Raw genomic sequence first — 56,654 nt, 5'->3', positions numbered from 1 at the left:
GCAGCGGGAAGAGGTGGCGCGACGGGTTGAAGCCGTCGGCCAGCGAGCCGAGCTGCTTACCCAGGTTGGACAGGCTGCGGGTGAGCCAGGCCAGCACCTCGGTGCCGTCTGCGGGCAGAAGGTCCTTGTTGCCCAGCGCTGCGAAGACGCGCTTGCGGAAGAACACCACGAACACCACGCCGGCGACCAGCACTGCCACAGACACCAAAAATGGCGGGGTCACGCCGTGCCAGAGTGCGAGGTGGGTGGCAAAGCTGTCGTCGCCCGTCACGGCGCGCACGCCTGCGGAGACGGGGTTGTCCACCCAGAACAGCAGGAACGGCAGGACCGCAGAGGTCAGGCCGGGCAGCGCGGCGGGCAGCCAGAGGGCGGTGGGGGCTTCGTGGACGTCGGGGAGGTCCTTTGGTCCGTCGATAAATGCGCCGAAGACGATCTTCGCCGAGTACACGAAAGTGAGAAATGCGGCGATGCCGGCCACCGTGAGCAGGAGCGCGCCGTAGGAGGATTCGTGGAAGGCGTCCAGGATGGATTCCTTGGACACGAAGCCGAACAGCGGCGGGACCGCGGCCATGGAGGCGGCGGCGATAACGGTGGAGGCGAACGTGAACGGCATCTTGTTGTAGATCGGGCCCAGGCGGCGCATGTCGCGCGAGCCGGCTTCGTGGTCCACCACGCCGATGAGCATGAACAGCGAGGACTTAAACAGCGCGTGCGCCAGCGTGTGCGTCAGCGCCGCGGCCAGGGCGATCGGGGTGCCGATGCCGATCGCGGCGACGATCCAACCCAGGTGGGACACGGTGGAGTACGCAGTGAGGTGCTTCAGGTCCGTCTTGGTAATGGCGAACAGCGCGGACATCAGCGCGGTGAACAGGCCTGCGGTGACCAGCAGGTAGTTCCACGCGGCGACGTCCGAGAAGATGGTGGAAAAGCGCAGCAGCACGTAGATGCCGGCCTTGACCACGGCCGCGGCGTGCAGGAACGCGGAGACCGGGGTGGCGGCGGCCATGGCCTCGGGCAGCCAGAAGTGGAAGGGGAACTGCGCAGCCTTGGTGAACGCGGAAAACGCGATGAGCAGCGCGACTACGACGGTGACGCGGTTGTCGCCCCAGATATCGGCAGCGAGGATGTCCTGCAGGCGCGTCGTGCCGGTCTGCGCGGAGGCCACGGCCAGGCCAGCCAGCAGCGTCAGGCCGCCGAAGAAGGTGAGGATCAGGGTGCGGTAGGACCCGGCCTCACCGGAGGAGCCGGAGCGTGCGATGAGCAGGAACGACGCGATGGAGACGAGCTCCCAGGCGATGAACAGCAGCACGGCATCGTCCGCAAGCACAAGCAGCAGCACCGACAGGGTAAACGCCGTCATGATGGTGTAGAAGCTGGTGTTGCCGTCGCGCTCGGGCAGGTACGCGGCGGAGTACAAAAAGACCACGCCGCCGATGACCAGCGCCAGCAGCGCGAAGAAGATGCCCAGCCCGTCTGCGCGCAGCGCGAAGTCCACGGAGGTGCCCGTGCCCATCACGTCGTGCGCCCACTCCTTGGACCATTCGAGGTCCGTTCCGCGGGAGACTTCTGTGAACTTGGAGCCGAGCACGGCCGCGGCGGCGAAGAGGATCGCCGCGAGCGGGTACCCGGCCTTCTTGTCCATGACTCGCACGAGGATCGGTGAGAGCACCACCGTCGCTGCGACGAGCCCGATGACAAGGGGAAGTGTCATGGTGAACCCATTTCATTCCATGGTTTTGGCAAGAACCCTTACGACAGTATCAAGGCTGCCGACACGGTTCTAACGGTGCGCAGTTCGGGCGATGGGCTGGCGGTGCGCCTCCCGCAGCAAGTCGGGCGCGAGTGCTAAGAACAATGCCATGAAATCGGGCAACGCGTGGCGGTTGGTGTGTGCGCTTCTGGCGCTGGTTGTCGGGGTGTTTTTGCCCATGAATCCGGCCGACACATGGGCGAACGCGGGGCGCGATGCTGAGGTTTCGGGCGCCCCGCAGGTCGGCCCCGACAACTTGGGGGATGCGCGCCGCGCGGCCGGTGAGGCCGGGCAGCAGGCGAAGGTGCTCAAGGAGGGCGCCGGCCAGCTTGCTGCGGGCATCGGGGAGGCGCAGGGGCAAACTCAGCAGCTTATCGACGCCCTCGCCGCCGCCCAGTCCGGCTCCCAGCAACTCGCTGACGGCATGGTCGAGCTCCAGGCTGGCACCGGCCAGTTGGGCGCGGGAGCGACGCAGCTGGCGGATTCCATCGGCGAGGTGGTCGGCCAGGTGTCCGGGTTTGAGGCCGTGCGCGGCCAGGTGGTCGGCGCGATCGACCGTTCCCTGGAGGAGCTCAAGGGCGCGAAAGACCCGGAGGCGGTCAAGGCCCGCGAGTCGCTGAAGGACCTGCGGGCCCAGGCTGAGACCGCCCAGCTGCCGCCGGACGTGGTGGCGAAGATGAACCAGCTTCGCGACGGCTCCCGCGACCTGGCCAACCAACTCGCTGTACCGGGCTACGGCTACCACGACGGTATATATACAGCCACCAACGGCTCCGCCGAGCTGGCCGCGGGCCTGCGTGAGCTACAGGCGCAGACCGGGCAGGCCACCGGCGGCATCGATGAGCTGGTCGCCGGCGTGGAAAAGATCAACCAGATGGCGGTCATGAACGCCGACAAGGTTGGCGCGGTGCGCGCGGCCCTGCCGGTGCCGGCAGTCGCGCCGGGTGCTGCCGGGGCTGAGCCGGTCGGCCCGACCCTTGCGCCGGTGGCGGCGATGCTGCTCGCGGCGATGGCCGTACTCGGAGGCACCGCACTGGCGGCGGCGTGGTTCGCATCCCGCGGGCGCTGGTGGATCCTGAGCGCCGGTTCCGTGGTTTTGGCCGCCGCGGGCACCATCTTGGCCGGGGTGATCGGATCCGGGTTTGGTGTGCAGGAATACGGGGTGGCGTTTATAGGCCTGCTGCTGGGCACGCTCGCCAGCGCGGGCCTGGCTTCCGTGTTAAGTCGAGCGTTCGGCGCTGGGGTTGGTCTTGGCTCAGCCGGCGTGCTTGCGCTTGTGCAGACCGGGCTCGTCGGCTGGGTGTGGCGCACCGCGACCACCGCGCAGGTCGACTCTGTGTGGGTGGCGTTGTCGCAAGCAGCGCCGATGCACTGGGTGTCCACCGCTGTCTCGGCGGGCGGCAACGGCGGCGACTACCGCGGCATCGTCTCGGCGGTGCTGCTGTCCGCCCTGCTTGCGGTGGCGGGCCTGGTTGGGGCACGGGGCCGTCGTTAAGCAAACGCTTAGGTAGACAGCCGTTTTTCAAATCCCTAAAATGTGATGTTAACTGTCACCTCTCTGTTGGAACGTGGTGACACCCGCGCTAGCCCGCGCGAAAAAAGACGGCTCCCGGAGCGATCCGGGGGCCGTTTTTTGCATTGAAGGTCCGGTTGCTGGGGGAGTAGTTAAACCCCTCGTGATGAAAAAGCGCCGCTAATTGAACACCGATTTCACTTACCTACAGCACATATAGGGCCCGGGAGCTGCGATGATGCGGACGTAACCTGAAATTAACCTGAATGTAGCCTCCTGTACGCAACCTGAGAGTAGATTGCGCCGTGGTTACAAAAACCATCCCTCTTACCTCAAGGAAGTCTTATGCGTTTCTCCTCCAAGGCAGTGGCAGCTGTCGTCAGCGTCTCCGCGCTGGCACTGGCGAACCTGCCGGTTTCTCTCGCTCAGTCCGCGGAGCAGGCGTTCAACGGCAAGGACACCTGCATCACCATTGATTCCGAAGGCAACGTCGTCGCGCCGCTGCCGGGCGACTGCACCCAGTTTGGCAAGGGTGGCCAGGGCAACTCCGACGCTCAGGCCCGTAACGTCATCTTCATCCTGGGCGACGGCATGGGCCACCAGGAGATCACCGCGGCGCGCAACTACCTCAAGGGCGCGAACGGCCGCTTCGAGGGCCTCGACGAGCTCACCGCGTCCGGCGCGTACACCACCTTCGCCGTGGGCAAGGACGGCAAGCGCCAGTACGTGACCGACTCCGCCGCGTCCGCGACCGGCTGGTCCACGGGCGGAAAGACCTACAACGGCGCGCTGTCCGTGGACATTACGGGCAAGCCGCACGAGAACCTCTTGGAGATGGCCAAGAACGCCGGCATGCGCACCGGCAACGTCTCCACCGCGGAGATCCAGGATGCGACTCCGGGCGCGATGCACTCGCACATTTCCAAGCGCGGCTACTACGCACCGTCCGGCGAGGCGAAGCCGGTCAAGGGTGCTGAAGCTCGTGAAAACGGCGGTCTCGGCTCCATCTCCGAGCAGATCATCGATACCCGCGCCGACGTCACCCTGGGCGGCGGCCGCAAGTACTTCGACGCTGAGGTGCTTGAGGGCGGCGAGAACCGCAACCCGTTCCTGACCGAAAAGAACGACGGCGGCGCCGACTGGGAGGCCGGCAAGTCGGTCCGTGAGAATGCGATTGCCAAGGGCTACCAGGTTGTCGACGACAAGCAGGGCCTCGAGGGCATCACCGTCGCAAACCAGGACCAGCCGGTGCTCGGTCTGTTCCACGACAAAAACATGACCCGCAAGTTTGAGCAGACCGTGCCGGTGAAGTCCGATGGCACCACCGAGCCCGAGGTCTGCAAGGAAGCGGATCGCGGCGACGAGCCGTCCGCAGCTGAAATGACGAAGAAGGCCATCGAGCTTCTCGACGACCCGTCGGCGGACAAGGGCTTCTTCCTGCAGGTCGAATCCGCATCCATCGACAAGGCGGACCATGCGGCCGACGCCTGCGGAATGATCGGCGAGACCGACCAGATCGACGAGGTGATCAAGGAAGCCTTGGACTTCGCCAAGAAGGACAAGGACACCCTGATCGTGGTCACCGCCGACCACGCGCACCCCGCCGAGATCATTCCGGACGGCCGCCCGTCTGTGTCCGCCGTGACCCGCCTGCAGTCCCCGAAGGACGGCGGTGCGGTCATGTCCGTCGGTTTCGGCACTCAGCCGTGGCTGGATGAGGAGGGCAACCCGGTCTTTGACAAGAAGGCAAACGGCGACCCGTTCGACACCCCGAACTTCTCCATGATGCACACCGGCACCCAGGTACGCATCGCCGGCTACGGCCCGGGCTCCGAGAACGTCAACGGCCAGATCGACCAGACCGACGCGTTCTACGTCATGGCCAACGCGCTCGGCCTCAACGGCGGCACCGACGGCGGCCAGAAGCCGTGGAAGATCAATAAGGACAACAAGGTCGTTTCCTTGGCCAACCGTTCGAAGGCCAAGCCGGGCGACCAGCTGTGCTACCTCGTCGCTGCCGGCGAGACTCCGAAGGTGGGCGACTGCGCCCAGTTTGGCACCGAGGGCCAGGGCATCGACAACGCCAAGGCGAAGAACGTCGTGGTCCTGATCGGCGACGGCACCGGCGACTCCGAGATCACCGCTGCCCGCAACTACCTGAAGGGCTCCGCCGGCCGCTTCGAAGGCCTGGACAACCTGGACTACACCGGGTACCTGACCACTTTCTCCCTGGATAAGGAAACCGGCCTGCCCAACTACGTGGCAGACTCCGCCGCCACCGGCACCGCGTGGAACTCCGGCGTGAAGACGTACAACGGCGCCATCGGTGTGGACAACGCTGGTAAGCCGGTCGCCACCATGGGTGAGCTGGCCAAGGCCCGCGGGATGAAGATCGGCAACGTCTCCACCGCCGAGATCCAGGACGCTACCCCGGCTGCCTTCGCCGCGCACGCGCTCGACCGCTCCTACTACGCACCGTCCGGCGACAAGAAGGTGGCCAAGGGCGAGCAGCTGCGTGAAAACGGCGGCTTGGGCTCCATCTCGGAGCAGATCGTGGACCTGCGCGCCGATGTCACCCTCGGCGGCGGCAGCAAGTACTTCGACGCCGAGGTCGTTCAGGGCGGCAAGTGGAACGCCAGCGGCAACACCTGGACCGCCGGCAAGTCGGTGTTGGACAACGCAAAGGACAACGGCTACCAGGTGGTGACCAACGCCTCCGAGCTTGACGCGATCGCCGAGGCGAACGCCGACAAGCCGGTGCTGGGCCTGTTCTCCGAGGGCAACATGCCGCGCGTGCTCAACCAGTCCATCCCGACGACCGACGGTGGCGACCTGCAGCCGGCGACCTGTGTGGCCAACCCGGAGTTCACCGAGGAGACCCCGCGCCTGGGCGCGATGACCTCCAAGGCGCTCGAGCTGCTGCAGAACGACAACGGCTTCTTGCTCCAGGTCGAGTCCGCGTCGCCGGACAAGGCCGACCACCAGGCGGACGCCTGCGGCCTGATCGGTGAGGTCGGCCAGCTCGACGAGGCCGTCCAGGCCGTGCAGAAGTGGGTGGAGGAAACCGGCGAGGAGACCCTGATCGTCGCCACCGCCGACCACGCTCACACCGCGCAGATCACCTACGACAATGCCAACACCGCCGGCCGCGTCACCCAGCTGACCACCGTCGAAGGCTCCACTATGGCCGTGAACTTCGCCACCTCGAAGACCAACGAGGACGAAGAAGCACTCGGCGGCCAGCAGCACACCGGTGCGCAGCTGCGCGTGGCAGCGTCCGGCCCGGGTGCCGCCAACGTCACCGGCCAGATCGACCAGACCGACCTGTTCTTCCTGGTCAACAACGCCCTCGGCATCGAGAGCATCAACCACGGCCTCACCTTCGAGAACAAGATGAAGCCGGTTGAGACAGCCCCGGCCGAGCAGCCTTCCCAGAACTCCGAGGGCTCCTCGCTCTCCAACGTCGGCCTGATCGCCGTTCTGGCAATCTCCGGCATCGTGGGCCTGCTCTCGTTGCTGGCGCTGCTCTTCCCGTTCCCGGTCGATGAGGTTCTTGGCCCGATCGCGAAGCGTTAAATATTTCTAGCCCGTCACGTCCCGTCCCCGGTTCAGCACCGAGGGCGGGACGTTTCGCGTCTCCGGGCCGTCCTTCTTTGCTCGGTGCCGTCTGCTTGAGGTCTGGTTACGGGGGCGTAGCCAGACCTCAGCGGGAAACCAGACCTCAGCGCGTTTGGCGACCTGGGGCTTTGTGGTGGCCGTCGGCTTGAGGTCTGGTTGCGTGTCTAGGCGGGGCTACATGCGCGGCATGTTCATGCCGGGCACGTGAATGCCCAGCATCGGCAGCGCCGCCGCGATTCCCGCCAAAGCCAGCAGGGCAGCGATCACGCCGCCGACGATCGCGGCAACGTTCGGGGAGTCCTTGCCGTCCTTGTCCTTGTCGGACGAACCCATGTCGCCCGGCTTGTCCTTGTCCATGCCTTCCTTGCCCGGCTTGTCCTTGCCCGGCTTAGTCTTATCCAGGGCGATGGGGCCGGTGGGGTAGTCCATTTCCTTCGCGTCGCCCTTGGCGCAGGAGGTGGCGGCTGAGGCGTTAGCTACGTCGATAAGCTGCTGGTTCATGGAGAGCATGCCGCTGGGGGTGGCGGACCATGCCTCGTAGAGCTCGGTGCCCGCGGTGAACGGGGCCTCGGCCATCGGCGCGGTGGACGGACCGACTGTCCACGCGTCGGTGTCCACGTCCTCGAGGGTGGTGGCGGTGGTCGGCTCGGTCTCGTCGAGGGTCCGCAGCGCCTCGGTGTAGGGCTTGACCAGGTCAGCCGGCAGGATCGTGGAGTAGTCCGGCGCCTCGCCCTTGAGGTCGGACTCGTTGGCGGCCATGACGCCCGGGTAGACCGTCTCCACAGCGGCGACGACATCGCGGGCGCGCTCGTGCTCGCCGATCTGCTTGGACTCGTCGAAGGTGTCCATGATGAACTCCTTCTCCATGTCAGTGAGGGTGACGGCGCAGTTGCCGTCCGCGTCCTTCTCGCCGACGGTGGCGGCGTGGGCCGGGGCGGCGACGGTGCCGAGAGCGATCGCGCAGGCGGCGGCGCTGGTGATGATGCGTTTCATGTAGGCCTCCTTGAGGGGTAGGTGTGTACTCGAAGCGGTACGTGCACCAGCGTGATGGGGGCCATGTTGCGAGAGCGTTAAGGGGCAGGGACCCCGACTCTTCGCGGCTGAATCTGTCAGGCGGATCCCATCGCCCCAGGTCGGAGCAAACGGCTGCCGTGATCTGTCAGGATTCTCGGAGCAAGGGCGCGGCAAATGCGAAAACCCGCCTCGAAAGGCGGGTTGTACGTGGTCGGGATAACAGGATTTGAACCTGCGACCTCTTCGTCCCGAACGAAGCGCGCTACCAAGCTGCGCCATATCCCGGTTGTATCGTTGGGCTCTCGCCCGCGGTACTGGCAACACATTACCCCCGGGCGGCGATTCAACCAAAACGCCAGGTAGTCGTCCGAACTACCTGCGCTCCACCACCCGGATCAGGCTCGCGGACGGCGGGCAGAACAGGCGCACCGGCGCGTACTTGGACTGGCCTAAGCCGTTGGAGACTTCCATCCACATCTTGCCGTACTTGTGCAGCCCGGACGCGCGCTCGCGGTCGATGTCCGCGTTGGTCACAATCGCGCGCTCGCCGGGCAGGCAGATCTGCCCGCCGTGGGTGTGGCCGGCCAGCGCGAGCTGGTAGCCGTCAGCCTCAAATGCGTCCAGCACCCGGCGGTACGGCGCGTGCAGCAGCCCGATAGACAGATCGGCATCCTCGTGAGGCGCCCCGGCGATTTCGGCATACCGGTCCAGCTCGTGGTGCGGGTCGTCCACGCCCGCCAGCGCCAGGCGCACGCCGGAGGCCTTGAATTCCAGGCGGGCGTGGGTGGCGTCTTGCCAGCCGCGCTCCACAAACGCGGCGCGCATGCCCTCCCACGGCAGGTCCTCGTAGGACGGCTCGCGCTTCGCCCCGGTCAGGTACTTCAGCGGATTGACGGGCCGCGGCGCCCAGTAGTCGTTGGTGCCGAACACGAACGCGCCCGGGCGGTTCAACAGCGGGCCCAGCGCGTCCAGCACCCACGGCACCCCGCCGACATCCGACAGGTTGTCGCCGGTGTTGACCACCAGGTCCGGCTCGAGGGCATCCAGGCTGGAGACGAAATCGACCTTCTGCCTCTGCCCCGGGATCATGTGCAGGTCGGACACGTGCAGCACCCTAAACTCGTCGCGACCTTTCAACACCCCCGGCTCGAGCAGGGGCAGGGTGTACTCGCGCAGCTGGAAATTGTTGCGTTGGGTGTACGCCCACGTCAGCGTGGCGGCGCCCGTCGATAAGCAAAGTGCTCCGATTCCCGTCAACTTCTTCACCCGCACCACTGTAATCTCGCAAGCATGAGTGCACTGAAAGACCAGATCCGCGCAGACCTCAAGGAAGCCATGAAGGCGAAGGAAAAGGAGCGCACCGGCACGATCCGCATGCTGCTGGCCGCGATCCAGACCGCCGAGACCGAAGGATCCAAGCACGAGGTGGACGACGCGGAGATTCAGAAGATCATCGCCCGCGAGATCAAGAAGCGCCGCGAGTCCGCGGACATCTACACAACCAACGGCCGCGACGACCTCGCCGAGGCCGAGCTCACCGAGGCCTCGATCCTTGAGGTGTACCAGCCGAAGCAGCTGGATGACGACGAGCTTGCCAAGCTTATCGACGAAGCTATCGCCGAGACCGGCGCCGAGTCCATGGCCCAGATGGGGCAGGTCATGAAGGCCGCCACGGCGAAGGCCGAGGGCCGCGCCGACGGCAAGCGCCTCTCCGAGGCCGTCAAGGCGCGCCTGAGCTAGTTGCCGTTTCCGGCCCCGCCGCCGAAGACGTCGGCGATGGCGTCGCGGGCGTCGTTCAGCGATTGCTCGAGGCCCTCGATGCCCGGCGGGGAAGCGGGGCTTGGTTGCGGCGGCGCGGACGGCGAGGGGGCCGCCGCCGAGCTCGGGGGCGCGGAGGGGCTGGCGCTGGCGGCGCCGGCGCCGTCGGAGACGTTCAGCGTCACCGTGGTGTTCGGGCCGTCCTGGACCGCGGAGACCACCGTGCCGGCCGGCGCGCCGGCGCCGTTGACCGTGTTCAGCGTGACCGCGTAGCCCTGCGCTTCAAGCTGGGACTTCGCGGCGGAGGAGTACTGGCCGACCACCGCGTCCAGCGCCCCGCGCTTCGTTCCACGCATGTGCACCGGGCTCGCAGGCGGCAGCCCGCCCGCCGCCGCGCCCGGCACCCCGGCCGCCGCCTGGAACCAGGTGTCGGCCGCTTCGTTGCCGCCGAACAGCGTGCCGTACTGGCACTGGCGCACCGGCTGGGTGCACAGCGGGGTGGACTGGGTGCCGTCGTTGTAGATGTACGGCGCGGCCGCCATGGTCTGGGTGAAGCCCAAAAACGCGGTGGAGTGGTGGGACTCCGTCGTGCCCGTCTTCGCGGCCGTCGGGGCGGACCAGCCGTTGTTGCGGGCGGAAGCGGACGCGGTGCCGTCGACAATGTCCTTTGACATGCCCTGGGACAGCGCGCCGGCGATGTCCGGTTCGACCGCCTGCTCGCAGGCGGGGCGGTCGATGAAGACCTGCTTGCCGTTTTCGTCCAGCACTTCCTTGATCGGGTTCGGCTCGCACCAACGCCCGCCAGAGGCCAAGGTGGCACCCACGTTGGACAGCTCCAGCGCGTTCACCGCCAGCGGGCCCAAGGTGAAGGCGCCCATGTTCTCTTCCTTCGCGGCCTGTGCGACGGAGCGGCCGTCGCCGAACGAGTTCTCGTCCGCGTACGACCGCAGGCCCAAGCGCACCGCCAGGTCAACCACCGGCGCCACGCCGGTTTTCTGGATCAGCTCCACAAACGTGGTGTTCGGCGACTGCGCCAGCGCGTCCTGCAGCGTCATGCGCGGGGCGTAGGTGCCGGCGTTTTCGACGCAGTACGCGCCCGGCGGGCAGTTGGCCGCGCCGCCGTCGCCCATGCCGTAGAGTACCGAGCGCGCCGGCGTCTCCAGCATCGTGTTCAAGCCGTAGCCCTGCTCCAGCGCCGCGGCGGCGGTGAAGATCTTGAACACCGAACCCGCACCGGCGCCAACCAGGGAGGCCGGCTGCGGCAGGATGGTCTGGCTCTGGTCCAGGTCCAGGCCGTAGAAACGCGAGGACGCCATGGCCAACACGTCGCGGGAATCCGCGCCGGGGCGGACGATGTCCATCACCTCGGCCACACCCGGGGTGTACGGGCTGACGTTGTTGCGCACCGCGTTGTTGGCCGCCTCCTGCACCGCCGGGTCCAGGGTGGTGGTGATGGTGTAGGAGCCGTTGAGGATGGTCTCCGTGTCCAGCCCCTTGTCCTCGAGGTAGCGGAGGGCGTAGTCGCACATGAAGCCCTTGTCGCCGGCGGCGATGCAGCCCTGCGGCAGCGTCTTCGGCTGCTCCAGGAGGCCCAGCGGGGTGCCGGCCAGGCGGTCCGCTTCCGCCTGGTCCAGGTAGCCCTGGGCTGCCATGTTATTCAGAACCACGTTGCGGCGCTGGGTGGCGCCTTCCGGGTTGGTGTAGGGGTTGAGCGCTTCCACGGACTGCAGGATGCCCACCAGTAGCGCCGCTTGCGCCGGGTCGAGCTCGCGGGCGGGGACGTCGAAGTAGGTCAGCGCCGCCGCCTCAATGCCGAAGGCGTGGTTGCCAAAGGAGACGAGGTTGAGGTACCTGGTCAGCACCTCGTCTTTCTCCAGCGTCTTGTCTAGGTCGGAGGCCATGCGCATCTCGCGCAGCTTGCGCGGGATGGACTGTTCGGTGGCGGCGTTGGCCTCGTCCTCGTTCTCCGCGTCGATGAGCCAGAGGTAGTTCTTCACGTACTGCTGGTTGATCGTGGACGCGCCCTGCTCCACCCCGCCGGCGAGCACGTTGGTCACCATCGCGCGGGCGAAGCCCTGCATGTCCACGCCCTCGTGCTGGTAGAAGCGGCGGTCCTCCGTGGCCACCAGGGCGTCCTTGACGTGCTGGGAGATCCCGTCGCTGGCCACCTCGTAGCGGCGCTGTTTGAAGATCCAGGCCATGGGGGTGCCGTTGGCGTCGTTAATTGTGGTGACGCCGGGGACTTCGCCGTGAGTGAGGTCGGAGAGGTTCGACTGCATCGTCTCGTCGGTGCGGGCGACGGCGGCGCCGCCGAGGCCTGCGAGAGGGGCGAGGCACAGGGCAATGGCCAGCGCCGTCGCGACGAGCGCGGCAAGCAGGCTTCCTAGGGATTTCAGTGCGGACACGCCATTACCTTAAATGACTCGGCCCGCGCGCGGGAATATAAAAGACCCCCCAAAAATGTGACCCATTCGACAGAATTCTTTTTTGTGTGATTACATTTACATAGGACCGCAGATATACGGTCGGATGTATAAAACTGCGCCGGGGAGACGGCGCAGGTGAACGAGTAGAGGAGCACGGCTATGACCACGGTTTTGGGTAACACCGCGCAGCGAAACGCACAACGGACCACGTCCCGCAAGTGCGACGCATCCGGACATCTCGTTTTTGACCGAGGGGATTGGGTCACCCACGCGCAGTGCCGCGGCAAGGATCCGGACGCCCTGTTCGTCCGGGGTGCGGAGCAGCGCAAGGCCGCCGCGATCTGCCGCGCGTGCCCGGTGCTCACCGAGTGCCGCGCCGACGCACTGGACAACAAGGTCGAGTTCGGCGTCTGGGGCGGGCTCACGGAGCGTCAGCGCCGCGCGGTGCTGCGCAAGAACCCGCACGTGACGGACTGGGCGGAGTACCTCTCTGCCGGCGGCGAAGTTGTCGGCCTGTAGGTAGTCTTGGGCGCCATGACGAAATGGGAGTACGCAACGGTTCCGTTGCTCACGCACGCCACCAAGCAGATTCTGGACACCTGGGGCGAGGACGGCTGGGAGCTCGTCTCCGTTGTACCGGGCCCGACCCAGGACAACGTTGTCGCTTACATGAAGCGGGAGGTCGAATAGATGTGGACTGATCGTCTCAAGGAGCTCGGTATCGAGCTGCCCGCCGTCGCTGCACCCGTTGCTGCCTACGTGCCCGCCGTCGAGGCCGGAAACCAGGTGTGGACGTCCGGCCAGCTGCCGTTTATCGACGGCAAACTGCCCGCCACCGGCAAAGTCGGCGCGGAGGTCACCGAGGAGGCCGCTTACGGCTACGCTCGCCAGGCCGCGCTCAACGCGATCGCCGCGGTGGATGACTTGGTCGGCATCGACAACGTCGCCCGCGTGCTCAAGATCGTCGGCTTCGTCGCCTCCGACCCGGCGTTTACCGGCCAGCCCGCCGTGATCAACGGCGCCTCCGAGCTCATGCAGGAGGTCTTCGGTGAAGCCGGTGCGCACGCCCGCTCCGCAGTGGGCGTGGCGTCGCTGCCGATGGACACGCCTGTCGAGGTCGAACTCGTCGTCGAGCTGAAGAGCTAGAACTCCAATACACGGCTGTTAAGCGGGTACGCTGGGGCATATGCAACATCCCGCTTACAGCCAACTGCGCCCTGTGACCGCCAACGCCGCGGTGGTCCTGGCGCCGAACCCCAGCTACGCGGCGCTCGAGGGGACCAACTCCTGGGTGATCAGGGGTGAGGGGGATCAGCGAAGCATTGTCGTTGATCCGGGCCCGGAGGATGAGGGCCACCTCAACGTCCTCCGCTCCAAGGCGGGGGAGGTGGCGCTCATTTTGCTCACGCACCGCCACCACGACCACGCTGACGGCGCGGAGCGTTTCCGCCAGCTCACCGGTGCTCCTGTTCGCTCGCTGGATCCGCAGTACAGCTCGGGGGCGGACCCGCTTGTCGACGGCGAAGTGGTCGCCGTCGACGGCATCACCCCACGCCTGAAGGTCGTGGCCACCCCCGGCCACACCAGCGATTCCGTGTGCTTCTTTGTCTACCCGGGAGACCCGGAGACCACCGAGCTGGAGGGCATCATCACCGGCGACACCATCGCTGGCCGCCACACCACCATGATCTCCGAGACCGACGGCGACCTGGGCAAGTACCTGGATTCCCTGGAGCTTCTGGAGGAGCAGGGCAAGGACATCCCGCTGCTGCCGGGCCACGGCCCCGAGGGCGCGGACCTGTCGGCCTACGCCCGCAAGTACATCGACCGCCGCAACCAGCGCCTGGAGCAGATCCGCGAGGCGCTGAAGACCCACGGCGAGAACGCCGACATCAACACCCTGGTCGACGCGATCTACGACGATGTGGACCCGGTGCTGCGCGGCGCCGCCGAGCAGTCCACCCGCGTGGCCCTGCGCTACCTGAAGGCCGCGCCCTAGGGGTTTTGTACGAATCGACAAAACGCGCTTTGTGTCAAGTGGTTGTGAACAGTTTCTGGTTCAGGCGACGGTAAGTGTGGGTGATTGTGGGCGGGTTTTGGTGGTTGTGCGGATGATGGTGACCTCTTTGGGTAGTCCGGTCGGTGTTTTGGGCATTGCGGTGATGAGTCCGGCTTCGAGTGCGGCACGTGCTGCGTTGATGCGGTTGGTTTCGTATTGCTTCCAGGTACCGTCGAGCACGCTTTGCGGGGTGTAGCCGTTGATGCCGCTGTGGGGCCGGTTGTTGTAGTGCCTGGTAAAGCGGGCTACCCATTGGGTGGCGGCGTCGATGTCGGCGAAGGCTTTCGGGTAGTACGCAAATCCCTTCATGGTGTGGAACAGTGACTCCATCTGGGGGTTGTCGTTGCTTGTTGCCGGCCGGCTAAACGATGCGTCAACGTCGTGTTTGGCGAACACTCGCTTTAAGGCGTTGCTTCGCATAGCTGCCCCGTTGTCGGAGTGCACGGTTTGCACTGTGGGGTAGCGCGTCAAGATGTCGTCGAAGAGTTTGGATACACCGCGTGCGTCTTCGCGGTGGGTGACCAACGTGCCGATCACGGCGCGTGAGTACAGGTCGATGATGGTGTGGCAGGCGTAGTTTTCGTTGACGAACGGGCCAGGCAGGAATGTGATGTCCCAGCACAGCACTTGTGCTGGTGCAGTAGCGACGACATGTGGTGGCTGGTTGTTGCCGCGTTTCGACCTGCGTTTGGTGCGAGTGCAGTTACGGTGCTTCAACAGTCTGTTGTGCTTGCGGGCGATGCGGTAGAAGCTGCTCAAACTGGTGACGTAAACGCCGGGGTTATGGGCGTTGTAGAACACATCGTCCACGCTCGATTGCGGGTTGGCGTCCAGCTGGGCGAGGATCTTATCGACGTGTTCCTGTGTGAGCCGGGCGATGTTGCGTTCGTGGTGGGCAATCGGGTTGGCGGTTTTCGGCCGCGGGTTGGATTCGTAGTAGATCCGGCTGCGGCTGACTCCCAGCAACACACACGCCCGGGAAGTGGAGTGGCCTAATCCGACAAGGGCGTCGATGAGTCGTTGTTCTTCTTGTCGACCAGCTTCATAGCGTCGCGTTTCGTCTTCGGATAGGCGTTTTCCTCCGCGTCGTAGTCCACGCCAGGAAGATCGGGCATGGACGCTAAAGCTTTTCCCAACACATCACTGGTTTTGACCCATTTATCCAGTTCTTGTTCTTGCCGGGTGAGTTTGCGGTTGGCTTTGGCGAGTTCTTTTTTCAACCGTTCGTTTTCCCGAATCATCGCCTCAACCTGGCGACGTGACTGCGTGAGGTCATCTGAGGTGCGTTTTCCCACTGTTCCTGCCTTTCGTTTATGCGTGTAATGCGCGATCGACCCGTCTGCGACCATGGTGGCCCACCGCAGCACTGTCCGGTGGCACAGATCATGCCTGGCGATAAACGCCTCCTTTTCACCGTAAGGAAGCGAAAGGTAGCGCTGCACCAGCGACGTCACCGCCGCGGCGTCGAGCACCGCTGGCAGTTCCTCGTCGCCGACCGACGCTGCCTTTTGCTGCGCGCAGGTCAAAAGCCCAAGCTGTTGGCCCCACCGAAAGATCTTGGCTCCATACAGCCCATGGCGATCAAGCCAGATACCTTTCGCCCCATACGGCAACTGGCGATAGATCGTGACCATCTGTCGCTTCTGAGCGGCAGTAAAATCCAACCCCCGCGAATACGGCTGGCACGCTGTAAACACAACCGCGCCAGCCTGCGGCATAACCAGGTCATCCTCGTCGAGGACCTCGCCAGGAGACAGCACCGTCACCGCAAGGGACAACACATCATCAGCGCGAAGCCTCCGCCTGGGCAGGCGACCGCTTCGAACCTGTTGACCACCGACCGAAGCTGCCTCGGACAGCACGTCCGGCTCCGGGATCAACACTGGAACATCGAGCAAAGTCATGAACAAAACCTCCTACGGATCGTTGTTCACAACCAGCCTGACAGAGAGGGACGCCAACGCTCCGGCTTCTCCCACCTGGGGAAATGCCGGAGCGTTGTCGATTTGTGCAAACGGGGGCGCGCTAGCGGGCGCGGCGGGCGAGGTGCTCGGTGTCGACTATGAGCACGCTCTTGCCCTCGAGGCGGATCCAGCCGCGGTGGGCGAAGGTGGCCAGCGCCTTGTTCACCGTCTCGCGGGAGGCGCCGACGAGCTGGGCGATCTCTTCCTGCGTCAGGTCGTGGTTGACGCGCAGGGCGCCGCCTTCGTGGGTGCCGAAGCGGTTGGCCAGCTGCAGCAGCGTCTTGGCCACGCGGCCGGGCACGTCGGTGAAGATGAGGTCCGCAAGCGACGCGTTTGTGCGGCGCAGGCGGCGGGCCAGTACGCGGAGGAGCTGCTGGGAGATCTCCGGGTGGGTGTCGATCCAGGTGCGCAGCATGGTGGAGTCCATGGTGGCGCAGGTGACTTCGGTGACGCACACTGCGGAGGAGGTGCGTGGACCCGGGTCGAAGATGGACAGCTCGCCGAACATGTCCGTCGGGCCCATCACGGACAGCAGGTTCTCGCGGCCGTCCGGGGCGTGGCGGGCGAGCTTAATTTTGCCGTCGACGATGATGTAGAGGCGGTCGCCGGGTTCGCCTTCGTCGAAGATGGTGGTGCCTTTGGGGAAGGTCACCGTGTCCATCTCGTTGATTAGCGCGGCTACTGCTTCCGGGTCCACGCCCTGGAAAATGCCGGCGCGGGCGAGTGTGTCCTGTACGCCTTCCATGAATCCTCCTCGGTTGGGACGGCCAGGGGGCAGTGGTTGCAGTCACTTTCGCGTAACTTTTTGGCAGCCGTCACAGTGCGTTTTGCACTTTACCACCCATGCGCGGTCTTGGTCAGGTGGTTGGCCAAGTTGGTGTTAATCCACCACGCGCGCCTCGAGCCGCTCCATCGCCAGCGGGAACGCTCCGAGCACTACCGGGATCAGCAGCACGAGAATCACATTCATAGGTGTCATTTTACGCCACGCATAACTAGCATGTCGGTCATGTCCTCCACCACGCCGAAAAAACACCGCCGCCCCGGATCCCATCCGGCGGCGAAGGGGGCGGAGACGGACATCGGCCGCACGAGGAGGGCCCGCCGGATCAACCGCACGCTGGCGGAGACGTTCCCGGACGCGCACGCTGAGCTGGACTTTTCCAACCCGCTGGAGCTGCTAGTGGCGACGGTGCTTTCGGCGCAGACCACGGACGTGCGCGTCAACATGGTCACCCCGGCGTTGTTTGCCAAGTACCCCACCGCCCACGCGTACGCGGAAGCCGATCAAACCGAGGTGGAGGAGCTTATCCGTTCCACCGGTTTCTACCGCTCGAAGGCGAAAAACCTCATCGGTTTAGGCCAGAAGCTGGTGGCGGATTTCGGCGGGGAAGTGCCCACCAAACTCGAGGATCTGGTGACGCTTCCGGGCGTGGGCCGCAAGACGGCGCACGTGGTGCGCGGCAACGCGTTCGGCATGCCGGGGCTGACGGTGGACACGCACTTTCAGCGGCTGGTCAAGCGCCTCATGCTCACCGAGGAAACGGATCCGGTGAAGATCGAGCACGCCATCGCCGGGCTCATCGAGCGCCGCGAGTGGACCATGTTCTCCCACCGCATCATCTTCCACGGCCGCCGTATCTGCCACGCCCGCAAACCGGCGTGCGGCGTGTGCCCGATCGCGTTCGACTGCCCGAGCTTCGGCGCCGGCCCCACCGATCCGGAGGCGGCCTCGGACCTGGTCACGGGCCCGGAGCGCGACCACATCCTGGGGCTTGCATGAAGCGCGCGATCTGGGTGAGTGTTGTGGTCATCGTCGCGGTGACCCTGCTCGTGGTGGCGGGCGCGCGCAGTTTGCTTGTCGACGATCAACCAACGGGGGACCCTGTGGCCGTCGAGAAGCAGGTGCCTCAACGGCCGGACTGCCCGGCTGGGCTGGACCTGCCGTGCCTGGGTGGGGACGTGGCCGGCGAGGCCAAGGAGATCACCGTGGTCAACGTGTGGGCCTGGTGGTGCCAGCCGTGCCGCGCGGAGCTGCCGGCAGTGGAGGAGTTCGCGCGCACGCACCCGGAATACACCGTGGTGGGCGTGCACGCGGACCAAAACGCGGGCAACGGCGCGGCGCTGCTGGAGGATCTTGGGGTGGGCCTGCCCAGCTATCAGGACGACTCGGGCGCCTTCGCCGCGGAGCAGGGCCTGCCGCCGGTTGTGCCGGTGACGGTGGTGCTGCGCGGCGGCGAGCAGGTGGCGGTGTTTGCCAAGGAGTTCACCTCGGCTGAGGAGCTCGCCGCGGCTGTTCAGGGGGCGCTGTAGATGGACGCGCCGCTGCGCCCGGACCGCGCGCCGCGGTGGCTGAAACCCCTGCTAGAGGCCATCGAAGACGGCGGTGCGGGAATCCCGCGCCGGCTGCTGTCGCCGCGCGTGCTGCAACAAGACGGCGCGGACCAGGCCGCCGTGTTGATCCTGTTCGCCGGCGACCCGCGCGCGACCGAGCTGCCGGAGGACGCGCGGGTGCTGATCACCCACCGCACCCCGCGCATGCGCAGCCACTCCGGTCAGATGGCGTTTCCCGGCGGCCACATCGACCCCAGCGACGGCGGGCCCGTGGATGCCGCGCTGCGCGAAGCGTGGGAGGAAACCGGCCTGGACCCGGACCGTGTGATCCCGCTTGCCCTGCTGGACGCTGCCACCACCGGCGGAAGCAACCGGCGCGTGCGCCCCGTGGTGGCGTTCACCCCGGAGCCCGGCGAGGTGTACCCGGCCAGCGAGGAGGAGACGGACGCGGTGTTTTTCGTGCCGGTGCGCGAGCTGGTGGATCCGCGAAACCGGGCGATGCTGGGCATCAAGGAATGGTCGGGGCCCGCGTTTTGGGCGGGGGAGTTTCTGGTGTGGGGCTTTACCGGGGTGCTGCTCGCCGTGGTGCTGAAGCTGGGCGGCTGGGTGCGGCCCTGGGACGAAAAGCCCGGCGACTTGCGGGCTGCGCTGGCGCGTTCTGCCAACCGTGAGCGGTAACATCACCGGAATGCACCTGGTTATCGACGTCCTGCTCGCGCTCGCCGTCGTCGCCGCCTTCATTAGCGGCTGGCGCCAGGGGGCGCTCTCGGCGGTGCTGTCCGCCGTCGGCGTGGTGGCGGGCCTGGTCATCGGGCTTGCGTTGGCGCCGTTCGCGCTGGACCTGGCGGAATCGCAGACGGTGCGCATCGTGCTGCTCATCGCCCTGGTCGTGCTGTTTGTGGGGCTGGGCAACCTGGTCGGCGTCACCGTCGGCGGGAACCTGCGCGGGCGCGTGCGCTCCCGGGGCCGCCGCGTGCTGGATTCCGTGCTCGGCGCGACGTTCCAGTCGGTGGCGGTGGCCGCGGTGCTGTGGTTCATCTCCATCCCGCTGGCGGCCTCGGTGCCGGGCGAGATCGGCGACGGCATCCGCTCCTCCCGCGTCTTCGGCGCCATCGACGCCGCCGCCCCCGAGGCGGCCTCCAAACTGCCGGTGAGGTTCGCCGCGCTTCTCGACGAATCCGGGCTGCCGCCGTTGGTTTCCCCCTTCTCGCCGGGCGGGGCGCAGGTAGCGGCGCCGGATGGGTCGGCGGTGGAGCCGGAGGTCGTAGAGAAGCTGCGCCCCAGCGTGGTGCACGTGATGGGCGACGCGGAAACCTGCCGGCGGCGCCTCATGGGCACCGGCTTTGTCATCGAGGACGGCTACGTGCTCACCAACGCGCACGTGGTGGCCGGCACCGAGCGGGTGGCCCTGGACACCGTGGTGGGGGTCAAACCCGCGCAGGTGGTGCTGTTCGACCCGGACACCGACATCGCGGTGCTGCGCGCCGATGAACTGGGGCTGCCGGAGCTGCGCTGGGCCGAAGACGAGCTGGCGGTCAGCGACAGCGCCGTGGTGATGGGCTACCCCAAGTCCGGCCCGTTCGAGGCGGCGCCGGTGCGCATCCGCGGCAAGCTGGAAATCGCGGGCCCGGACATCTACACCACCGGGCGCGTGGAGCGCGAGGCGTACACCATCCGCGGCAACATCCGCCAGGGCAACTCCGGCGGGCCGCTGCTCACCCCGGGAGGCGAAGTCGCGGGAATGATCTTCGGGGCGTCCCTGGACACCTCAGAAACGGGATACGCGCTGACTGCACACCAGGTGCAGCAGCGCGTAGGGGATGTGCGGAGCTTAACGCGCCCCGCGGATACGCAAGCGTGCGTTAGCGGTTAACGGCGGTGGAGCCGCCGGTGCGCGGCAGCGAGGAGCCCGTGCCGGAGGAGGTGTAGAGGCCAGCCTCGTCCTTGGCCAGGTTCTTCTGCGCCTGGCCCGGCTTGAGGTTCTTCAGCTCGTTGACGGACTCGATGGTCTTCTCCGGCGCCTTGATCTTCTTGATCTTCTTGAAGCCGATGAAGGCGAGCAGGCCAGCCAGCGCCAGCATGACCAGGAAGACAATCAGGAACGCCCAGCCGCGGTGCATCCAGGACGCGAGCATCTCCGCGATGGCGAAGAAGAGGAAGAAGGAGGAGTACAGCGCGATCACGCCGGCCACGGCGAACAGGCCGCCGCCCATGGCGCCCTTCTTCACCTCGCCGACGACCTCGGCCTTGGCCAGCTCGATCTCGCCGCGGACCAGGGTGGAGACCTGCTGGGACGCGTTGGAGATCAGGGTGCCGATGGAGTCGTTGCCCGGCTGGGTGGCGTAGGTGTCGCGCAGCGGGATGGAGTCCACCTTGGCGTTCACGGCGGTGGAGCCGCTGGTGTAGAGGCCTTCGTTGCTCACTTGTAGTTCACCTTCCTGGGTGGCTTTTATACGGCACCCGGGAAGGTGCCTGGAAATTCTTCACACGATGTTAGCGATGTATGGAGGTATTTGCCCGAATCGGGGTAGAAAAGTCACGCGGTTTTACGCCGAGCGCTTGTCGTCCTTGCCGCCGCCCATGGCGCGGGCGATGAGGACACCGGCGACTGCCAGGGCGGTCACGCCAGCGATCACGCCCGCGCCGATGCCCACTTCGCGCGCGTTCGGCATCTGGAACAGCGGCTCCGGGTTTTTGAAGGTGCGGGCCTGCCAGCCGTTGGCCAGCGCGTGTTTCTTCAGCGCCCGGTCCGGGTTCACGGCAACCGGGTTGCCCACCAGTTCCAGCATGGGGATGTCGGTGGCGGAGTCGGAGTAGGCGTAGCTGTGGTCCAGGTCGAAGTCGTGCTCGGCGGCGAACTGTCGCACCGCCTCGGCCTTCGCGTCGCCTTTGAGGTAGCGGGTGATTTCGCCGGTGAGCTTGCCGTTTTCCTCGGCCATTTCGGTGGCGACCACGGTGTCCACTCCGAGTTCGTCGGCGATCGGCTCCACCAGGATCGCAGCCGAGGCCGAGATGATGATGACGTGGTGGCCGGCGTTCCTGTGGTCGTCGATAAGCTGGCGCGCTTCGGCGTAAATAGCGGGGGCGACCACCTCGCGCAGGGTGTCGCGGGTGATGCGCTGGATGGTTGCGACGTCCCAGCCGGCGACCATCTGCGCGAGCGCGTCGCGGGTGGAGTCCATCTTCTGGCTGGACTGGCCCACCAGCATGTACTGGGCTTTGGTGAGGTAGAGCTCCCAGGCTTCCTGTCGGGTGATCATCCCGTTGTTCAGGAATTCTTTGCCGAAGGCGAACGCGGATGACGTCGCAATGATCGTCTTATCCAGGTCGAAGAAGGCCGCCACCGGCTTGTTAGCAGACATACTCCTGCAGTGTAGACCCCAAACCCTACGGATGCGTAGCTAAGGCCTGTGAAACCAGTGTGACGCGTGGGGCGACTTATCCACAGCGGAATTGTTGAAGCGTCCGCAATAGGGGTGGGTTATCCACAGAAAAAATTTCGCCCATTGTTTCCGGGTTGCCACGGTTGCACGCTACCGCCATGACACACGCAAACACAGGCCCCATCGTCGTCGCGGTCGCGGACCCGGCGCTGCACTCCGAAGCCATCCACATCGCCGCCGCCACAGGTCGCAAGGTCATCGACGCCGCCGACGACACCCAGCTCGCCCGCCACGCTCCCAAGGCGCATGCCTTGCTTATCGACGACCTCCGGGCCCCCTCCTTAAGCACCCAAACACGGGGACCGAACGTGTTCACCGTGGTCGCGGACACCGCCCCGGCCGCGACGCGCGAGGACGTCTTCGCCCTGCCCGCCCAGGCCGCGGACGTGCTGCGCAGCATCGGCGCGCTCGCGCTGGCCCCGGCTGTGTCGGCGGCGAGTGGGAAGGTCGTCGCCGTGCTCGGCGCGTGCGGCGGGGCGGGCGCGTCGGTGCTCGCCGCGGCGCTGTGCCGGGCGGCGGGCAACGCCACGCTGGTGGACGCCCACCAGCTCTCCGGCGGCCTGGACCTGTTGCTGGGGCTAGAGAGCACGCCCGGCGCGCGCTGGGGCGAGATCGACTTCGCCGCCGGCGGGGCGGTCTCGCGCGCGGGGTTGCGCGGGGCGCTGCCCGCCGGCGAGGACGGCACCGCGCTGCTGACGTTTCCGCGAACAACCGTGGCGGACCCGTTCCGGCTGACATTGGATGAGCTCAACGCCGTGGTGCACGCCGCCGGCACGGAGGGGCTGACGGTGGTGGACGCCCCGCTTGCGTTGCTGCCGGACCGCTGCGACCTCGCCGTGGTCATGCTGCGGCCCGAGCTGCGCGCGGCCGCTGCCGCCGCCCGGATCGTCGCCGAGTGCAACGCCGCCGGGGTGGCCAGCGCGCTGGCGCTGCGGCAAAGCGAGTGGGCGTCGCTGGAGCCCGCGCAGGTGGAGGACACCGCGAAAGCGCCCGTGATCGTGCAGGTGCAGCAGGTCCGGGGGCTGACCAAGCAGCTGGACCAGGCCGGCCTGCCGGCGAAGCTGCCGCGCACACTGAACCGCGCCGCCGAGGCTGTGCTGGGGGAGGTGGCCTAAATGGACGACGTGCTCGCCCGCGTGAAGCGCCGCCTGGCCGACGAGCCAGCCCAGCCCGACCCGGCGCGCGTCGCCGCGATCATCCGCGAGGAAGCGGTGGTGATCAGCGACATCGGGGTGCTAGACATCATGCGCAAGCTTCGCGACGACACCACGGGCGCCGGGCCGTTGGAGGCAATCCTGGCGGACCCGGCCGTGACCGACATCTGCGTCAACGCCCCGGACGAGGTGTACGTGGACACCGGCCAGGGGTTGGAGCGCTCGGAGCTGACGTTCGATTCGGAAGCTTCCGTGAGGCGGCTCGCCACCCGCCTGGCCGTCAGCTGCGGGCGCAGGTTGGACGACGCGCAGCCGTTCTGCGACGGACACGTCACCCGCGACGACGGCACCCTACTGCGCTTCCACGCCGTACTCGCCCCGACCGCCCAGGCAGGCACCTGCATCTCCCTGCGCGTGCTGCGCACCGCCTCGGCCACGCTCGACGATCTTGTGGCGCGCGGCGCGCTTGACGAGGAGAGGGCGGCGCTGGTGCGGGGGATCGTCGCCAAGCGAAAGGCGTTTGTGGTCGTCGGAGGCACCGGCTCCGGCAAGACCACGTTGCTGTCCGCGCTGCTCGCGGAGGTGGACCCGGCCGAGCGCATCGTGGCCATCGAGGACACCCTCGAGCTGACCCCGGACCACCCGCACGTGGTGAACCTGACCAGCCGCGGCGCCAACGCCGAGGGTGCCGGCGCGATCACCATCGCGGACCTGGTGCGCCAATCGCTGCGCATGCGCCCGGACCGCATCGTCGTCGGCGAGATCCGCGGCGGGGAAGTGGTCGACCTGCTCGCCGCGCTCAACACCGGCCACGACGGCGGGGCTGGCACCCTGCACGCCAACTCCATCGAGGAGGTGCCCGCCCGCTTCGAGGCGCTCGCGGCACTCGGCGGGATGGACCGCGCCGGGCTGCATGCCCAGCTCGCCGCCGCCATCGACGTGGTGCTGGTGGTCAAACGCCGCACCGACGGCACCCGCTACCTGCAGCAGATCGGCGTGCTCGAGGGCGAGCCGGTGCGCGCGAAGGTGGTTTGGGACGCCGAGCGCGGCGAGCTGGACGGCTACGAGGAGCTCGCCCGATGATCACCGTGATGCTGCTTGCCTGCGCTGTCGCCGTCGCCGTGCCATCGCCCGCGTACCGGGTGGTCGAGCGCACCCTAAGCCCCGCGCCCAGGCTTATCCCGGCCACCGTGGCGGTTGCGGGCATCGGCGCGGTGGTGTTCGGCCGCGTCAGCCTCGTGGTCGCCGCGGCCATGGCCGGCGCGACGCTGGTGCACGTGCTGCGCGCCCGCCGCGACGACAGGGCCGCCCGGCGGCGCAGCGCGGCGGCCGCGACGTACCTCGGGGCAGTGTCCACCAACCTGCAGGCAGGCGCCGCCATGCCGGACGCGCTGGCGCGTGCCGCCGAGCAGGCGCCAGCCCCGCTGCACACGGAAGCCGCCCGCCTGACGCAGCTCGCCCGCTCCGGCGCGCCGCTGGAGACACACGTGCCGGAGCTTGAACGCCTCGGCACGCTCTGGGCGCTGTCGGCCTCGCGCGGGGTGCCGCTGGCGAAGCTGGTCGCCGCACTCCGCGACGACATCGACCACACCAACCGACACCGCGACGCCACCCGCGCCGCCCTGGCCGGCCCGCAAACCACCGCCGCAGTCCTCGCACTGCTGCCTGTTGCCGGGGTGCTCATGAGCACCGCGATGGGCGCGAACCCGCTGGCGTTTCTCACCGGCGGCGGGCTCGGCGGGGCGCTGTTGGTGGTGGGCACCGCGCTGGTGTGCGCAGGCGTGGCAGTCTCGCGCCGCATCATCGAGGGGGCCAGCGCATGATCGGCCTTGTTCCAGCACTCCTCGTCGCCGCGGCACTGTGCGTCGCCCCGGCTGGCCCCGGCGGCCGCGTCACCGCAGCCACCCCGAAGGCGCCCCGCGACGGTCCCGAAAGGGCCGACCCGGAGCGCTGCGCCAGCGACATCGAACTGTTCGCTGCATGCGTCTCAGCGGGCCTGCCCGCCGCCACCGCGGCGGCTGCGGTCGCTGACACCCACGGGACACGCAGCCCGTGGCACACCGTGGCCTCGCTGACGGCGCTGGGGGTCGAACCCCAGCGCGCCTGGGCCGAGATCCGCCACCTGCCAGGCGGCGAAGATCTCGCCGGGCTTGTTGTCCTATCCGCCACCTCCGGAACCTCGCTGGCCGCAGGCTGCGGGCGCATCGCCGCCCAGCTGCGCGCAGGCGCGGGGGACCGGGCCAAAGCCAAAGCGGAACGCGCTGGCGTGCTTATCGCCATCCCGCTCACCGCGTTTTTCCTGCCGGCGTTTTTCGTCCTCGGGCTCGCGCCCGCGGTGATCAGCCTCGGCACCTCACTGATCAACTAGAAGGAGTTTTCCCATGCGTCACCTCAATTCCGCACTCACCACTGCCTACCTGTACGCTGCCTCCAGGGCCCAGAAAATGCGCTCTGACCAAGGGATGTCAACTATCGAATACGCCTTTGGCAGCCTCGCGGCCGCGGCCCTTGCCGGCGTGCTCTACCTCGTGGTCAACGGCGACGCCGTCACCAACGCCATCGAAAGCGTCATCACCGACGCGCTGAGCAACACGCCGGGCTGATGAGCACCATCGAAACCGCGCTGTCGCTGTCGGCCCTCGTGGTGGTCACAGCCGCGATCGTGGGCGGGATCGCCACCGTTGCCGCCTACATCACGGCCGTGGACATCGCAGGTGCCGCCGCCCGCGCCCACGCGCTGGGGGTGGACTACGCCGCGCCCCGCGGCGACGTTGCCGTCACCGAAAACGCGGGCCTGGCCACCGCGGCCGCCTCGGTCCCGGCGCCGATCGGCACCATGCGCGCCACGGCCGTGTTCCCGGTGGAGTTCTGATGCGTCTGCTTTCCGACGAAGGCTCCGCCACCATCACCGCCACCGGCATCATCACGTCAGTAGTTTCGCTGGCACTGGCGGTGGTGGCGCTCGGGGTGCACACCTCCGACACGCACCGGGCCCGGGTCGCGGCGGACCTAGCCGCCGTGGCGGGTGCGACCGCGATGTACCGGGGCGGTGACGCCTGTGCCACGGCCGGCCGCACCGCGGAGCTCAACGGCGCGCGCGTGGTGTCCTGCGAGGTCACCGCAGGCGACGTCGTGGTGGCAGCCACCCGCCGCCGGGCGGAGGCCGCCGCCCGTGCCGGGCCGTAACGTGCGCACCGCCTAGCGCGGTGCTTCACCCGCCGTCATGGTCACTAGCGCGCCGAGCAGCTTCAGCGCGGCGCGCTTGTCCAGTGGCTGGTTGCCGTTGCCGCACTTCGGCGACTGCACGCACGACGGGCAGCCGTCCTCGCAGCCGCAGGAGCGCACCGTCTCCCAGGTCGCCTCGATCCACTCGTGGAAGCGGGCGAAGCCCTCGTCGGCGAAGCCCGCGCCGCCGGGGTGGCCGTCGTAGACGAACACCGTGGGCAGCATCGTGTCCGGGTGCAGCGCGGTGGACACGCCGCCGATGTCCCAGCGGTCGCACGTGGCCAAAAGCGGCAGCAGCCCGATCGCGGCGTGCTCGGCGGCGTGCAGGGCGCCCGGGATCTCGCCGGCGGTAATGCCCAGCTCGTCCAGCACCATCGGGTCGATGGTGTACGCCACCGCGCGGGTGACCAAACGCTGCTCGGGCAGGTCGAGGGGGATGTGTTCGCTGACGGTGCCGTCGGCAAGCCGCACCACGTAGCCGGTGACCCGGTCGATGACCTCCACGTCGACGCTTGCCACCCACAGCCCCGGCGAGGGGTTGACCAGCTTGTGGGCCTCGCCCAGGATCGTGATGTCCGTCGTCGAGCGCGCTTGCGTGGAATAGTCGGGCAGCTCCGGCGCCACCAGTGCGACGTAGTCGTCCAGGTCCAGCGCCTGGACCACGAAGTACTCGCCCTGGTGGATGTAGACCGCCCCGTCGTGCACCTGGCTCATCGCGCGCGCCGCGTCCACGGTGCCGAGCAGCCGACCGTCGGCGACGTCCACGATCATCACCTGCTCGCCCACATCGCCGCGCAGCGACACCGAAGCGTGCGCCGACTCCGGCGTGATCTCGCCGTCCAACTGCGGCACCGCGAACCAGCCCGCCGGCCGGCGGCGCAACAAGCCCGCAGCAGTCAGGTCGTCCACCACGTCGTGGGCGCCGAAGGCCTCCACGTCCGCCTCGCTCAGCGGCCGTTCCACCGCGGCGCAGTACACGTGGCCGCGCAAAATGAACGGGTTGGTTGGGTCGAACACGGAATTTTCCACCGGCTTGCCCAGAAGCGCCTCCGGATGGTGGACCAGGTAGGTGTCCATCGGCTCGTCGCGCGCCACCAGCACCGCCACCGAGCTCTGCCCGCGACGGCCCGCGCGCCCCGCCTGCTGGCGAAACGACGCCACCGTGCCCGGAAACCCCGCCATCACCACCGCGTCCAGCCCACCGACGTCGATGCCCAGCTCCAGCGCGTTCGTGGACGCCACCCCCAGCAGCTCACCATCGTCCAGGCGGCGCTCCAGCTCGCGGCGGTCCTCCGCCAGATACCCCGCCCGGTACGGCGCGACACGCTCGGCCATATCCGCGCGGCCCGCCGCCGACAGGTGCTCCTGGGTGCGCATCGCCACCGTCTCCGCGGCGCGCCGGGACCGCACGAACGTCAACGTCCGCGCGCCCTGCAGCAACAGCTCAGCCGACACCGACGCCGCCTCCGCGGTGGCGGGGTAGCGCACCGGCGCGCCGCCCTCGCCCTCGGCGCCCTCGATGAAGCCGGGCTCCCACAGCACGATGGTGCGCTCGCCGGAAGGGGCGGCGTCCTCGGTCACGGCCACAGCCTCGCGCCCGCTCAGCCGGCGGGCCTGCCCCGCCGGGTCCGCCGCGGTGGCCGACGCGTAGATCAGCGTCGGGGAAGACCCGTACGCGGCGGCGATGCGCAGCAGCCGCCGCAGCACTAAAGCCACGTTCGCGCCGAACACGCCCCGGTAGGTGTGGCACTCGTCCACCACCACGTACTTCAAGTGCCGCAAGACCCGCGCCCACCGCGCGTGCGAGCCCAACATCGACGCGTGCAGCATGTCCGGGTTGGTGAACACGTAGCGCGCGTGCTCCCGAATGCCCGCGCGCGATTCCGTCGGCGTGTCCCCGTCGTAAGGCGCCGGGTGGATGCCCTCCAAGCCCGCGCCCTTAACCATCCGCAGCGTGGCCTGCAGCTGGTCCGAGCCCAGCGCCTTCGTCGGCGTCAGGTACACCGCGCACGCCGTCGGATCCTGCACCAGTGCGGTCAGCACCGGCAGCTGGTAGCCCAACGACTTGCCGGAGGACGTCCCCGTCGCCACCACCACGTCCTCGCCGCGCCACGCGTGCTCTGCGCACAAGGCTTGGTGGAGGTAGGGGGAAGCGAAGCCTTCGTCGATAAGCAATTGCTTCAAACGCGGCTCCACCCACCCAGGCCACTCGCTGAAGCGGGCCTGACGTGCGGGGACCTGCTCGACATGCGTGATCGTCGCCGCAGGATGGCGGCGCTTCAGCGCGCCGAGGAGCTCGGTGCCAAACGGGGAAACCATAATCACCGGAAAGTATGCCAGTTCCCAGTGCTAAGGCCCGCACTTCATGGCACACTGGGTGGCGGTCACAGATTTTGTGTGCGCCCGAAGCGGTGCTCGCGAGGATTGTGCACGCGGGCACCAGGACCCGTTAGGCCCTGGTGGACGACATCTCTACGCAAATTTTTGAAAGGTTTCACCATGGCAACCGGTACCGTGAAGTGGTTCAACGCCGAAAAGGGCTTCGGCTTCATCGCCCCGGACGACGGCTCCTCCGACGTCTTCGTCCACTACTCCGAGATCCAGGGCTCCGGCTTCCGCACCCTGGAAGAAAACCAGCAGGTCGAATTCGAGGTCGGCGAGGGCGCCAAGGGCCCGCAGGCGCAGCAGGTGCGCGCGCTCTAAGCACACTTTGCTTATCGACGGGGCTTCCGCTCGGAGCCCCGTTTTTTATACGTTGCTCACGCCTTGGCGCACGTCACGCCACTCGGCAAGCTTGTTCTGGCCCTTTTGAATCAGGTAGCCGACAGACGAGCCGAGCACCACGCCCAGAAGCATCGCGAGCAGCGGGTAGTCCTGCAGGATGCGCCCGCCCAAGTAACCGACGCCGACGCTCAAAAACGCCCAGAGGATCACGCCGACGGTGTCGAAGAAGACGAACTTGAACCAGTTGTAGCGCACCGACGCCAGCACAATCGTGGCCACCCAGCGCGCCCAGGGGATGAAGCGGGCGACGATAATGGTCGCGCCCGCGCCGCGGTTCATGTTCCGGCGCACCCAGCGGATCGCCTGGCCCGCCTTCGACTCCGGGTCCAAGGCTTCCACCCGGTGAATGAGCTTGCCGCCGAGGGCGAAGCAGATGTTGTCGCCGATGATCCCGCCGATGGACGCCGCGGCGATCACGCCCCACACACTCGGCACTCCGCGGGATGCCGAAAACGCGCCCGCCAAGTTCAGCACCGTCTCCGACGGCACCACGGGCGCCAGCGCATCCGCGACAATAAGAACAGTCACCAGCGGGTAAAACACCGGCATCGCCATGAGCGTGTGCAGGAAATCGATGAGGGAATCGACCACGAAGACGCATCCTTTCCGCCCCCGGGGTTCACGGCTCCGGGGCACCCGAGCAGTGTAGTCCTATTACCCGGGTGCACAATCGTGTGCTAGTTGTCTGTTAGGCAATAACTCTGTGCAAAGCGAGGTGTCAGTCAACGTGGCTGAAGGTGGCAAGACCCTAGTCATTGTGGAGTCCGCGACGAAGGCGAAGAAGATCCAGAAGTATCTGGGCGACGACTTTATTGTGGAAGCCTCCGTCGGCCACATCCGCGACCTGCCCGGCCGAGCCGCCGACATCCCCGCCAAGTACAAGAAGGAACCGTGGGCCAAACTCGGCGTCAACCCCGAGGACGGCTTCACACCCATCTACGTCGTCGACGCGGACAAGAAAAAGAAGGTCACCGACCTCAAATCCAAGCTCAAGCAGGCCGACAAGCTCCTGCTCGCGACAGACCCGGACCGCGAAGGCGAAGCGATCGCCTGGCACCTTCTGGAAACGCTCAAGCCGAAGGTGCCGGTGGAGCGCATGGTGTTCAACGAGATCACCGAATCCGCCATCCGCGAAGCCGCCGAAAACACCCGCGAGCTGGACATGGACCTCGTCGACGCGCAGGAAACCCGCCGCATCCTCGACCGCCTCTACGGCTACGAAGTCTCGCCGGTGCTGTGGAAGAAGGTCATGCCGCGCCTGTCCGCCGGCCGCGTCCAATCCGTGGCCACCCGCGTGATTGTCGAGCGCGAACGCGAGCGCATGGCGTTCATCCCGGCGGAGTACTGGGACCTGGTCGCGGAGTTGGAGAAGGGCGAAACCTTCGACGCGAAGCTCGTCGCGCTCGACGGCAAGCGCATCGCCCAGGGCCGCGACTTCGATGACCGGGGGCGGCTGAAGGGCGAGGCGGTGATCGTCGATAAGCAAAAGGCGCACTCGCTTGCCGACGCGCTGGGCACCGCGCCCATGCACGTCACCGCAGTGGAGGAGAAGCCGTACTCGCGTAAACCCTACGCGCCGTTTATGACCTCCACGCTGCAGCAGGAGGCCGGACGCAAGCTGCACTTCACCTCCGCGCGCACCATGCGCATTGCACAACGGCTGTACGAAAACGGCCACATCACCTACATGCGTACAGACTCCACCTCGCTGTCCAAGCAGGGCCTCGACGCCGCGCGCTCCGCCGCCCGCGAGCTGTACGGCGCCAATTACGTCACGGATGCGCCGCGCACCTACGACCGCAAGGTGAAAAACTCGCAGGAAGCCCACGAAGCCATCCGCCCCGCCGGCGAACGCTTCGCCACCCCCGGGCAGCTGGCTGGGGCTTTGGACGCCGAGGAGTTCAAACTCTACGAACTCATCTGGGCGCGCACCGTCGCATCCCAGATGCAAGACGCCCGCGGCACCTCGATGAAAGTCACCGTTCAAGGCGACGCCGACGGCGAGGCGTGCGAATTCGCCGCAACCGGCCGCACCGTCACCTTCCCCGGCTGGCTGCGCGCCTACTCCGACCGCCAAGCCAACGAAACCCGCCTGCCGCAGCTGGCCAAAGGCGACGAGCTGGCCACCAATAAGGTCACGGCAGATGGCCACTCCACCAACCCGCCGGCGCGCTACACCGAGGCATCGCTGGTGAAAAAGATGGAGGAGCTCGGCATCGGGCGTCCGTCCACCTACGCGTCGATTATCAAGACCATCCAGGACCGCGGCTACGTCGTCGCGCGCGGCAACGCCCTGGTGCCGTCGTGGGTCGCGTTCTCCGTGGTGGGCCTTTTGGAGAACAACTTCGACGCGCTCGTGGACTACGACTTCACCTCGTCCATGGAAGACGAGCTCGACGAGATCGCCCACGGCAACCAGGACCGCACCAAGTGGCTGTCCGGCTTCTACTTCGGCGACGCCGACGCGCGCGAATCCATGGCGCAGGCACTCGCGCGCCGCGGCGGGCTGAAGCACATGATCGAGGACAACCTCGAGTCCATCGACGCGCGCGCCGCGAACTCGCTGAAGCTTTTCGACGATGCCGAAGGCCGCCCCGTCATCGTCCGCGTCGGACGCTACGGGCCCTACATCGAGCGCGTCGTGGGCGAGAAGGACGGCGAGCCCGAGTACCAGCGTGCCAACCTGCCCGAATCCGCCACCCCGGACGAGATCACCCTGGAGATGGCGGAGAAGCTCTTCGCCACCCCGCAGTCCGGCCGCGAACTCGGCGTCAACCCCGCCAACGGACGCACGGTGGTGGCGAAGGAGGGCCGTTTCGGCCCGTACGTCACGGAGCTCGTGCGTGACGACGAGCGCGCCACCGCCGAAGCCCGCGCCGAGGAAGTCATCGCCGCGGAGCGCGCCGAGGAGGACGCTCAGCGCGCCGCAGAAGGCAAACGCGCGAAGAACTGGGAGACCAAGACGGCGGCGGCGCAGAAGGAAAAGCGAATGGCGCAGCTTGTCGACGAGCAGCTCAAGCCCGCCACCGCGTCACTGTTTTCCTCGATGGAGCCGTCGAGCGTCACCTTCGACGAGGCGATGCAGTTGCTGTCCCTGCCTCGCGAGGTTGGCGAGGACCCAGCGGACGGCGAGATGATCACCGCCCAGAACGGCCGCTACGGCCCGTACCTGAAGAAGGGCTCCGACTCGCGCTCGCTGGCTTCGGAGGACCAGATCTTCTCCATCACGCTGGAGGAGGCCCGCCGCATCTACGCCGAGCCGAAGCGCCGCGGACGCGCCGCCGCGAAGCCGCCGCTGAAGATGCTCGGCGACAACGACGTCTCCGGCAAGCCGATGACCATCAAGGACGGCCGCTTCGGCCCGTACGTCACCGACGGCGAAACCAACGCGTCCCTGCAGCGCGGCGACACCCCGGAAACCATGACGGACCAGCGCGCCAACGAGCTGCTCTCCGCCCGCCGCGCCCGCGAGGCCGAGGGCGGCGGCAAAAAGGCCACGAAGAAGAAGGCCGCGAAGAAGAAGGCGACCAAGAAGGCTGCCAAAAAGGCCACGAAGCCGAAGCAGACCACCAAGCGGGTGGTCAAGGCCCGCAAGCGCTAAAACTTCGCAACGTATACCGCGGTGGCGTGCTTGCGCCACCGCGTTTCGCGTTCTTGTGGACTACTGTGTTGCGGCGTCAACAATCGGCGGGGGTTATCCACAGATTTTTATTTGGCCCTTGTTCGGGGTTGCGGTGCCGCCATAGCTTCTGGGCCATGAACTTCACTGACTTTGTTTCCGCAGGCGTGGCCGTGCTCGCCGACTTCGACCGCGACGTAGCCATGGCCGCCGGCCTGTCCACCGGGCGGGTCCGCGACCTCGCCCGGGTGCACCACACCTACTTTGGCCCGACCCAGTTCACCCGCAAACAACGTGACGCCCTCGCCGCCGCCGAGGGTTTACCTATCGACCAGCTCGTGCACATCGAGAAGAAACTCCTCGCCGTCGAAGGGGCAGCCGAACGCTGGCGCATTAGGTTGGATTTGGTGCGCCACCGCGGCTCGTATAGGGCCCTGACCAAGCGCATCAAACGGTTGATCAAACAACCCGTCAAACCCGCCCCACCCTCGTGCAGGTTCAGCCGCTCGAAGGCAGGCATGCGCACCATGATCTTGACCTACAACGAGCGCGACCTCGCCGATCTCGAACACCTGCTGCGACAACTCATCGACGCCGACGACCCCGCCGCCGCCCAAATGGCCGACACGCTTATCGGGATCCTGCGCGACGGCAAGGGCGTGCCGAAGGCGAATTTCCGGCCGATCATCCTGGTGCCGATCGCCGACTGGGCCCGCATCCAATCAGGCCACGCAGACGAGGTCACCCTGATCTGCACCGACGGCACCACCATGACCGGAGCCGAATACATGGAGCACGAATTTGGCGACATACTCGAAGTCGCCGCGTTCCACCCCCAGGAAGGCCCGGTCAACCTGTACTACGGTAAGCGCTGCGCCAACGCGAAGCAGAAGGTCATGTCGAAGCTGCTCTGCCCGTCGTGTGCGTTTCCCGACTGCAAACACTCCGCAGAGACCACCCAAACCCACCACATCAACGCGTGGCGCTACGGGGGAATGACCAACATGGACAACCTCGCCGAACTGTGCCCCTTCCACAACGGGGTCAACGCCGACAACAGGCAAGGCCCGTTCGGCTACATCGACAACCCGAACGCGAGAATCCACTGGGTCGCACCCAACGGCACACGCGTCCCCATGACCACCCCGGGGGCGATGGAGCTGCTCTTCGACTAACCCGCCCACACACCGAAAACCCGCCCCAAAAGGGCGGGCACATCGGCATGCCCGCAACTAGGAGCGGTCGGCCATGGTGGAGCGCACCGGGCGCGCCAGCTGCGTCATCTTGCCGCGGCCGCGCAGCTCCACGGACTTCATCAGCGTCCAGCGCTGCTGCTCCACCTCGTTGGCCGCGCGCAGGGTTCCGGCGTTGGTCAGCACCAGGCCCGGGGTGTCCTTCGCCATGTCGGTCAGGCGCGCCGCGGCGTTGACGGCGTCGCCGATCACGGTGTACTCGAAGCGGTCCGAGCCGCCGATGTGGCCCGCCACTACATGCCCGGACGCCACACCGATGCCGGCGCGAAGCTCTTGGCCGGCCAAATCCCGCTGGAGTTCGCGGGCGGCTTGGAGGGCGTGCGAAGCGGCGTCGTGAAGCGAAACGGGTGCCCCGAACACCGCCAAGGCCGCATCGCCCTGGAACTTGTTAATCACGCCCTTGTTGCGGTGCACCACCTCGACAACGACGTCGAAGAAGTCGTTCAGCGCAGCGACAACCTCCTCCGGTGTGTGGTCCACGGCGTAGGTGGTGGAGCCGACGACGTCGATGAACAGCACCGCCACCTTGCGCTCCTCGCCGCCGAGCTCCGGGATCTCCTCCAGCGCCTTCTGCGCCACCTCCGCGCCGACGTACTGGCCGAAGATGTCGCGCACGCGCTGGCGGTCGCGCAGCCCCTTCATCATCTCGTTGAACCCGGCCTGCAACACGCCGATCTCGGAGCCGTCGTAAATGTCCACCTGCGTGTTCTGCTCGCCGCGGCGCACGCGGTTGATCGCGCCCTGCAGCTCCTTGATCGGGTCGGCCACACTCATGATCACCAGCGCGGTGCCCACGAAACCGGTGACCATGCCGGCGGTGATCAGCGCGACGATCGCGGAGGTGAGTTCGCCGACGTTGCCGGTGAAGTAGCCGTGGCGCTGCGCCACCGTCAGCAGTAAAACGCCCACCATCGGCACGGCGGAGGTGGTGAACCACGTCAGGTACAGCTGCCACTTGATCGGCGGCTGCAGCGTGGAGTCCTCGAAGCGGCGCGCCAGCGCGGAGGCGGCGATGGGGCGCACGAGGCGCTCGGCCTGCAGGTAGGTCAGCACGGCGGTGACGAAGGTGGTCAGCGAGGCGGTGGCGAGGACGACGGTGGCCAGACGGGCGTCGACACGCCAAGCCCCCACAGTGACGATCGCGGTGCCGATACCCCACACGCCCACCACAATGATGGTTTGCAGCACCGGCAGCCGCATGACCAGGTGGCGCACCATGTTCGGGTCGTGCCCGTCGGGGTGGCGCTGCCATTCCAGCACGGGCCGGAACAGGTACAGCGTGACCACCACGCCCAGCACCACGGCGATTGCCGCGTAGATCACGCCGATGGCGCCGAGCTGCCCGCCGAGGCCGAGTTCGCGCACTTCCGGCATGGGGATGAGGTAGCGCACGAACAGCATGCAGCCGATCGCGGCGATGACGTTGGTTCCCAGCACGGTCGCGGCGTACAGGGGCCATGACGTGCCCCAGAGCCACCGCAGCTCGCGCCAGAATCGTTTCATGGTGTATCACCTTAGCGCGCGGGTACTGTGATCATCCGTGACTACCCGTAGCGTCAGTGAGCGGCTTGCCGGTACTCCGGCGGTGCGCGAGACAATCATGTCGGCGGCCAAGGCTGCAAGGCTTGGCGACGGCTACGCCATGACCCACGCCTGGCTTTTCACCGGCCCTCCGGGAGCGGGCCGCTCGCAGGCCGCGTTGGCGTTCGCGGCGGCGCTGATGTGCACGGACCCGGTGGAGATCGGGTGCGGGCGCTGCGACGCGTGCCGGCTGGCGTTGGCGGGCACGCACACGGATCTGCTGCACGTGGTGCCGCAGCGGGTGAACATCCCGGTGGATTACGTGCGCCGCACGATCGTGCCGCAGGCGGCCCGCCTGCCGACGGTCGCCGCCTGGCGCGTCATCGTCATCGAAAACGCCGACCGGTTGAATACCGACGCCGCCGACGCGCTGCTGAAGACGGTGGAGGAGCCGCCGGAGCACACCGTGATCATCATGTGCGCCCCGTCGGCGGATCCGCAGGACTTCTCGCAGACGCTGCGCTCGCGCTGCCGCCACCTGTACGTGCCGGCGCCGACGGAGGACGAGGTTGTGCGCATCCTGGTCGAGGAGGAGGGCGCGACCGAGCACGACGCCCGGCTTGCCGCGGCCGCGACGATGCGGCACGTGGGGCGTGCGCGGCTGCTGGTGCGCTCGGACCAGGTGCAAAAGCGCCGCTCCATGGCGATCAACCTGGCGGAGCTGGTGTTCCACGGCGCGCAGGCGTTCCAGGCCGTCGGCGCGCTGGTCACGGCGGCGGAGAAAGAGGCCGTGGAGGCCCACAAGGCCGAGGACGAAGCCGAGCGCGCGAAGCTGGAAAACGCGCTCGGCATGGGCGCGAAGGGCAAAGGTGCGGGCAAGGCGTTGGGGGGCGTTGCGTCGTCGATAAAAGCGCTCGAAGAGGAGCAGAAGAAGCGCGGCACCCGCCGCAAGCGCGACATGTTCGACCTGGTCCTGGTGGACCTGGCGGGGGTGTACCGCGACGCCATGATCATCCAGTCCGGCGCCGGTCTTGCCCTGATCCACCCGGACTACGAGGGCTTGGCGCGAGAGATCGCGGAGCGCACCACCCCAGAAGGCCTGGTGGAGTGCCAGGAGGCCATCGCGCAGTGCCGCGAGCGGTTGACGCAGCAGGTGCAGCCGGCGGTGGCGTTTAACGGCATGCTCGGCCGGATCAGGCTCGCCTGCAAAGTGTCCTGAGCTGCCGGTTTCTCAGTTCCCCTCGGCTGCACTACACTTTCGCGGTGGTGCATCTTTGTATGCCCGGCCACTATAGCTCAGTCGGTAGAGCATCTCACTCGTAATGAGAAGGTCGCGAGTTCGATTCTCGCTGGTGGCTCAATTTTTTTGCCTTAAACCGGGCAGAAACCGCGGCACAACCTTGCCGACGGCGTTGCGCGGCAGCTCGTCGACGAAGTGCACGTCGCGGGGGATGGAGTGGTCGGCCAGGTGGGCGCGCACCCAGTCGCGCACCGCGTCGGCGGTGATGTCGGCGCTGCGAACCACCCACACGGCGATGCGCTTGAACATCTGCTCGTCGTCGACGCCGTGCGCGTACACTTCGCCGACACCCGGCATGTCCTCGAGCACTTCCACCACGGACTGCGGGTGGACGTTTTCGCCGCCGACGATGATCATGTCGTCGTTGCGCGACTGCACGTGCAGGTACCCGTCGTCGTCGAGGTAGCCGAGGTCGCCCATTTCCACCAGGCCGTCGATCTCCACCATCTCGGTCGCGGGGTTGGTGTAGCCGCGCAGCGCCGTTTCGTTGTACAGGAAGATGCGTCCGGTTTCGCCGGGGCGGACTTCGTTCCCTTGGTCGTCGTAAAGCTTGAGCACCGTGCCGGGCGGGACTTTGCCCACGGTGGTGGGGTCGGCCTGCATCTGCTCGGGCGAGGCGGCCGCGGCGAGGGCGAGTTCGGTGGAGCCGTAGATGTTGGCCAGGATCGGGCCGAAGCGCTCCGTGGTGCGGCGCAACAGCGCGGGGCTGACGGCGTTGCCGGCGGAGGCGAGGTAGCGCAGCGAGGACGTGTCGTAGCTTTCCTGCAGATCCAGCATCTGTTTGAAGAAGATGGGCGAGGAGATCAGCCCGTCGCAGCGGTAGCGCTGGATGTCGCGGAAGCAGGCGTCCGGGTCGAAGATGCGGCGGGTGACAATGGTCGAGCGCGTCGCCAGCGCCACCTGCAGGGCGGACCAGCCCCAGGTGTGGAAGATCGACGCGGTCAGTTGCACGGTGTCGCCCGCGCGCCACGGGATGGCCTCGAGGTAGCCGGCGACCACGAACGGCATGCGCGGTTCGGGCCGCACGATGCCTTTGGGGATGCCGGTGGTGCCGGAGCTCATCAGGACGAGGTTGCCGTGTTTCGGCCAGCGGGGCAGTTGCCTATCGACGTCCATCCGGACCACCTGCCCAATCGAAATCCCCTCGCCGCCGTCTTCGTGGGCGCGGACGATCGTGATGCCGTCGGTGTTGGCGGGGAGGCGGTCGGCGAATTCGTCGTCGATGAACAGGACGTTGATGTCGTTTTCGGCGAAGATGCCGGCGAGCTGCTCCGGCGAGGAGCCGATGTTGAGCAGGAAGATATGCGCACCTGCGTAGCCTTTGGCGGCCAGCGGCAGGATGATGCCGCGGCCGTTGCGTGCCATCACGCCGATGCGAAGCTCGTCCAGGCCGCGTTCGTCTTGCAGCGCGAGGAGCCATTTGGCCAGCGAGCGTGAGTCGTCGCGGAGTTGGCGGTAGGTGAGGACACCGGTGTCGTCGATAAGTGCGATGCGGTCCGGTGCGGCGGCGGCACCTTGTTCGACCTCGCGGGCGGTGGTGAACCAGTAGCGTGCGAGGTTGGGTGCGAGCGCGAGGGCTGCGCGGGGGCCGCCTTCGGCGCTGACGAAGCCGGCGCGTGTAACGGCGGGCACGAAGCGGGCGAAAGACTTGAGTAAGAACAGCGGACGATGGGTGGGTCGCATGTGGATAATGTAGCCTACTGTTACGCAAGTTCCCCCTGTGAAAGGATTTCGCCGTGTCATTTTCCCGCCGCATCGCCGCCGCCTTCGTTGCGGCGGCCACGCTTCTCGCCCCGCTCGCCCCGGCGGCGCAAGCGCAGGACCGCAACATGGTCATCTTCGGCGACTCTGTCATCTCCGACCCGAACATGGGCCAGTGGGCCGCAGGCAAGCTGGGGCTCGACCCGCGCGGGCGCTCCGACAACGGCACCTGGTGCCCGACCTCGCCGACGAACTGGGGCAAGCGCTCCGCCGCCAAGCTCGGCCTGGCCGCCCGCGACTACTCCTGCACCGGCGTGGTGACCATCTCCAAGGGCCCGGGCCTGTTCCAGCAGGTGGACCGCGCGATCGCGGACCGCGGCCTGTCCCCAGCGACCGCGCGCGTGATCATCTCCGTCGGCTTCAACGACACGTACAACAACACCTCGCGCCCGGATGCCGACATCCGCCGCGACTTCACCCGCTACATGGTCCCGCAGATCAACCGCATCCGCGCCGCCGCGCCGAACGCGCGCATCCAGATCGTGGGCTACCCGAAGATCACCGCCGGCGACCGCGTGTGCCTGTTCCACATCGCCCCGAACGTCTCCGATTGGACCCGCTTCCAAGACGTGCAGCGCTGGGAGAACCTCGCGCAGTGGATGCAGGTGGACACTGCCCGCGCCGCCGGCGTGGAGTTTTTGGACCTGAAACCCTCCACGTGGAACAACAACATGTGCGCCCCCGACAACACGCGCATGTGGGCCGGCCTGGTGGACTTCTACGGCGGCCCGGGCAACCTGCCCATCCACGTTAACCAGCGCGGACACGAGCACGTGGCAAACGTCATCGCCCGCTCGTAGTGTTGGGGGACATGACACAGACTGTTCAAGGCGTAATCGCCCGCGAAAAGGGCGCCCCGGTCGAGGTCGTGGACATTGTGATCCCCGAACCCGGCCCCAACGACGTCGTGGTCAAGGTCCAGGCCACCGGCGTGTGCCACACGGACCTGGCCTACCGCGACGGCGACATCGAGGACGCGTTCCCGTTCCTGCTCGGCCATGAGACGGCCGGCGTCGTGGAAACGATCGGCGAGGACGTCACCCACGTCCAAGAAGGCGACTTCGTGGTGCTGAACTGGCGCGCGGTGTGCGGCGAGTGCCGCGCCTGCCGCAAGGGCGACACGAAGAACTGCTTCAACACCCACAACGCCTCGCAGAGCATGACGCTTGACGACGGCACTCCGCTCACCCCCGCACTCGGCATCGGCTCCTTTGCAGAGAAGACCCTCGTGCACGAAAAGCAGTGCACGAAGGTCGACCCGGAGGCCGACCCGGCAGCGGCCGGCCTGCTCGGCTGTGGCATCATGGCCGGCCTCGGCGCCGCCGTGAACACCGGCGACGTGCAGCGCGGCGAGTCCGTGGTCGTGTTCGGCCTCGGCGGTGTCGGGCTTGCGGCTGTGGCCGGTGCCGCGTTGGCGGGGGCGACGACGGTGGTGGCTGTAGACGTCGATAAGCGAAAGTGCGACGTTGCCACCGAGAAGTTCGGCGCCACCCACGCCATCTGCGCCAAGGACATGGGCGAGGACGAGGTGATCGAGGCCGTGCGCGAGCTCACCGGCGGCTTCGGCGCCGACGTGGCCATCGACGCGGTGGGCATCCAGCCCACCTGGCGCCAGGCGTTCTACTCCCGCGATCTCGCCGGCCGCATGGTCATGGTCGGCGTGCCCAACCAGACGGACCACGTGGACATCCCCGCGATCGACCTGTACGCCCGCGGCGGCTCCATCAAGCCGGCCTGGTACGGCGACTGCCTGCCGGAGCGCGACTTCCCCACGTACGTGGAGCTGTACAAGCAGGGCCGCTTCCCGTTGGGCGAGTTCGTCTCCGAGCGCATCGGCGTGGGCGACATCGAGGAATCCTTCGCCAAGATGAAGCGCGGCGACGTGCTGCGAAGCGTGGTGGAGTTCTAATGCGCATCGACAACGTCGTCACCTCCGGCCTGTTCAAGCTCGACGGCGGCGAGTGGGAGGTGGACAACAACGTCTGGATCGCCGGCGACGACTCCGAGGTCTACATCATCGACGCCGCCCACAACGCCGAAGCCATCGCCGAGGCGGTGGGCAACCGCCGCGTCAAGGGCATCCTGGCCACCCACGGCCACTCCGACCACATCGACGCCGCGCCCGAGCTGTCGCGGCTTGTCGACGCCCCGGTGTACCTGCATCCAACCGACGGGTTCCTCTGGCAGCGCCAGAACCCGGGCGCGCACTACCGCCAGCTTCTCGACGGCGCCACGTTCACCATCGCCGGCACCGACCTGCGCGTCATGTCCACCCCGGGCCACTCACCGGGCTCTGTGGTCATCTACGCCGAGGAAGCCGGCGAACTGTTCTCCGGCGACACCCTGTTCCAGGGCGGGCCGGGCGCGACGGGCCGGTCGTTCTCCTCGTTCGACACCATCATCCGCTCCCTGCAGAAATCCGTTTTGGACCTGCCGGCGGAGACGGTGGTGCGCACCGGCCACGGCGACCACACCACCATCGGCGCGGAAGCCCCGCACCTGGAGGAGTGGATCCGCCGCGGCTTCTAGCGCTCCGCGTCCGCGTCCTGCTCCGGCGCCTGCGCGTTCTGCAACGCGACGGCGCGGGCCAGGCGGGCGTAGCGCAACTCCTGCTCGCGGAAACGCGTCCACGTGGAGACGGTGACGAAGAAGAAAGCCACCACCAGCACGTACAGCATCAGGTCGGTGCCGCGCGCCACGCCCAGCCAGTTCGCCACGACGGTCACATCGTCGGGGCGGGCAATCGCCCACACCGCCGCCACCATCATGAGGGCGAAGCCGATTTTTACCCAGGCTTTGGCGTTAGCTTTGCGTCGATTAGCAAAGAAGTACCAGGCCAACGCGACAACCGCGAGCAGCAACAACGCCTGAATCATGGCAACCTCCTTGCAACGAGCCCGTCGGCGAGGATGTTCACGCCGTTGATCAGCGACTGGCCCTTCGACATCGAGTACTCCGTGTAAAGGATGTCCACCGGCTCCTCGTCCACGCGCCAGCCGTGTTTCTCGATCATGGAGACGATCTCCGAGGCGTGCGACATCCCGTTCATGCGGATGTTCATCTCCTCGGCCACCTTGCGGTTGAACGCGCGCAACCCGTTGTGCGCGTCCGTGAGCCCGAGTTTCTTCGTGCGCGGCGAGAGCATCACCACCGTCTTGAGCACCGCCCGCTTGATCCACGGCACCTGCGAATTGTCCTGGCCGGCGAAACGCGTGCCGACGATGATGTCCAACGGCTCAGTGCGCAGCCGCTCGATCATGCGCACGACGTCTTTTTCCTGGTGCTGGCCGTCCGCGTCGAAGGTGACAAAGTACTGCGCGCCCGGCTGTTTGCGGGCGTACTCCACGCCGGTTTGGATCGCCGCGCCCTGGCCCAGGTTGACCGGGTGGTCCACTAGGTGGGCGCCGGCGGCGCGAATCTGCTCCGCGGAGTTGTCGACGGAGCCGTCGTTGACGCCCACGATGTTGGGGAACGTCTCGCGCGCGTGCGTGAGCACGTCGAAGATGACCGTGCCCTCGTTGTAGCAAGGCACGATCAGCCAAGTGTCTGAAAATCCGCTCATGTCGGAAGTTAGGTTACCTCCCGCGGTGGAACAAAGCGGCGTACACGCGCCGGAGCAAACCTGTGGGTAGCGCGCGGTACGCGGTGCGCGCCGCCAGGTTGAACGCGGCCCGCGGGCGCGAAATCAGCCCGTAGGAGACCAGGTTGCGCTGCATTTTCGCCTCCGCGGCGAGCATCTCGCGGCCGGTGCGGCGGGCGAACTGCGCGTCGGTGACCTGGAAGTCTGTCAGCGACTCGGGCAGGTTGCGCACCTGCCAGCCGTCGGCGATCAGGCGCGCGTAGAGGTCGTAGTCCTCCATGAAGTGCACGTCCTGGTACCCACCGACCTCCTTGACCGCTCGCGTGCGCAGCATCACCGAGGGGTTGTTCACCGGCGAGTTCATCTTCGCGTAGGCGTGCGGGTTCTCCGGCAGGGCGCGCACCCTCCCGGTGTCGCCCGGGGTCTGCGCGAACTCCTCGACGGCGCTGCCCAGCGCGCCGACCTCCGGGTGCGCCTCCAAATACTCCAGCTGCCGGGCGAAGCGCTCGGGTTTCGCGGCGTCGTCGGAGTCCAACCGCGCGGTGTATTCGGAATCGATCGTGGCCAGCCCGGCTTGCGACGCCGGGCCCGCGCCCACATTCTCCGGCAGCCAAATCACCCGGGCATCTTGCTTTGCGACGACCTCCCGCACCCCCTCACCCACCGGCCCGTCAGCCACAATGACCAGCTCATCCGCCGGCCGCGTCTGTGCCTGCAGGGAGTCGAGGGCGCGCTGCAGATCGTGCGCGTCGGTGCCGTGGTAGACGGTCACCAGTGCCGTAATCCTCGCCATTGTCTACGCGGCGCTGTTGTCGAGGTACTGCGACAGCGCCGCTTCAATGACCGACAAGTCGCTGGTTCCTTCTTTGCGCGCCCGCGCCTGCACCCGCTCGGCGAGCGCCGGCGGCAGCATGTCCACCAGGCCGGGGCCCCAGGACACTTCGGCGCTGCGAATGCGCTCGTCCGACCAGCCCCGCTCGAAATCCTCAGCGGTGCGCATTTCTTCAGGGGTCATTGCGCTCACATTCCTTCCAAGTAACGTTTACGGGCCGGCATGGCGTGGAAAATCTTCTCTGAGCCATCAGCGTATATTTCACCGCCAATTTCTAACAGCCTTGCCTGGGAATCGAACCCGATACGGATGACCTTGAGTGGGTCATCCCGTTCGACGAATTGCTTCACATAACGCTTCCACGCCTGGAGGATGTCATCAGAGCTCGCCCCGTGCTTATGTGCGGACGGCAAGATCCGCGGCGAGTTCTTCTGCATTGTCTAGTCCCTTGCTGCGTCGATGAGGTAGCGGCCGTAGCCGGATTTCAACACCTGCTCGCCTAGGGCCTCCAGCTGCGCGGCGTCGATGAAGCCCTCGCGGTAAGCCGCCACCTCCGGCGAGCCGATGACGGTGCCGGTGCGCTTCTGCAGCACCTCGACGTAGGCGCTGGCCTCGCTCATCGAGTCGATGGTGCCGGTGTCCAGCCACACGTCCCCGCGGTGCAGGCGGTGCACCTTCAGGTCGCCGCGGCGCAGGTACGCCTCGTTGACGGAGGTAATCTCCAGCTCCCCGCGCGCCGACGGTGCGATGGATTTGGCGATCTCTACGACGTCGTTGTCGTAGAAGTACAGCCCCACCACAGCGAAGTTGGACTTCGGCGCCTCCGGTTTCTCCTCGATGGACAGCGCGGTGCCGGAGGTGTCGAACTCGACCACGCCGTAGCGCTGCGGGTCCGAGACCTCGTAGGCGAAGATCGCCCCGCCGTCGATGTCGCGCACACGCCCGAGCGCCTCCGAGATGCCGTTGCCGTCGAAGATGTTGTCGCCGAGCACGAGCGCCACCGAGCCGTCGCCGATGAACTCCTCTCCGATCAAAAACGCCTGCGCCAGCCCCTCTGGGCGAGGTTGTTCGGCGTAGTGGAGCATGACGCCGAGACGTGAGCCGTCGCCAAGCAATCGCTCGAAGTTCGGCCGGTCCTCCGGCGTGGTGATGATCAAAATCTCGCGAATACCCGCGCTGATCAGGGTGGATAGCGGGTAGTAGATCATCGGCTTGTCGTAGATGGGCATGAGCTGCTTTGAGATGCCCTGGGTGATCGGGTACAGGCGCGTGCCCGAGCCGCCAGCGAGGATGATGCCCTTCATGACAGGGAAGTCTAGCTACCGCAGCGCGACGTAGAGCGCCAGCGCCGCGCGCCAGTTCGTCGGGCTGAAACCCGCGGCTGTGATCTTGTCCAGCGCCAGGGTGGATTCGCGCGGGCGCGGCGCTTCCACGCCGAATTCGGCGCCGTACTGCTCGGTGGTCACGGGGTGGACGTCCGCGGGGTCGCCGCCGACGGCCACAAACACGGCCATGGCGATCTCGTCGCGCGTGACTGTGTCGCCGTCGGAGGTGATGTTGTACACGCCGTACTCCGCACCCGTGTCGAGCAGGTGCGCGATGCCTTTCGCCAGGTCTTCGGCCCAGGTGGGGCGCCCGCGCTGGTCGCACACGACCTTCGGCGCGACGCCCTTGTCCGCGAGGTCGGCCATCACGGACATGAAGTTGCGGCCGTCGCCGAACACCCAGCTCGTGCGCACCACGTAATGCTTCCGCGCCACCTGCGCCGCTGTGTCGCCCGCGGCCTTCGACGCGCCGTACGTGCTCAGCGGTGACGGCACCTCCGCCTCGTCGTGCACCTCGACGCTGCCGTCGAAGATGTAGTCGGAGGAGACATGCACCAACGTCAGGTCGTGGGCATTGCTTATCGACGCAAGCTCCGCCGGCGCCGCCGCATTCACCGCCCATGCCCCGGCCCGGTCGTCCTCCGCGCCGTTGACGTCGTTGTAGGCGGCGCAGTTCACGATGGCCCAGTAGTCCGCCCAGTCGATGCTGGGCGGGTTCGTTATGTCGAACTCGTCGTGGCTCACGAAGTGGGCCTGATCCTCGGGCCAAATCTGGCGCAGCGCGCGCCCTAACTGGCCGTTGGCGCCGGTGACGAGGATGCGGCGTGGGGGGAGCGGAGTGGCGTCGATAAGCATGGGGTGCTCGAGGTCCTTGGCGGACAGCTCGGTGGGCTCGAGCGGCCAGTCGACTTCTTTGTAGGAGCAGAACGCGCCGCCGGGGGAGTAGCGCTGGTTGACCAGGTAGATGTAGGTGGTGTTGTCCTCGAGCGCCTGGAAGCCGTTGGCCACGCCGCGCGGGACGTATACGGCGGTGTCCGGCCCGATCTCGCAGGTGAACTTCTCCCCAAACGTGGCGGAGCCTTCGCGCATGTCCACCCACGCGCCGAACACGCGGCCGGTGGCCACGGAGACCCACTTGTCCCACGGCTCGGCGTGCATGCCGCGGGTCGCACCCCGCCGGGCGTTGAAGCTGACGTTGTGCTGCTTCGGGGTGAGTTTTTGGCCGGACCAGTTCTCTTTGAACCAGCCGCGGTTGTCTTCGTGGACGGTGAGCCGGTGGACCTCGAGGCCGTCGATGGTGGGGTTGTTGCTATTCACGATGGATGATTAGAACCCCAGAAGCTTCCGCGTTGTTCGTGCATTGGATTCTGCCCGCTTCCGGGCTTTCTCGGCATTGACTCTGCGACTGGCTTCAAGACGCTGACGGCGAGCATCAACGGTTTTTTGGTCCAGTCGTATCGCCTTAGGCGAAAAATTGGTGCTCATGTAACTCACTCCTTCATGGTTCACGGCCGGTCCGCTGCATCTCGGAACGCTGCAAGCAAGCGCGCAATAGTCAAAAGATTGGATTCGTCTCGTTCGTCGAAGTCCATGCTCATCGTGGTGTCTACGGTGAGCAAACCATACGCCAGGCTACCACCTGATCCCGACACTGAAGCCGAGACGAAGCTGCGGTACTTCCTCCCAGAAATACCGTTTTGACGTTCGGTTTCTGCGTCAGATCTAACGAGCACCAACATTCTCTGAAACCGTTCTTCACCCACTTTATGGGTCCGGGGCAGGTCGTCGTCGCACCCAGAGTAGGACTTAGGGACTAGCGTCTCGTCCCCGTTCTCATCCTCGCCGTGCTCGAAATAGATCACTCTCGGGTTGAATGCTCCAAAAACTTCTTCTGCCAGTGCGTTTGTAAGCTCATCGCAAGCGCTTTCATACGCGTCGATTCGATCCTGTTTGTCTAATTGGTCAGACACCGGCAGTTTCGCAATGGAAAAGGCAGCAAGTTGGTTTGTAGCGAATTCGCGTTCATGCTTGGACTCGTTTTCCTCGCGCTGCCAGCGCTCGTGAGTAGTTGAGACAGCTAGCGGGCCGACACCGACGAGAAGCAGCAGCGCTCCGATCCAGAAGGAACCAACACCTATTAGCTCTCCCAGCGAGTGGTTTGCGGCTGCGGCGGACAGGAAAATTCCTCCTACCAGGGTGAAAATCCACGGCCCGACGGTTACAAAGAATACCTCTGCTGTAAGCAGAAGCCTTCGCCGATGCCTCATGTCGCCCCCCCTTTTTTCTGCAGGTCAGTGTATCACTGCCCCCGCTGCGCGTACCCGCGTTCAATGCCTGCCTTATCGTTTTCCCACCACCAGCGGTTGTCGGTGTACCAGGCGATGGTCTGCTCCAGCCCGCTGCGCAGGTCCGTGTGCTTCGGCGCCCAGCCGAGCTCGCGGCGCAGCTTAGTGGCGTCCATGGTGTAGCGCTGGTCGTGGCCGGGGCGGTCGGCGACGTGGACGTATTCGCCGCCCATGAGCTCGCAGATGGTCTCGATGACCTGCTTGTTCGTGACGTGAGCGTCACCGGAGCCGGGCGAGCTCGCGCCGATGTTGTAGGTCTCGCCGATGCAACCGCGCTCCAAAATCGCCAGCACGGCGTCGTTGTGGTCGTCCACGTGGATCCAGTCGCGCACCTGCGCACCGGTGCCGTAGAGCTTGGCGGGCTGGCCGGTGAGGATGTTGGTGATCTGGCGCGGGATGAACTTCTCTATGTGCTGGTAAGGCCCGTAGTTGTTGGAGCAGTTCGAGATCGTCGCGCGCACCCCGAACGAGCGCACCCAGGCGCGCACGAGGTGGTCGGAGCCGGCCTTCGTCGCTGAGTAGGGCGAGGAGGGGTTGTACGGCGTGGTCTCGGTGAACGCGTCAGTGCCGCCGAGCTCGAGGTCGCCGAACACTTCGTCGGTGGAGATGTGGTGCAGGCGCTTATCACTCTTGCGCACCGCCTCCAGCAGTGCAAACGTGCCGACAAGGTTGCTGTGCACGAACGCGGACGGGTCACGCAGCGAGTTGTCGTTGTGCGATTCGGCGGCGAAGTGGATGACGGTGTCGTTGGCGGCCACGAGCTCGTCGATAAGCGATTGCTCGCAGATGTCCCCCTCGACGAACTCGATGCCCTCGGGCAGGTTCGCGCGGGTGCCTGCGTAGGTGAGCTTGTCCACGACGGTGACGCGGAAGCTTTGCGACGCCTGCCGGACAAAATTCGCCCCAATGAACCCCGCACCGCCAGTGACAAGCAAACGTTCCATGGCCAGCTACCTTACAAGGCCCGCCAGGTGCACGAGCGCGCCGACGATCGGCCCGGCGAATAGCGCCACCACCACGGTTGTGGCAACGCCCCACGGCGCGAGGAAGAGCACGGCGAACGCGGTGGCGGTGGCGGCGAGCCAGCCGGCGACGTAGAACCCGTGGCGTTCCAAGGCAAGCACGGCCACGCCGGTGATCATGAGCATGCCCATGAACGCGGAGGCGAAGGTGAGCAGGCCCAGCGTGAGGCCGCCCACGAACAGCTCCGGCTTGTACGCCACCCGCAGGATCCACGGGCCGATCAGCCAGGCCGCCGCGAAGCCGATGAGGCCGACGCCCAAGATCGCGCTGACGGGCGCGGCGAGCGCCCTGTAGATGCTGCCGCGGCGCTCGACGAAGCGCACCACCAGCGCCGATTGGAAGCGCTGCAGCGGCACCAAGACTGGCGCGCGGGTGAGCATGACGGCGTTGTTGACCGCGGCAACGGTCGCGCCCGCGGTTGCGGCGGGGAAGGCGGCGGAGGCGGCGGTGGGAAAGCCCGTGATCAGCGCGGCCGACGCCCCGGAGGCCACCATGGCGGAGCCGACGCGGCGCAGAAACGCCCCGCGGTCCACGTCCAGGTGCACCCGCACCGGGGCGAGCGCCAGGATCACCGCCCAGCTCAGCGCGCCGATGACGGTGATGATCAAAAACTCCACCAGCCCGCCGCCGAGCGCCCACACCACCACGGCCAGCACGAGGCGCACGCCGGAGTCCAGGGCGACCAGCGCGGCGTAGCGGTTCCACAGCCCGGAGCCGCTCAAGACGCCGGAGAGCACCGCCTGGAAGGCGTAGCTGATCAGGCCCAACGCCAACAAGCCCGTGGCCGTGCCGGGGTGGGTGGGCACGATGCGGCCCATGGCGAAAACCCCTGCCAGCAGCACCACCGCCGCGACAACCGCGCCGACCGCAGCGCCGAGCTTCCACGGGTTGGCGCTGCCACGCACGTCCGTTTCGCGGGAGGCTGCCACGGCGCGGGTGGTCTCCTGCGTGATGCCGTCGATGAGCCCGGTGCAGGCGAAAAACAGACCCCAGTAGGCCAAAAAGGAGTTGTAGCCGTGCTCCGCGTCCAGCGCCCAGCTGGCGATCCACATGACCACAAAGCCGCTGGCCGCGGCGAAGATGGTGGCCAGGGAGAGGTTTCTCACGGGCACTCCGGAAGTTCGGGGTGGTTGATCCACGCGTCGATCACGTCGCCGACAGCGATGCCCTGGCGCGCGAACGCGTTGACCAGGTCGAAGGGCTCCACCACACCGTGGGCGCCGCGGGCCACGTAGTCCCGGACCGCAGCGAAAAACGCCGGGTCGCCGGCTTTGCGGCGCAGCGCGTGCAGCGTGATGGCGCCGCGTTTGTACACGCGGTCGTCGAACATGTCGCGCGCGCCCGGGTCGGCCAGGGTAAACCGCATGGGCGTGATGTTGTCGTAGTGGGTGCGCACGGAGGCGTCGATAGGCATCTGCCCCGAAAAGTCCGCCCACAGCCACTCGGAGTAGCAGGCGAAACCCTCGTTGAGCCAGATGTCCTCCCACTGCGCGATGCCCAGCGAGTTGCCGAACCACTGGTGCGCCAGCTCGTGCGCGATGAGGCGCTCGTTGCCTCGCAGGTGGTTCACGCCGAAGATGGACAGCCCCTGGGCCTCGAGCGGGATCTCCAGATCTTCTTCGTGCACAACCACCTGGTAGTTCTCAAACGGGTAGGGCCCGAAGACGGTTTCGAAGTAGTCCAGCATGGCCTGCTGCTTGTCCAAATCGCCCACCTGGGTCGCCGCCGGCAGCCACGCCACCGTGTTGCGCCCTAAATCAACGCGGTGGAACTGGCCCACCTGCACCGTGGCCAGGTAGGTCGCCATCGGGCGGGCGGTGGTGTTGGTCACCGCGACGTACCCGCGGTCCGCGCGCACGTTGAAGGTGTAGGTGGCTTTCTCGTCCGGGGTGTCGTCGCAGGGGAACCAGGACGGCGCGCCGTTGGGCTGGTTGGCGGTCAGTGCGCCGTTGTCCAGCTCCTCCCAACCCAGCATGCCCCAGGCGGTGCGGCGCGGGCGCGGGGAGCCGGCGTAGCGGATGGTCAGCTGCAGCTCAGTGTCCACCGGGATGAACTGGTCGAAGGTGATGCGCAGTTTGCCGCCGTGGTGGCGGTAGCGCTTGACGTCGAAGCCGTTAGACGCCTCCACGCGGCGCACCGACAGGCCCTGGGTGAGGTCGAGGGTGAGGTGGTTCAGCTCGCGCCACGTGTTCAGCGTCAGGGTCGCAGTTGCTTCGAGACGGTTCGGGGCCACCTTGTAGTCGAAATCCAGGTTGTAGTGCGTGACGTGGAAGCCCAGGTTGAACTCCACGCCGGTGTAGCGGTCGCGGGTGCCGGGGATGGGGGTGGAGCGAAGCCTCAGGTTACTCATATCGCCGGGAAGTCTACGCCAGCGGTTGGCCGATCTTGTCGTCGATCCACTGGTAGATCAACGCCTCCACCCGCGACACCTGTGCATTATCCGCGGCGCCGGCGTGCCCGCCTGCGGTGTTCTCGAAATAGTCCACCGGCTGGCCCGCCCGCCACAGGGCGAGCGCGAAGGTGCGGGCGTGGGCGGGGTGGACGCGGTCGTCGCGCGTGGAGGTGGTCACCAGCGCCGGGGGATACGCCACGTCCTCGCGCGGGCGGACGTTGTGCAGCGGCGACCAGGTTGCAATCGCTGCGCGCTCATCGACGTTGTCCGGGTCGCCGTACTCCGCCATCCACGACGCGCCGGCGGACAGGGTGTGGTAGCGCAGCATGTCCGTCAGCGGCACCTGGATCACGGCCGCGCCGAAGCACTCCGGGTACTGCACCAGCGCGCCGGAGGTGAGCAGCCCGCCGTTGGAGCCGCCGCGGATGGCAATCTGCGCAGGTTCGGCGTAGCCGCGGGCGACGACGTCCTCGAGCACCGCCTTGTGGTCCTCCCACACCTTGTGCCGGTTGGTTTTGACCACCTGCGAGTGCCACTCGGGGCCGAACTCGCCGCCGCCGCGCAGGTTGGGCTGGACGTAGAAGTTGCCCTGTTCCAACCATGCGATGCCGCGCACGTTGGAAAACGCGGGCGTGAGCGAGACCTCGAAGCCGCCGTAGCCGCCCACCAGCGTAGGACGTGCACCAAGGGAGAAGTCGCCGGTGATGAAGTACGGCAGCCGGGTGCCATCGGCGGAGGTCACCCAGTGCTGGCGGGTTTCCAGCCCTGCCGTGTCGAAGTGGGCAGGCGCGCGCTTGGCCTCGGTGAGTGCGCCGGAGGCGTCGCCGCGCAGAAGCGTTGTCGGCGTGGTGAAGGAGGACGCGGCGACCCAGAACTCGTCGCCGGCCAGCGGGCTGGAGGCAACGACGTGCGCGCTCGCGGCCTCCGGCAGCGCGAGCTCGGTGCGCTCCCAGGTGCCCAGCGCGATGCGGGAGATGCTGGTGGCCACGTCCACCAGGCAGGTCAAAAGCAGCGCGTTTTCAGTGAACGCGATCGCTTCCACGGTCGCGTCCTGCTCCAGCACGGCGAACTCTCGGCCGCCCTGCTGGAACGCTTCGAGCTCGATCACGCCGAGCGCGCCCGCGGGCACGCCCGCGAACTCGGTGCGCGGCTGGATGAACAGCCACTTGCGGTGGGGGATGGCGTCGCAGTCGTCCGGCACGTCCAAAAACTCGCCGTCGACCCACGTGCGCGAGGTGTAAAAATCGAGCGCCCGCGTGACGACGGTCCTCCGGTCCACCACGTCAAACCCCGACCACACGCCAACGTCGTCGGGTTCGCCGGTGAAGGTGACGGTCTTGCCGCCGTCGCGGGTCCAGCGCGCCACCTGCATGGGGTAGCCGGAGTTGGTCACCGTGCCCGGTCCCTCGTCGGTGCCCACCAGGATGGTGTCGCGGTCCACCCAGTCGACGGAGGATTTCGCCTCGTCGACGGTGAAACCACCGTCGGCCGCGCCGACGAAGGCACGGTGTTCAAGGTCGAATTCGCGCACTACCACCGCGTCCGCGCCGCCTCGCGACAGGCGGATCAGCGCCCGGTCCCAGCTCACAGGCAGCACGGTGGCGCCCTTGTACACCCAGTCCTCGCCTTCTTCCTCGGCGAGCGTGTCGACGTCGAGGAGGACCTCCCAGTCGGGTTGCTCCTCCCCGAGGAACGAGGCGAGGGTCGTGCGCCGCCAGAGTCCGCGCTGGTGGTCCCCCTCGCGCCAGAAGTTGTACAGGTACTCGCCGCGCCGGGTGACAAACGGGATCCGGTCGTCCGAATCCAACGCGGCGCGGATCCGCTCGCGCAGCGCGGACGAATCGAGCCGCGCTTCTGTCGCGTCGGACCACTCCCGGGCCCATTCGAGGGCGGGGGCGGCCGTGAGGTCGTCGAGAAGCTTGGGCTCGATGTCGCGCACGCTAGACCCCCAGGGCAGGCTTGATGGTGGTGTGCCAGGCGCGGTCCATGTCCTCGGTCCAGTACGGCCACGAGTGGGTGCCCACGTTGCGCAGCTCGAAGTGCGCCGGGATGCCCAGGCCGTCCAGCTTGGCCTTCAGGTCGTGGGTGCACTTGTTCACCGCGGCCTCAATCACGCCGCCTTCGACCTGCAGCACGGCTGCACCGGCCTGCGCCGCCGGCATCGGGGCGCCCTTGCCCAGCAGGTAGCTGACCTGGTCCGGGTGCCCCGCAAGGCCCGAGCCGGAGGAGATGTACAGGCGGGTGCCGCGCAGCTTCTCCGCGCCCAGAAGCGCGTCGTTGTAGCGGTTGTACGGCCCGTTCATCGGACCCCACATCATCTCCGGGGTGACCGTCTGGAAGTTCGGGGTGCCCGCGCGGTTGACGGTCAAGCGCGCGAAGTTGTAGCCGTGCGGCGAGGACGTGGACGCGCAGCCGGAAAACGCCGCCGCGGCCTGGTACATCCCCGGGTTGTGCTGCGCGAACAGCAGGGCAGAGGTGGCGGACATGGACACACCCGTCACGGCGCGGCGGCCGTTGGCACCCACCACGCGCTCGATCGGGCCGGGCAGCTCCTTGGTCAAAAACGTCTCCCACTTCTGCGGGCCGTTGACGTAGTCGGAAGCGACGTCGTCTTTCACCCAGTCCGTGTAGTAGGAAAACGCGCCAGCCTGCGGCACCACCACGTTCACGCCCTTGCCGGCGAAGTAGTCCTTCACCGGGTAGAGCTTCAGCCAGTCCTGGTTCTGCTCCGCGCCGCCGGCGCCGTTGAGCAGATACAGCGTCGGCGCGTTGCGCACGCGGTTGCCGGCGGCGTCGGTGGCCGGGACGACCGCGACCGGGATGTCGCGGCGCATGGAGGGGGAGTACACGTTGTAGGACAGCACCGTCTTGTGGTCCACCTGGTTGACCCACTCCTGCGCCTGGCCGGTGCGGGTGATCAGCGGCGGGTTCGTTCGCGCGTCCCACGCCTTCACAATTCCCTCCTGGCCGGCCGGCTGGGCGGACACCGCCGGAGCGCCGGAGCATGCGAGGGAGACTGCCGTGAGGGCGGCAAGCGCCGCCGCCTTGATCTTCTTCATCTGTGTATCCAGTCCTGGGGGAGGGGGTTAAACTGACAGGCAATTATTGCGCCATTCTATGGGACATTCGTTACTGTAGTGGCCAGCGTTACGCGTGTGGTGTGTTGCGCCCCGCCCTGAAACCCCGAAAGGACCCCAACATGAACCCCATCGAAACTTTCCAGGTGCAGATCAACCAGATTCTCGGCGAGCTCGTGCACGCAGGCTCGTCCATGTCCTCCACCATCGCCTACGGCATGGGCATGTTCTAAAACGCGCTATCGCGCGCAAACCGAAAACGGCGCCTCCCGGCTCGAAGCGGGGAGGCGCCGTTAGGCGTGGAAAGCAAGTGCCTACTGCTCCAGGCCGAGCGCCTTCTTGAACACCTTCTCGTAGGAAAGCTTCACGTCGTCGCGCCAGGACGCCCAGCTGTGGGTGCCCACATTGCGCAGCTCAGCGTGGGTGACCTCCACGTCGTTGGCGCGCATCTTCACCATCAGATCGTGGGTGCAGGCGTTCATCGCCGCCTCGATCACGCCGCCTTCAACCTGCAGCGTCATCGCATTCGACAGCGCACGGGCCGAAGCCGCATCCGGGTCCACGCCGTACGTATTGATCAGGCGGTCCTTCAGATAGCCCGGTGTATCGCTCTCGCCCGCCAGGCCGGTGCCGGTGGACAGGTATACCGCGGTGCCCTTCAGATCCGCCGCGTTGACCAGTGCGTCGTAGTGGCGGTTGTAGTCCGAGCCGCGCTCGCCGAAGATGTACTCCGGCGCCATCACATTCGGCGCGCCGCGGCTGACGGTCAGGTCCAGGTACTGCCACGGAAGCGGCGTCGAGGTCGCCGCGCAACCGGAGAAGGAACCGACGGCGTCGTAGAAGCCAGGGTTGTGCTCCGCCAAAAGCAGCACGGAGGTCGCGGCCATGGACAGGCCGGCAGCCGCGCGGTGCTCCTGGTCGGCGTTCATGTACGGCTCAACCGCCTGCGGCAGTTCATCCGCCAGGAAGGTCGACCACATCTGCTTGCCGTGGTAGAAGGGGTTCGTGTCCGTGTCCACCGGCGGCTCGGCCGCCCAGTCCACGTAGTAGGAGAATGCGCCTTCCATCGGGATGACCACGTTCGCGCCGGAGTCCTTGTACGTCTTCTCCAGCTCGTCGTAGGCCTGCGCGACCCAGTCGGTGTCCTGTTCGGAGCCGCCGGCGCCGTTGAGCAGGTAGACGGTCGGGGCGTTCTCCTTGCGCTCGCCGTTTTCGTCGGTGGCGTAGAAGATCGCCACCGGGATGTCGCGCTCCATGGACTCGGAGTACACGCGGATCGCCTCGTTGTCCCAGGTGCCGCGGCTGCCTGCGAGGATGCGCACCCACCTCTGGTCCTTGCCGTTGTAGGTCTTCGGGGCCTCACCCAGTGGCTTGATGTTCGGGTGCTCGTCCGTCGGCTCCGCCTCTGCGGTGGTGGCCGCGGTCGAGCTCAAGCTTGTCGACGGCGTCTCCGGCACCACCGTCGTCTCCACAACCTTCGGCTTCTCCTGGGGCGACGTCGGCGTGCTCGTGGCCGGACTCGTGGTCGCGCTGGTTGTCGTGGTCGGGCTCGTGGTCGAGCTCGCGGTGGTGCTGGAAGTCGGGGTCTCAAGCGAGGTCTGCACCGTCGTCGCCGCCGGGGACAGGGTGGTGACCGGCTTCTCGGCGCCGCCCTCCGCGAAGTGCTGGACCGCGGGCACGGAGCCCGCGGCGATAAGGGCGGCGGCGCCCAGGGCTACCGCCGTGCGAGTGAACTTCACAGTGAATCGCTCACTTTCATTCAAAAAACAAACAAGATGCTTCGCAACATTTTGCCAGACGGGCACGTACGATATGCAGCGTGAGTAAAGAACATTTTGACGTTGTTGTCCTCGGCGCTGGCCCCGGTGGCTACGTCGCCGCCATCCGTGCAGCTCAGCTGGGTAAAAAAGTAGCTGTTATTGAGAAGCAGTACTGGGGCGGTGTCTGCCTCAACGTGGGCTGCATCCCCTCCAAGGCCCTGATCAAGAACGCTGAAGTGGCTGAGATCTTCAACCACGATGCGAAAACCTTCGGCATCAAGGGCGACGTGGAGTTCGACTACACCGACGCCCAAAAGCGCTCCCGCAAGGTCTCCGAGAAGATCGTCGGCGGCGTGCACTACCTGATGAAGAAGAACAAGATCCAGGAGATCAACGGCCTGGGCTCGTTCAAGGACGCGAACACCATCGAGATCACCGACGGCGACGACAAGGGTATGACCGTCACCTTCGATGACTGCATCATCGCCACCGGCGCTGTGGTGCGTACCCTGCCGGGCATCGAGCTGTCCGAGAACGTGGTCTCCTACGAGGAGCAGATCCTCAACCCGGAGGCTCCGGAAAAGATGGTCATCGTCGGTGCAGGCGCGATCGGCATGGAGTTCGCCTACGTGCTGTCCAACTACGGCGTGGATGTCACCGTCATCGAGTACCAGGACCGCGTCTTGCCCAACGAGGACAAGGACGTGTCCAAGGAGATCGCGAAGGCCTACAAGAAGCTCGGCGTGAAGCTGCTGACCGGCCACGCCACCACCGAGGTGCGCGACAACGGCGATTCCGTCGAGGTGGACGTGAAGAAGAACGGCTCCGACGACGTGGAGACGCTCACCGCGGACCGCGTGATGATCTCCGTCGGCTTCGCCCCGCGCACCGAGGGCTACGGCCTGGAGAACACGGGCGTCGAGCTCACCGAGCGTGGCGCGATTGCTATCGACGAGCGCATGCGCACCAACGTCGACAACATCTACGCCATCGGCGACGTCACCGCGAAGCTGCAGCTCGCCCACGTCGCTGAGGCGCAGGGCATCATCGCTGCCGAGACCATCGCGGACGCGGAGACCCTCGAGATCGAGGACTACATGATGACCCCGCGCGCCACCTTCTGTAACCCGCAAGTCGCCTCCATGGGCTACACCGAGGAGCAGGCGAAGGAGAAGTGGCCGGACCGCGACATCAAGGTTGCCACCTTCCCGTTCTCCGCAAACGGCAAGGCAGTGGGCTTGGCGGAGACCGCTGGCTTTGGCAAGCTCGTCGCGGACGCCGAGTTCGGCGAGATCTTGGGCTGCCACCTCGTCGGCGCAAACGTCTCCGAGCTCATACCGGAGGTCGTCCTCGCGCAGCGCTTCGACCTCACCGCAGGCGAGATCGCGCGCTCCATCCACATCCACCCGACTCTGCCGGAGGTGATCAAGGAGATCGCGCACGGCATCGAAGGCCACATGATCAACCTGTAAGCCTTCGCTTTACGACGCACCAAAGGCGGGCCCCGCTTTCTGGCAGGGCCCGCCTTTTTGCGTGCCGTGGCAGCCGCCCGCGCGAATCCGTGGATCGTCTAGCGGCGCGCGCGACCCTGCTAGACGATCAGCAATCCCCGATTGTATTTCCCCAGGTCGTAATGAAGCTGATGTTCATTACCAGCGTGACCGTCTAGCAGCGCTTCGACACCGCTAGACGAACACTGTCATGTCTTGACACTTTTTGGACGCAGAGTCTGGTGAGTTTTTGGACGCGGAGTCTGGTGACTTATTGGACATCATGTCTGATGACTTGTTGGACACTGCGGTGGAATAGCCGGATGGCTATTTC

General features: G+C 66.7%; 53 protein-coding genes and 2 tRNA genes (1 of these 55 running past the window's edge). 27 read left to right on the top strand and 28 right to left on the bottom strand.

Annotated features, from left to right (window positions below; translation table 11 throughout):
- On the bottom strand, window positions 1-1,711 hold the 5' portion of the coding sequence (locus H0193_RS11905) for a DUF4040 family protein (RefSeq protein WP_181890122.1). Its footprint begins 1,199 nt before the window's first position; only the first 1,711 of its 2,910 coding nucleotides appear in the window; it begins with the start codon at window positions 1,709-1,711; its stop codon lies beyond the left edge, outside the window.
- Window positions 1,712-1,859: 148 nt separating this feature from the next.
- Here H0193_RS11905 and H0193_RS11900 point away from each other — a divergent pair, with 148 nt between their 5' ends.
- Window positions 1,860-3,245, top strand: a complete 1,386-nt coding sequence (locus H0193_RS11900) for an ABC-2 family transporter permease (protein WP_181890121.1) — start codon at window positions 1,860-1,862, stop codon at window positions 3,243-3,245.
- 363 nt (window positions 3,246-3,608) lie between these two features.
- Window positions 3,609-6,839: an alkaline phosphatase gene (locus tag H0193_RS11895; RefSeq protein ID WP_181890120.1), complete on the top strand. Its 3,231-nt coding sequence runs from the start codon at window positions 3,609-3,611 to the stop codon at window positions 6,837-6,839.
- A gap of 216 nt (window positions 6,840-7,055) precedes the next feature.
- On the opposite strand, the gene H0193_RS11890 is transcribed toward H0193_RS11895, so the two are convergent.
- The 3 genes from H0193_RS11890 to H0193_RS11880 form a co-directional block, all read right to left on the bottom strand.
- Window positions 7,056-7,874: a hypothetical protein gene (locus H0193_RS11890; RefSeq protein WP_181890119.1), complete on the bottom strand. Its 819-nt coding sequence runs from the start codon at window positions 7,872-7,874 to the stop codon at window positions 7,056-7,058.
- Between the two features lie 229 nt (window positions 7,875-8,103).
- A tRNA-Pro gene (locus tag H0193_RS11885) sits at window positions 8,104-8,180 on the bottom strand.
- Window positions 8,181-8,267: 87 nt separating this feature from the next.
- Complete coding sequence (locus tag H0193_RS11880; RefSeq protein WP_392399145.1) at window positions 8,268-9,206, bottom strand: metallophosphoesterase; 939 nt, start codon at window positions 9,204-9,206, stop codon at window positions 8,268-8,270.
- Here H0193_RS11880 and H0193_RS11875 point away from each other — a divergent pair.
- A complete protein-coding gene (locus H0193_RS11875; RefSeq protein WP_181890118.1) occupies window positions 9,186-9,635 on the top strand; it encodes a GatB/YqeY domain-containing protein in 450 nt (149 codons plus the stop codon). The genes H0193_RS11880 and H0193_RS11875 overlap by 21 nt on opposite strands.
- Here H0193_RS11875 and H0193_RS11870 read toward each other — a convergent pair.
- The gene (locus H0193_RS11870) at window positions 9,632-12,058 is read right to left on the bottom strand and encodes a transglycosylase domain-containing protein (protein WP_181890117.1); all 2,427 of its coding nucleotides are present in this window, start codon (window positions 12,056-12,058) and stop codon (window positions 9,632-9,634) included. The genes H0193_RS11875 and H0193_RS11870 overlap by 4 nt on opposite strands.
- 180 nt (window positions 12,059-12,238) lie before the next feature.
- Between H0193_RS11870 and H0193_RS11865 the strand changes: the two genes are divergently transcribed.
- The 4 genes from H0193_RS11865 to H0193_RS11850 are packed head-to-tail and all read left to right on the top strand — an operon-like array spanning window position 12,239 to window position 14,078.
- Window positions 12,239-12,598, top strand: a complete 360-nt coding sequence (locus H0193_RS11865) for a WhiB family transcriptional regulator (protein ID WP_181890116.1) — start codon at window positions 12,239-12,241, stop codon at window positions 12,596-12,598.
- Between the two features lie 15 nt (window positions 12,599-12,613).
- Window positions 12,614-12,769, top strand: coding sequence for a Sp36 family protein (locus H0193_RS11860; protein WP_076590059.1), 156 nt, complete (start codon window positions 12,614-12,616; stop codon window positions 12,767-12,769).
- Window positions 12,770-13,225, top strand: a complete 456-nt coding sequence (locus H0193_RS11855; protein WP_181890115.1) for a RidA family protein — start codon at window positions 12,770-12,772, stop codon at window positions 13,223-13,225. It begins immediately after the preceding gene.
- A gap of 40 nt (window positions 13,226-13,265) precedes the next feature.
- Window positions 13,266-14,078, top strand: a complete 813-nt coding sequence (locus H0193_RS11850; RefSeq protein WP_181890114.1) for an MBL fold metallo-hydrolase — start codon at window positions 13,266-13,268, stop codon at window positions 14,076-14,078.
- A gap of 60 nt (window positions 14,079-14,138) precedes the next feature.
- Here the strand turns inward: H0193_RS11850 and H0193_RS11845 are convergent, their stop codons facing one another.
- The 3 genes from H0193_RS11845 to glxR form a co-directional block, all read right to left on the bottom strand.
- Window positions 14,139-15,152, bottom strand: coding sequence for a DDE-type integrase/transposase/recombinase (locus H0193_RS11845; RefSeq protein WP_181890138.1), 1,014 nt, complete (start codon window positions 15,150-15,152; stop codon window positions 14,139-14,141).
- Entirely contained in the window at window positions 15,131-16,042 is a 912-nt protein-coding gene (locus H0193_RS11840; RefSeq protein ID WP_181890113.1) for a hypothetical protein, read from the bottom strand. The genes H0193_RS11845 and H0193_RS11840 overlap by 22 nt, the downstream gene beginning before the upstream one ends.
- Before the next feature lie 121 nt (window positions 16,043-16,163).
- Window positions 16,164-16,847 (bottom strand): CRP-like cAMP-activated global transcriptional regulator GlxR, encoded by a 684-nt coding sequence (gene glxR / locus H0193_RS11835; RefSeq protein ID WP_181890112.1) that lies wholly within the window; start codon window positions 16,845-16,847, stop codon window positions 16,164-16,166.
- A 264-nt stretch (window positions 16,848-17,111) separates the two neighbouring features.
- Here glxR and nth point away from each other — a divergent pair, with 264 nt between their 5' ends.
- Genes nth through H0193_RS11815 form a run of 4 tightly spaced genes read left to right on the top strand, consistent with a single transcriptional unit; the run spans window position 17,112 to window position 20,309 of the window.
- The gene (gene nth, locus H0193_RS11830; protein ID WP_181890111.1) at window positions 17,112-17,885 is read left to right on the top strand and encodes an endonuclease III; all 774 of its coding nucleotides are present in this window, start codon (window positions 17,112-17,114) and stop codon (window positions 17,883-17,885) included.
- Window positions 17,882-18,415, top strand: coding sequence for a TlpA family protein disulfide reductase (locus H0193_RS11825; protein WP_181890110.1), 534 nt, complete (start codon window positions 17,882-17,884; stop codon window positions 18,413-18,415). Before nth ends, H0193_RS11825 begins: the two co-directional genes overlap by 4 nt.
- The gene (locus tag H0193_RS11820; protein WP_181890109.1) at window positions 18,416-19,114 is read left to right on the top strand and encodes an NUDIX hydrolase; all 699 of its coding nucleotides are present in this window, start codon (window positions 18,416-18,418) and stop codon (window positions 19,112-19,114) included.
- Window positions 19,115-19,124: 10 nt separating this feature from the next.
- Window positions 19,125-20,309 carry a MarP family serine protease gene (locus tag H0193_RS11815; protein ID WP_181890108.1) on the top strand — a complete coding sequence of 395 codons (1,185 nt, stop codon included), beginning with the start codon at window positions 19,125-19,127 and terminating at the stop codon, window positions 20,307-20,309.
- Here H0193_RS11815 and H0193_RS11810 read toward each other — a convergent pair.
- On the bottom strand, window positions 20,299-20,859 hold the full coding sequence (locus tag H0193_RS11810; RefSeq protein ID WP_181890107.1) for a phage holin family protein: 561 nt from the start codon (window positions 20,857-20,859) through the stop codon (window positions 20,299-20,301). The genes H0193_RS11815 and H0193_RS11810 overlap by 11 nt on opposite strands.
- 123 nt (window positions 20,860-20,982) lie before the next feature.
- Entirely contained in the window at window positions 20,983-21,798 is an 816-nt protein-coding gene (locus tag H0193_RS11805) for an HAD family hydrolase (protein WP_181890106.1), read from the bottom strand.
- A 179-nt stretch (window positions 21,799-21,977) separates the two neighbouring features.
- Here H0193_RS11805 and H0193_RS11800 point away from each other — a divergent pair, with 179 nt between their 5' ends.
- The 7 genes from H0193_RS11800 to H0193_RS11770 all read left to right on the top strand — a co-directional run bounded on the left by H0193_RS11800 (window position 21,978) and on the right by H0193_RS11770 (window position 26,219).
- Window positions 21,978-22,994 (top strand): CpaE-like family protein, encoded by a 1,017-nt coding sequence (locus tag H0193_RS11800; protein ID WP_181890105.1) that lies wholly within the window; start codon window positions 21,978-21,980, stop codon window positions 22,992-22,994.
- Window positions 22,995-24,116, top strand: a complete 1,122-nt coding sequence (locus H0193_RS11795) for a TadA family conjugal transfer-associated ATPase (RefSeq protein WP_181890104.1) — start codon at window positions 22,995-22,997, stop codon at window positions 24,114-24,116.
- The gene (locus H0193_RS11790; protein WP_181890103.1) at window positions 24,113-24,856 is read left to right on the top strand and encodes a type II secretion system F family protein; all 744 of its coding nucleotides are present in this window, start codon (window positions 24,113-24,115) and stop codon (window positions 24,854-24,856) included. Before H0193_RS11795 ends, H0193_RS11790 begins: the two co-directional genes overlap by 4 nt.
- On the top strand, window positions 24,853-25,401 hold the full coding sequence (locus H0193_RS11785) for a type II secretion system F family protein (protein ID WP_181890102.1): 549 nt from the start codon (window positions 24,853-24,855) through the stop codon (window positions 25,399-25,401). Before H0193_RS11790 ends, H0193_RS11785 begins: the two co-directional genes overlap by 4 nt.
- Before the next feature lie 76 nt (window positions 25,402-25,477).
- A complete protein-coding gene (locus tag H0193_RS11780; RefSeq protein WP_228496346.1) occupies window positions 25,478-25,636 on the top strand; it encodes a DUF4244 domain-containing protein in 159 nt (52 codons plus the stop codon).
- A complete protein-coding gene (locus H0193_RS11775) occupies window positions 25,636-25,905 on the top strand; it encodes a hypothetical protein (RefSeq protein WP_181890100.1) in 270 nt (89 codons plus the stop codon). The genes H0193_RS11780 and H0193_RS11775 overlap by 1 nt, the downstream gene beginning before the upstream one ends.
- Complete coding sequence (locus H0193_RS11770) at window positions 25,905-26,219, top strand: Rv3654c family TadE-like protein (RefSeq protein WP_181890099.1); 315 nt, start codon at window positions 25,905-25,907, stop codon at window positions 26,217-26,219. The genes H0193_RS11775 and H0193_RS11770 overlap by 1 nt, the downstream gene beginning before the upstream one ends.
- A 12-nt stretch (window positions 26,220-26,231) precedes the next feature.
- Here the strand turns inward: H0193_RS11770 and H0193_RS11765 are convergent, their stop codons facing one another.
- Window positions 26,232-28,577, bottom strand: coding sequence for a DEAD/DEAH box helicase (locus tag H0193_RS11765; RefSeq protein WP_181890098.1), 2,346 nt, complete (start codon window positions 28,575-28,577; stop codon window positions 26,232-26,234).
- 180 nt (window positions 28,578-28,757) lie between these two features.
- On the opposite strand from H0193_RS11765, the gene H0193_RS11760 reads away from it, so the two are divergent.
- Window positions 28,758-28,961: a cold-shock protein gene (locus H0193_RS11760; protein WP_034996968.1), complete on the top strand. Its 204-nt coding sequence runs from the start codon at window positions 28,758-28,760 to the stop codon at window positions 28,959-28,961.
- A 45-nt stretch (window positions 28,962-29,006) separates the two neighbouring features.
- Here H0193_RS11760 and H0193_RS11755 read toward each other — a convergent pair whose 3' ends face one another.
- Window positions 29,007-29,633 (bottom strand): VTT domain-containing protein, encoded by a 627-nt coding sequence (locus H0193_RS11755; protein WP_181890097.1) that lies wholly within the window; start codon window positions 29,631-29,633, stop codon window positions 29,007-29,009.
- Window positions 29,634-29,769: 136 nt separating this feature from the next.
- On the opposite strand from H0193_RS11755, the gene topA reads away from it, so the two are divergent.
- Both topA and H0193_RS11745 read left to right on the top strand, forming a co-directional pair.
- Window positions 29,770-32,643: a type I DNA topoisomerase gene (topA, locus tag H0193_RS11750; protein ID WP_181890096.1), complete on the top strand. Its 2,874-nt coding sequence runs from the start codon at window positions 29,770-29,772 to the stop codon at window positions 32,641-32,643.
- A gap of 155 nt (window positions 32,644-32,798) precedes the next feature.
- On the top strand, window positions 32,799-33,836 hold the full coding sequence (locus H0193_RS11745) for an HNH endonuclease signature motif containing protein (RefSeq protein WP_181890095.1): 1,038 nt from the start codon (window positions 32,799-32,801) through the stop codon (window positions 33,834-33,836).
- 57 nt (window positions 33,837-33,893) lie between these two features.
- On the opposite strand, the gene H0193_RS11740 is transcribed toward H0193_RS11745, so the two are convergent.
- Window positions 33,894-35,417 carry an adenylate/guanylate cyclase domain-containing protein gene (locus tag H0193_RS11740; RefSeq protein WP_181890094.1) on the bottom strand — a complete coding sequence of 508 codons (1,524 nt, stop codon included), beginning with the start codon at window positions 35,415-35,417 and terminating at the stop codon, window positions 33,894-33,896.
- A 37-nt stretch (window positions 35,418-35,454) separates the two neighbouring features.
- On the opposite strand from H0193_RS11740, the gene H0193_RS11735 reads away from it, so the two are divergent.
- A complete protein-coding gene (locus tag H0193_RS11735; RefSeq protein WP_181890093.1) occupies window positions 35,455-36,654 on the top strand; it encodes a DNA polymerase III subunit delta' in 1,200 nt (399 codons plus the stop codon).
- 66 nt (window positions 36,655-36,720) lie between these two features.
- Window positions 36,721-36,793 (top strand) — tRNA-Thr (locus H0193_RS11730).
- On the opposite strand, the gene H0193_RS11725 is transcribed toward H0193_RS11730, so the two are convergent.
- Window positions 36,793-38,418 carry an AMP-binding protein gene (locus tag H0193_RS11725; RefSeq protein ID WP_181890092.1) on the bottom strand — a complete coding sequence of 542 codons (1,626 nt, stop codon included), beginning with the start codon at window positions 38,416-38,418 and terminating at the stop codon, window positions 36,793-36,795. The two genes, H0193_RS11730 and H0193_RS11725, sit on opposite strands and share 1 nt — an antisense overlap.
- Before the next feature lie 53 nt (window positions 38,419-38,471).
- Here H0193_RS11725 and H0193_RS11720 point away from each other — a divergent pair, with 53 nt between their 5' ends.
- From H0193_RS11720 to H0193_RS11710, 3 genes are read left to right on the top strand one after another with little or no spacing between them, the layout of a single operon-like run.
- Window positions 38,472-39,296: a GDSL-type esterase/lipase family protein gene (locus tag H0193_RS11720; RefSeq protein ID WP_338026669.1), complete on the top strand. Its 825-nt coding sequence runs from the start codon at window positions 38,472-38,474 to the stop codon at window positions 39,294-39,296.
- Between the two features lie 11 nt (window positions 39,297-39,307).
- Complete coding sequence (locus tag H0193_RS11715; RefSeq protein ID WP_181890091.1) at window positions 39,308-40,405, top strand: S-(hydroxymethyl)mycothiol dehydrogenase; 1,098 nt, start codon at window positions 39,308-39,310, stop codon at window positions 40,403-40,405.
- Window positions 40,405-41,025, top strand: a complete 621-nt coding sequence (locus tag H0193_RS11710) for an MBL fold metallo-hydrolase (RefSeq protein ID WP_181890090.1) — start codon at window positions 40,405-40,407, stop codon at window positions 41,023-41,025. Before H0193_RS11715 ends, H0193_RS11710 begins: the two co-directional genes overlap by 1 nt.
- Here the strand turns inward: H0193_RS11710 and H0193_RS11705 are convergent.
- From H0193_RS11705 to H0193_RS11640, 14 genes are all read right to left on the bottom strand, one after another.
- The gene (locus H0193_RS11705; RefSeq protein WP_181890089.1) at window positions 41,022-41,372 is read right to left on the bottom strand and encodes a DUF2304 domain-containing protein; all 351 of its coding nucleotides are present in this window, start codon (window positions 41,370-41,372) and stop codon (window positions 41,022-41,024) included. The genes H0193_RS11710 and H0193_RS11705 overlap by 4 nt on opposite strands.
- Complete coding sequence (locus tag H0193_RS11700) at window positions 41,369-42,058, bottom strand: glycosyltransferase family 2 protein (RefSeq protein ID WP_181890088.1); 690 nt, start codon at window positions 42,056-42,058, stop codon at window positions 41,369-41,371. Before H0193_RS11700 ends, H0193_RS11705 begins: the two co-directional genes overlap by 4 nt.
- 13 nt (window positions 42,059-42,071) lie before the next feature.
- Window positions 42,072-42,869, bottom strand: coding sequence for a glycosyltransferase (locus H0193_RS11695; protein WP_181890087.1), 798 nt, complete (start codon window positions 42,867-42,869; stop codon window positions 42,072-42,074).
- 3 nt (window positions 42,870-42,872) lie between these two features.
- The gene (locus H0193_RS11690; RefSeq protein ID WP_181890086.1) at window positions 42,873-43,091 is read right to left on the bottom strand and encodes a hypothetical protein; all 219 of its coding nucleotides are present in this window, start codon (window positions 43,089-43,091) and stop codon (window positions 42,873-42,875) included.
- A 5-nt stretch (window positions 43,092-43,096) separates the two neighbouring features.
- Window positions 43,097-43,345, bottom strand: a complete 249-nt coding sequence (locus tag H0193_RS11685; protein WP_181890085.1) for a toxin — start codon at window positions 43,343-43,345, stop codon at window positions 43,097-43,099.
- A gap of 3 nt (window positions 43,346-43,348) precedes the next feature.
- Window positions 43,349-44,212, bottom strand: a complete 864-nt coding sequence (gene rfbA, locus H0193_RS11680) for a glucose-1-phosphate thymidylyltransferase RfbA (RefSeq protein ID WP_181890084.1) — start codon at window positions 44,210-44,212, stop codon at window positions 43,349-43,351.
- Window positions 44,213-44,227: 15 nt separating this feature from the next.
- The gene (locus tag H0193_RS11675) at window positions 44,228-45,550 is read right to left on the bottom strand and encodes a sugar nucleotide-binding protein (protein ID WP_181890083.1); all 1,323 of its coding nucleotides are present in this window, start codon (window positions 45,548-45,550) and stop codon (window positions 44,228-44,230) included.
- 188 nt (window positions 45,551-45,738) lie between these two features.
- Window positions 45,739-46,500, bottom strand: a complete 762-nt coding sequence (locus H0193_RS11670) for a hypothetical protein (RefSeq protein WP_181890082.1) — start codon at window positions 46,498-46,500, stop codon at window positions 45,739-45,741.
- 32 nt (window positions 46,501-46,532) lie between these two features.
- Complete coding sequence (gene rfbB, locus H0193_RS11665) at window positions 46,533-47,522, bottom strand: dTDP-glucose 4,6-dehydratase (RefSeq protein WP_181890081.1); 990 nt, start codon at window positions 47,520-47,522, stop codon at window positions 46,533-46,535.
- 6 nt (window positions 47,523-47,528) lie between these two features.
- Window positions 47,529-48,707, bottom strand: a complete 1,179-nt coding sequence (locus H0193_RS11660) for a hypothetical protein (RefSeq protein ID WP_181890080.1) — start codon at window positions 48,705-48,707, stop codon at window positions 47,529-47,531.
- Window positions 48,704-49,951, bottom strand: coding sequence for a M1 family metallopeptidase (locus tag H0193_RS11655; protein ID WP_181890079.1), 1,248 nt, complete (start codon window positions 49,949-49,951; stop codon window positions 48,704-48,706). The genes H0193_RS11660 and H0193_RS11655 overlap by 4 nt, the downstream gene beginning before the upstream one ends.
- A 13-nt stretch (window positions 49,952-49,964) precedes the next feature.
- The gene (locus H0193_RS11650) at window positions 49,965-51,932 is read right to left on the bottom strand and encodes a prolyl oligopeptidase family serine peptidase (RefSeq protein ID WP_181890078.1); all 1,968 of its coding nucleotides are present in this window, start codon (window positions 51,930-51,932) and stop codon (window positions 49,965-49,967) included.
- Between the two features lies 1 nt (window position 51,933).
- The gene (locus tag H0193_RS11645; RefSeq protein ID WP_181890077.1) at window positions 51,934-53,052 is read right to left on the bottom strand and encodes an alpha/beta hydrolase; all 1,119 of its coding nucleotides are present in this window, start codon (window positions 53,050-53,052) and stop codon (window positions 51,934-51,936) included.
- A gap of 332 nt (window positions 53,053-53,384) precedes the next feature.
- On the bottom strand, window positions 53,385-54,809 hold the full coding sequence (locus H0193_RS11640; RefSeq protein ID WP_269952130.1) for an alpha/beta hydrolase: 1,425 nt from the start codon (window positions 54,807-54,809) through the stop codon (window positions 53,385-53,387).
- A gap of 80 nt (window positions 54,810-54,889) precedes the next feature.
- Between H0193_RS11640 and lpdA the strand changes: the two genes are divergently transcribed.
- On the top strand, window positions 54,890-56,302 hold the full coding sequence (lpdA, locus tag H0193_RS11635) for a dihydrolipoyl dehydrogenase (protein WP_181890076.1): 1,413 nt from the start codon (window positions 54,890-54,892) through the stop codon (window positions 56,300-56,302).
- The last annotated feature ends 352 nt before the right edge of the window (window positions 56,303-56,654 follow it).

Origin of the sequence: Corynebacterium haematomassiliense, assembly GCF_013978595.1 — a bacterium.
In the GTDB taxonomy this organism is placed as follows: Bacteria; Actinomycetota; Actinomycetes; order Mycobacteriales; family Mycobacteriaceae; genus Corynebacterium; species Corynebacterium lehmanniae.
The sequence above is the reverse complement of the archived record's forward strand: the minus strand, read 5'-3'. Positions and strand labels throughout refer to the sequence as shown.

Bases quoted from the DNA above. Each gene is read 5' to 3' on its own strand.
- H0193_RS11900 (WP_181890121.1), top strand. From the start codon at position 1,860: ATGAAATCGGGCAACGCGTGGCGGTTGGTGTGTGCGCTTCTGGCGCTG.
- H0193_RS11895 (WP_181890120.1), top strand. From the start codon at position 3,609: ATGCGTTTCTCCTCCAAGGCAGTGGCAGCTGTCGTCAGCGTCTCCGCG.
- H0193_RS11890 (WP_181890119.1), bottom strand. From the start codon at position 7,874: ATGAAACGCATCATCACCAGCGCCGCCGCCTGCGCGATCGCTCTCGGC.
- H0193_RS11875 (WP_181890118.1), top strand. From the start codon at position 9,186: ATGAGTGCACTGAAAGACCAGATCCGCGCAGACCTCAAGGAAGCCATG.
- H0193_RS11865 (WP_181890116.1), top strand. From the start codon at position 12,239: ATGACCACGGTTTTGGGTAACACCGCGCAGCGAAACGCACAACGGACC.
- H0193_RS11860 (WP_076590059.1), top strand. From the start codon at position 12,614: ATGACGAAATGGGAGTACGCAACGGTTCCGTTGCTCACGCACGCCACC.
- H0193_RS11855 (WP_181890115.1), top strand. From the start codon at position 12,770: ATGTGGACTGATCGTCTCAAGGAGCTCGGTATCGAGCTGCCCGCCGTC.
- H0193_RS11850 (WP_181890114.1), top strand. From the start codon at position 13,266: ATGCAACATCCCGCTTACAGCCAACTGCGCCCTGTGACCGCCAACGCC.
- H0193_RS11840 (WP_181890113.1), bottom strand. From the start codon at position 16,042: ATGACTTTGCTCGATGTTCCAGTGTTGATCCCGGAGCCGGACGTGCTG.
- glxR (WP_181890112.1), bottom strand. From the start codon at position 16,847: ATGGAAGGCGTACAGGACACACTCGCCCGCGCCGGCATTTTCCAGGGC.
- nth (WP_181890111.1), top strand. From the start codon at position 17,112: ATGTCCTCCACCACGCCGAAAAAACACCGCCGCCCCGGATCCCATCCG.
- H0193_RS11825 (WP_181890110.1), top strand. From the start codon at position 17,882: ATGAAGCGCGCGATCTGGGTGAGTGTTGTGGTCATCGTCGCGGTGACC.
- H0193_RS11820 (WP_181890109.1), top strand. From the start codon at position 18,416: ATGGACGCGCCGCTGCGCCCGGACCGCGCGCCGCGGTGGCTGAAACCC.
- H0193_RS11815 (WP_181890108.1), top strand. From the start codon at position 19,125: ATGCACCTGGTTATCGACGTCCTGCTCGCGCTCGCCGTCGTCGCCGCC.
- H0193_RS11805 (WP_181890106.1), bottom strand. From the start codon at position 21,798: ATGTCTGCTAACAAGCCGGTGGCGGCCTTCTTCGACCTGGATAAGACG.
- H0193_RS11800 (WP_181890105.1), top strand. From the start codon at position 21,978: ATGACACACGCAAACACAGGCCCCATCGTCGTCGCGGTCGCGGACCCG.
- H0193_RS11795 (WP_181890104.1), top strand. From the start codon at position 22,995: ATGGACGACGTGCTCGCCCGCGTGAAGCGCCGCCTGGCCGACGAGCCA.
- H0193_RS11790 (WP_181890103.1), top strand. From the start codon at position 24,113: ATGATCACCGTGATGCTGCTTGCCTGCGCTGTCGCCGTCGCCGTGCCA.
- H0193_RS11785 (WP_181890102.1), top strand. From the start codon at position 24,853: ATGATCGGCCTTGTTCCAGCACTCCTCGTCGCCGCGGCACTGTGCGTC.
- H0193_RS11780 (WP_228496346.1), top strand. From the start codon at position 25,478: ATGCGCTCTGACCAAGGGATGTCAACTATCGAATACGCCTTTGGCAGC.
- H0193_RS11775 (WP_181890100.1), top strand. From the start codon at position 25,636: ATGAGCACCATCGAAACCGCGCTGTCGCTGTCGGCCCTCGTGGTGGTC.
- H0193_RS11770 (WP_181890099.1), top strand. From the start codon at position 25,905: ATGCGTCTGCTTTCCGACGAAGGCTCCGCCACCATCACCGCCACCGGC.
- H0193_RS11765 (WP_181890098.1), bottom strand. From the start codon at position 28,577: ATGGTTTCCCCGTTTGGCACCGAGCTCCTCGGCGCGCTGAAGCGCCGC.
- H0193_RS11760 (WP_034996968.1), top strand. From the start codon at position 28,758: ATGGCAACCGGTACCGTGAAGTGGTTCAACGCCGAAAAGGGCTTCGGC.
- H0193_RS11745 (WP_181890095.1), top strand. From the start codon at position 32,799: ATGAACTTCACTGACTTTGTTTCCGCAGGCGTGGCCGTGCTCGCCGAC.
- H0193_RS11740 (WP_181890094.1), bottom strand. From the start codon at position 35,417: ATGAAACGATTCTGGCGCGAGCTGCGGTGGCTCTGGGGCACGTCATGG.
- H0193_RS11725 (WP_181890092.1), bottom strand. From the start codon at position 38,418: ATGCGACCCACCCATCGTCCGCTGTTCTTACTCAAGTCTTTCGCCCGC.
- H0193_RS11715 (WP_181890091.1), top strand. From the start codon at position 39,308: ATGACACAGACTGTTCAAGGCGTAATCGCCCGCGAAAAGGGCGCCCCG.
- H0193_RS11710 (WP_181890090.1), top strand. From the start codon at position 40,405: ATGCGCATCGACAACGTCGTCACCTCCGGCCTGTTCAAGCTCGACGGC.
- H0193_RS11705 (WP_181890089.1), bottom strand. From the start codon at position 41,372: ATGATTCAGGCGTTGTTGCTGCTCGCGGTTGTCGCGTTGGCCTGGTAC.
- H0193_RS11700 (WP_181890088.1), bottom strand. From the start codon at position 42,058: ATGAGCGGATTTTCAGACACTTGGCTGATCGTGCCTTGCTACAACGAG.
- H0193_RS11695 (WP_181890087.1), bottom strand. From the start codon at position 42,869: ATGGCGAGGATTACGGCACTGGTGACCGTCTACCACGGCACCGACGCG.
- H0193_RS11690 (WP_181890086.1), bottom strand. From the start codon at position 43,091: ATGACCCCTGAAGAAATGCGCACCGCTGAGGATTTCGAGCGGGGCTGG.
- H0193_RS11685 (WP_181890085.1), bottom strand. From the start codon at position 43,345: ATGCAGAAGAACTCGCCGCGGATCTTGCCGTCCGCACATAAGCACGGG.
- rfbA (WP_181890084.1), bottom strand. From the start codon at position 44,212: ATGAAGGGCATCATCCTCGCTGGCGGCTCGGGCACGCGCCTGTACCCG.
- H0193_RS11670 (WP_181890082.1), bottom strand. From the start codon at position 46,500: ATGAGGCATCGGCGAAGGCTTCTGCTTACAGCAGAGGTATTCTTTGTA.
- rfbB (WP_181890081.1), bottom strand. From the start codon at position 47,522: ATGGAACGTTTGCTTGTCACTGGCGGTGCGGGGTTCATTGGGGCGAAT.
- H0193_RS11655 (WP_181890079.1), bottom strand. From the start codon at position 49,951: ATGAGTAACCTGAGGCTTCGCTCCACCCCCATCCCCGGCACCCGCGAC.
- H0193_RS11645 (WP_181890077.1), bottom strand. From the start codon at position 53,052: ATGAAGAAGATCAAGGCGGCGGCGCTTGCCGCCCTCACGGCAGTCTCC.